Annotated in this window: 37 protein-coding genes and 1 tRNA gene (1 of these 38 cut by a window edge); 8 read left to right on the top strand and 30 right to left on the bottom strand. The window is 66.1% G+C overall.

Annotated elements, in window-relative coordinates; translation table 11 throughout:
- Both AC3A6M_RS20065 and AC3A6M_RS20070 read right to left on the bottom strand, forming a co-directional pair.
- Nucleotides 1–386 carry the 5' portion of a protein-L-isoaspartate O-methyltransferase family protein gene (locus AC3A6M_RS20065; RefSeq protein ID WP_487854494.1) on the bottom strand. It extends 268 nt beyond the left edge of the window, so the window shows 386 of its 654 coding nt (coding positions 1–386); the start codon lies at nt 384–386; its stop codon lies beyond the left edge, outside the window.
- A gap of 161 nt (nt 387–547) precedes the next feature.
- A complete protein-coding gene (locus AC3A6M_RS20070) occupies nt 548–1,189 on the bottom strand; it encodes a TetR/AcrR family transcriptional regulator (RefSeq protein ID WP_487854495.1) in 642 nt (213 codons plus the stop codon).
- Between the two features lie 145 nt (nt 1,190–1,334).
- On the opposite strand from AC3A6M_RS20070, the gene AC3A6M_RS20075 reads away from it, so the two are divergent.
- The 3 genes from AC3A6M_RS20075 to recQ all read left to right on the top strand — a co-directional run bounded on the left by AC3A6M_RS20075 (nt 1,335) and on the right by recQ (nt 4,433).
- Nucleotides 1,335–1,586 carry a YkgJ family cysteine cluster protein gene (locus AC3A6M_RS20075; RefSeq protein ID WP_487854528.1) on the top strand — a complete coding sequence of 84 codons (252 nt, stop codon included), beginning with the start codon at nt 1,335–1,337 and terminating at the stop codon, nt 1,584–1,586.
- Nucleotides 1,587–1,750: 164 nt separating this feature from the next.
- On the top strand, nt 1,751–2,584 hold the full coding sequence (locus AC3A6M_RS20080) for an undecaprenyl-diphosphate phosphatase (RefSeq protein ID WP_487854496.1): 834 nt from the start codon (nt 1,751–1,753) through the stop codon (nt 2,582–2,584).
- 28 nt (nt 2,585–2,612) lie between these two features.
- The gene (gene recQ, locus AC3A6M_RS20085; RefSeq protein ID WP_487854497.1) at nt 2,613–4,433 is read left to right on the top strand and encodes a DNA helicase RecQ; all 1,821 of its coding nucleotides are present in this window, start codon (nt 2,613–2,615) and stop codon (nt 4,431–4,433) included.
- Nucleotides 4,434–4,450: 17 nt separating this feature from the next.
- Here recQ and AC3A6M_RS20090 read toward each other — a convergent pair whose 3' ends face one another.
- The 4 genes from AC3A6M_RS20090 to AC3A6M_RS20105 all read right to left on the bottom strand — a co-directional run bounded on the left by AC3A6M_RS20090 (nt 4,451) and on the right by AC3A6M_RS20105 (nt 9,921).
- A complete protein-coding gene (locus AC3A6M_RS20090; protein WP_487854498.1) occupies nt 4,451–5,215 on the bottom strand; it encodes a LytR/AlgR family response regulator transcription factor in 765 nt (254 codons plus the stop codon).
- Nucleotides 5,212–6,429 (bottom strand): sensor histidine kinase, encoded by a 1,218-nt coding sequence (locus AC3A6M_RS20095; protein ID WP_487854499.1) that lies wholly within the window; start codon nt 6,427–6,429, stop codon nt 5,212–5,214. The genes AC3A6M_RS20090 and AC3A6M_RS20095 overlap by 4 nt, the downstream gene beginning before the upstream one ends.
- A 115-nt stretch (nt 6,430–6,544) precedes the next feature.
- A complete protein-coding gene (gene trmB, locus AC3A6M_RS20100) occupies nt 6,545–7,225 on the bottom strand; it encodes a tRNA (guanosine(46)-N7)-methyltransferase TrmB (protein WP_487854529.1) in 681 nt (226 codons plus the stop codon).
- 110 nt (nt 7,226–7,335) lie between these two features.
- Complete coding sequence (locus AC3A6M_RS20105) at nt 7,336–9,921, bottom strand: BACON domain-containing protein (RefSeq protein WP_487854500.1); 2,586 nt, start codon at nt 9,919–9,921, stop codon at nt 7,336–7,338.
- Between the two features lie 158 nt (nt 9,922–10,079).
- Here AC3A6M_RS20105 and AC3A6M_RS20110 point away from each other — a divergent pair, with 158 nt between their 5' ends.
- Entirely contained in the window at nt 10,080–11,213 is a 1,134-nt protein-coding gene (locus AC3A6M_RS20110) for a succinylglutamate desuccinylase/aspartoacylase family protein (RefSeq protein WP_487854501.1), read from the top strand.
- Nucleotides 11,214–11,224: 11 nt separating this feature from the next.
- Here the strand turns inward: AC3A6M_RS20110 and AC3A6M_RS20115 are convergent, their stop codons facing one another.
- From AC3A6M_RS20115 to AC3A6M_RS20125, 3 genes are all read right to left on the bottom strand, one after another.
- A complete protein-coding gene (locus AC3A6M_RS20115) occupies nt 11,225–13,213 on the bottom strand; it encodes a hybrid sensor histidine kinase/response regulator (RefSeq protein WP_487854502.1) in 1,989 nt (662 codons plus the stop codon).
- A 151-nt stretch (nt 13,214–13,364) separates the two neighbouring features.
- A tRNA-Gly gene (locus AC3A6M_RS20120) sits at nt 13,365–13,438 on the bottom strand.
- Between the two features lie 54 nt (nt 13,439–13,492).
- Entirely contained in the window at nt 13,493–14,233 is a 741-nt protein-coding gene (locus AC3A6M_RS20125; protein WP_487854503.1) for a PEP-CTERM sorting domain-containing protein, read from the bottom strand.
- Between the two features lie 422 nt (nt 14,234–14,655).
- Between AC3A6M_RS20125 and epsC the strand changes: the two genes are divergently transcribed.
- Nucleotides 14,656–15,588 carry a serine O-acetyltransferase EpsC gene (gene epsC / locus AC3A6M_RS20130; RefSeq protein WP_487854504.1) on the top strand — a complete coding sequence of 311 codons (933 nt, stop codon included), beginning with the start codon at nt 14,656–14,658 and terminating at the stop codon, nt 15,586–15,588.
- A 7-nt stretch (nt 15,589–15,595) separates the two neighbouring features.
- Here the strand turns inward: epsC and AC3A6M_RS20135 are convergent, their stop codons facing one another.
- The 17 genes from AC3A6M_RS20135 to AC3A6M_RS20215 all read right to left on the bottom strand — a co-directional run bounded on the left by AC3A6M_RS20135 (nt 15,596) and on the right by AC3A6M_RS20215 (nt 37,234).
- Nucleotides 15,596–16,633 carry a TraB/GumN family protein gene (locus AC3A6M_RS20135; RefSeq protein ID WP_487854505.1) on the bottom strand — a complete coding sequence of 346 codons (1,038 nt, stop codon included), beginning with the start codon at nt 16,631–16,633 and terminating at the stop codon, nt 15,596–15,598.
- A 98-nt stretch (nt 16,634–16,731) separates the two neighbouring features.
- A complete protein-coding gene (locus AC3A6M_RS20140) occupies nt 16,732–18,237 on the bottom strand; it encodes a UdgX family uracil-DNA binding protein (RefSeq protein ID WP_487854506.1) in 1,506 nt (501 codons plus the stop codon).
- A complete protein-coding gene (locus AC3A6M_RS20145) occupies nt 18,234–19,463 on the bottom strand; it encodes a putative DNA modification/repair radical SAM protein (RefSeq protein WP_487854507.1) in 1,230 nt (409 codons plus the stop codon). Before AC3A6M_RS20145 ends, AC3A6M_RS20140 begins: the two co-directional genes overlap by 4 nt.
- Nucleotides 19,464–19,711: 248 nt before the next feature.
- A complete protein-coding gene (locus tag AC3A6M_RS20150) occupies nt 19,712–21,277 on the bottom strand; it encodes an SEL1-like repeat protein (RefSeq protein ID WP_487854508.1) in 1,566 nt (521 codons plus the stop codon).
- Nucleotides 21,278–21,287: 10 nt separating this feature from the next.
- Entirely contained in the window at nt 21,288–23,492 is a 2,205-nt protein-coding gene (locus AC3A6M_RS20155; protein WP_487854530.1) for an EAL domain-containing protein, read from the bottom strand.
- 40 nt (nt 23,493–23,532) lie between these two features.
- Nucleotides 23,533–25,629 carry an HDOD domain-containing protein gene (locus tag AC3A6M_RS20160; RefSeq protein WP_487854531.1) on the bottom strand — a complete coding sequence of 699 codons (2,097 nt, stop codon included), beginning with the start codon at nt 25,627–25,629 and terminating at the stop codon, nt 23,533–23,535.
- A 324-nt stretch (nt 25,630–25,953) separates the two neighbouring features.
- Nucleotides 25,954–27,228, bottom strand: coding sequence for a multidrug effflux MFS transporter (locus AC3A6M_RS20165; protein ID WP_487854509.1), 1,275 nt, complete (start codon nt 27,226–27,228; stop codon nt 25,954–25,956).
- 3 nt (nt 27,229–27,231) lie between these two features.
- Nucleotides 27,232–28,455 (bottom strand): THUMP domain-containing class I SAM-dependent RNA methyltransferase, encoded by a 1,224-nt coding sequence (locus tag AC3A6M_RS20170; RefSeq protein ID WP_487854510.1) that lies wholly within the window; start codon nt 28,453–28,455, stop codon nt 27,232–27,234.
- A 96-nt stretch (nt 28,456–28,551) separates the two neighbouring features.
- Entirely contained in the window at nt 28,552–29,154 is a 603-nt protein-coding gene (locus AC3A6M_RS20175) for a DsbA family protein (protein ID WP_487854511.1), read from the bottom strand.
- A gap of 66 nt (nt 29,155–29,220) precedes the next feature.
- On the bottom strand, nt 29,221–29,634 hold the full coding sequence (locus tag AC3A6M_RS20180; protein ID WP_487854512.1) for a CopD family protein: 414 nt from the start codon (nt 29,632–29,634) through the stop codon (nt 29,221–29,223).
- Nucleotides 29,635–29,743: 109 nt separating this feature from the next.
- Nucleotides 29,744–31,009 (bottom strand): glutamate-5-semialdehyde dehydrogenase, encoded by a 1,266-nt coding sequence (locus AC3A6M_RS20185; protein ID WP_487854513.1) that lies wholly within the window; start codon nt 31,007–31,009, stop codon nt 29,744–29,746.
- Nucleotides 31,010–31,039: 30 nt separating this feature from the next.
- Nucleotides 31,040–32,053 carry a DNA polymerase III subunit delta gene (gene holA, locus AC3A6M_RS20190; RefSeq protein ID WP_487854514.1) on the bottom strand — a complete coding sequence of 338 codons (1,014 nt, stop codon included), beginning with the start codon at nt 32,051–32,053 and terminating at the stop codon, nt 31,040–31,042.
- A 15-nt stretch (nt 32,054–32,068) separates the two neighbouring features.
- Entirely contained in the window at nt 32,069–32,587 is a 519-nt protein-coding gene (locus AC3A6M_RS20195) for an LPS-assembly lipoprotein LptE (protein WP_487854515.1), read from the bottom strand.
- A 3-nt stretch (nt 32,588–32,590) separates the two neighbouring features.
- Nucleotides 32,591–35,236 carry a leucine--tRNA ligase gene (gene leuS / locus AC3A6M_RS20200; protein ID WP_487854516.1) on the bottom strand — a complete coding sequence of 882 codons (2,646 nt, stop codon included), beginning with the start codon at nt 35,234–35,236 and terminating at the stop codon, nt 32,591–32,593.
- Between the two features lie 92 nt (nt 35,237–35,328).
- Nucleotides 35,329–35,655, bottom strand: coding sequence for a barstar family protein (locus tag AC3A6M_RS20205; protein ID WP_230026254.1), 327 nt, complete (start codon nt 35,653–35,655; stop codon nt 35,329–35,331).
- 127 nt (nt 35,656–35,782) lie between these two features.
- Nucleotides 35,783–36,601 carry a 4-hydroxy-tetrahydrodipicolinate reductase gene (gene dapB / locus AC3A6M_RS20210; RefSeq protein ID WP_487854532.1) on the bottom strand — a complete coding sequence of 273 codons (819 nt, stop codon included), beginning with the start codon at nt 36,599–36,601 and terminating at the stop codon, nt 35,783–35,785.
- A gap of 15 nt (nt 36,602–36,616) precedes the next feature.
- Nucleotides 36,617–37,234, bottom strand: coding sequence for an outer membrane protein assembly factor BamE (locus tag AC3A6M_RS20215; protein ID WP_487854517.1), 618 nt, complete (start codon nt 37,232–37,234; stop codon nt 36,617–36,619).
- 90 nt (nt 37,235–37,324) lie between these two features.
- Between AC3A6M_RS20215 and fur the strand changes: the two genes are divergently transcribed.
- A complete protein-coding gene (gene fur, locus AC3A6M_RS20220) occupies nt 37,325–37,753 on the top strand; it encodes a ferric iron uptake transcriptional regulator (RefSeq protein ID WP_487854518.1) in 429 nt (142 codons plus the stop codon).
- 3 nt (nt 37,754–37,756) lie between these two features.
- Here the strand turns inward: fur and AC3A6M_RS20225 are convergent, their stop codons facing one another.
- The 3 genes from AC3A6M_RS20225 to AC3A6M_RS20235 form a co-directional block, all read right to left on the bottom strand.
- Entirely contained in the window at nt 37,757–38,617 is an 861-nt protein-coding gene (locus AC3A6M_RS20225; protein WP_487854519.1) for an alpha/beta fold hydrolase, read from the bottom strand.
- Nucleotides 38,618–38,708: 91 nt separating this feature from the next.
- Nucleotides 38,709–39,722 (bottom strand): heat-inducible transcriptional repressor HrcA, encoded by a 1,014-nt coding sequence (gene hrcA, locus AC3A6M_RS20230; RefSeq protein WP_487854520.1) that lies wholly within the window; start codon nt 39,720–39,722, stop codon nt 38,709–38,711.
- A gap of 60 nt (nt 39,723–39,782) precedes the next feature.
- A complete protein-coding gene (locus AC3A6M_RS20235; RefSeq protein WP_487854521.1) occupies nt 39,783–40,496 on the bottom strand; it encodes an HAD family hydrolase in 714 nt (237 codons plus the stop codon).
- Between the two features lie 191 nt (nt 40,497–40,687).
- Between AC3A6M_RS20235 and AC3A6M_RS20240 the strand changes: the two genes are divergently transcribed.
- Both AC3A6M_RS20240 and AC3A6M_RS20245 read left to right on the top strand, forming a co-directional pair.
- Nucleotides 40,688–41,293 carry a hypothetical protein gene (locus AC3A6M_RS20240; protein ID WP_487854522.1) on the top strand — a complete coding sequence of 202 codons (606 nt, stop codon included), beginning with the start codon at nt 40,688–40,690 and terminating at the stop codon, nt 41,291–41,293.
- A gap of 15 nt (nt 41,294–41,308) precedes the next feature.
- The gene (locus AC3A6M_RS20245) at nt 41,309–41,992 is read left to right on the top strand and encodes a hypothetical protein (RefSeq protein ID WP_487854523.1); all 684 of its coding nucleotides are present in this window, start codon (nt 41,309–41,311) and stop codon (nt 41,990–41,992) included.
- A 53-nt stretch (nt 41,993–42,045) separates the two neighbouring features.
- Here AC3A6M_RS20245 and AC3A6M_RS20250 read toward each other — a convergent pair.
- On the bottom strand, nt 42,046–42,296 hold a 251-nt coding region (locus AC3A6M_RS20250; RefSeq protein WP_487854524.1), incomplete at its 5' end, for a hypothetical protein.

Raw genomic sequence — 42,296 nt, forward strand, 5'->3', positions numbered from 1 at the left:
ACGGCCACGTTGCCGATGCCGGCCTTGGCCAGGTTCTGTTCAGCCAGTTTCTTGATTTCCGGATTCACTTCCACGCTGGTGACCTTGGCCGCGCGGTGCGCCATCAGGGCCGCCATGTACCCCGAGCCGGCGCCGATTTCGAGCACGGTCTCATGCTTCTTCAGGCCGATTTCCTGCAGGATGCGCGCTTCGGTTTTCGGGGTCAGCATCGCCTCGCCGCCCGGCAGCGGGATCTCGACATCCGCGAACGCCAGGTTCTGGTACGCGGCCGGCACGAACTGTTCGCGCTTGACCACGTGCAGCAGGTCGAGGACATCGGTGTCCAGCACGTTCCACGGGCGGATCTGCTGTTCGATCATGTTGAAGCGGGCTTGTTCGATATTCATCTTGATACTCGGTGGAAAAAGAAATAATCCGATATTTTATCGTTGAACGGCCTCGGGAACACATCTTAGCGATATGGCACCCGAGATCAGGGGAAATTGCGACAGTCTGCAGTTTAAAGGGGATGAACGCCGAAAAACGGCGTCCTGGCGCGACAATTCGCTCACGCCGCGCGCGGCAGCAGGCCGTGCAGGGCCATGTCGAGGAAGGTGTCGAGGAAGGCTTGCGGCTCCAGTTCGGCCCGCGGGCAGGGGCCGACCGAATGCTTCCAGGTGATCAGCATGAGCATGGGCGCGATCAGCACCTGGGTCATCAGGGTGACGTCCATCGGGCGGAACTCGCCGCGCGCGATGCCGCGCTCGAGCATGCCCGACATGGTCCTGGTGCCGCGGTTGATGACTTCTTCCTGGTAGAAGCAGGCCAGTTCCGGGAAGTTGTCGGCCTCGGCGGTGACGAGCTTGATGATGCCGGACGCCTTGGTGGCGCCCAGGCGCTGCCACCAGGAATGGATCAGGTGGCGCAGCAGGTCGGCGCTGTGGCCGTCGAATTCGGCGACCGAGACTTCGGCATCGCCGATGACGGGCACGATGCTGCTGCGGACCACGGCCTTGAACAGCTCTTCCTTGTTTTCGTAGTACAGGTAGAGCGTGCCTTTCGAGACCCCGGCGCGGCGCGCGACATCCTCCAGGCGTGTGGCGGCGTAGCCACGTTCGACGAACAGGTCGATGGCTGCCTCGAGCAACTCCTGGGGCCGCGCATCCTTACGGCGTTCCCAGCGTGGCTTGGCTTCGAATGGGCATGGCATGCTTCTGTCCGACAACTAACTGTTGAGTCAGGAAATATAGACCCGCGACTGGGGGCAGTCAAGCCTGGCCGGTAGTATACTGGCCTGCTGCCAACGCCTGTCGCTTTTGCCCCGTATTTACCGCATGAATCCCTCGTCCGACCCCATCGGCTGCCGCCCCGGCTGCGGCGCCTGCTGCATCGCGCCCTCGATCAGCTCGCCGATTCCCGGCATGCCGAACGGCAAACCGGCCGGCGTGCGCTGCGTGCAGCTGGACGAGCGCAACGGCTGCAGGATCTTCGGGCAGCCGGAGCGGCCGAAGGTCTGCGGCGGCCTGCAGCCATCCCCCGAGATGTGCGGCGAGTCGGCCGGACAGGCGATGTTTTTCCTGAGCGAGCTGGAGCGGCTGACGGCGTGAGGCCGGCGATCGCAGCGGACTCTTGCCTGCGGCAAAAAAGCCACCACCTGTTGCGGGTAACTCGACGGTAGGCGCCCCGGCCGTGGTAAGCTTGCGCCCTGCCTGCGGCGGCACTGCAGCGCCCCTTCCCGTTCCGACCACCATAACACCCTTACCAAAACTTCATGGACATCATTCTCGCCCTGAAAGCGATCATCATGGGCCTCGTCGAGGGCTTCACCGAGTTCCTGCCGATTTCCTCCACCGGCCACCTGATCCTGGCCGGCAGCCTGATCAATTTCACGGGCGAGGTCGCCAAGGTGTTCGAGATCGCGATCCAGGCCGGCGCCATCCTGGCCGTGATGTGGGAATACCGCGCGCGCATCGGCACCGTGCTGGGTGGCCTGGCGTCGGACCCGCGCCAGCAGAAGTTCGTGCTCAACCTGGTCGTCGCCTTCCTGCCGGCGGCCGGGCTGGGCTTCCTGTTCAGCAAGGCGATCAAGGCCCACCTGTTCAACCCGGTACCGGTGGCGCTGGCCTTCATCGTCGGCGCCTTCGTGATCCTGTGGGCGGAACGCCGCCACAAGGTGCTGGCCGGCTCGCACCGCGTCGAGACCGTGGACGACATGAACATGCTCGACGCCTTCAAGGTCGGCTGCGCGCAGTGCTTCGCGCTGGTCCCGGGCACCAGCCGCTCGGGCGCGACCATCATCGGCGGCATGCTGTTCGGCCTGTCGCGCAAGGCGGCCACCGAATTCTCGTTCTTCCTCGCGATCCCGACCCTGCTGGCGGCCACCGTGTACTCGGTCGTCAAGGCGCGCCACGACCTGCACGCCACCGACCTGCCGCTGTTCCTCGTCGGCGGCGTGGCGGCTTTCGTGTCCGCCTTCCTGTGCGTCCGCTGGCTCTTGCGCTTCATCAGCACGCACGACTTCACGGGCTTCGCCTGGTATCGTATCGTGTTCGGCATCGTCATCCTGGTCACCGCACACTTCGGCTGGGTGATCTGGGCCGACTAAGCTGAACAAAGCGGAGTAAAGCAACACCATGACGAGCGACATCCAGCAACGCGCGCTGCACATCCTGCAGACGGTCTTCGGCTATCCCGCCTTCCGCGGGCAGCAGGCCGACATCGTCGAGCACGTGGCCAGCGGCGGCGACGCGCTCGTCCTGATGCCTACCGGCGGCGGCAAGTCGCTGTGCTACCAGATTCCGGCGCTGGTGCGCGACGGCGTCGGCGTCGTCGTTTCGCCGCTGATCGCGCTGATGCAAGACCAGGTCGACGCCCTCGCCGAAGTCGGCGTGCGCGCGGCCTTCCTGAACTCGACCCAGACCTTCGAAGAGACGTTGCGCATCGAGCGGCTGGTGCGCCTAGGGGAGATCGACCTCGTCTACGTGGCCCCCGAACGCCTGATGACGCCGCGCTGCCTGGAGCTGTTCGAGGCGTCGCACATCTCGCTGTTCGCGATCGACGAGGCGCACTGCGTCTCGCAATGGGGCCACGACTTCCGCCCCGAATACATCCGCCTGTCGATCCTGCACGAGCGCTTCCCGCACGTGCCGCGCATCGCGCTGACCGCCACCGCCGACCAGCTCACCCGCGCCGAGATCGCCCAGCGCCTGCAACTGGAAGAAGCGCGCCAGTTCGTCTCGTCGTTCGACCGCCCGAACATCCGCTACTCCATCGTCGAGAAGACCAACGGCCGCAAGCAGCTGCTGGACTTCATCAGCACGGAGCACACGGGCGACTCCGGCATCGTGTACTGCCTGTCGAGGAAAAAGGTCGAGGAGACCGCCGAGTTCCTGAACGAGAACGGCATCCGCGCCCTGCCCTACCACGCCGGCATGGACTACGCGCTGCGCGCCAACAACCAGGCCCGCTTCCTGCGCGAAGACAATATCGTGATGGTGGCGACCATCGCCTTCGGCATGGGCATCGACAAGCCGGACGTGCGCTTCGTCTGCCACCTCGACCTGCCGAAGTCGCTCGAGGGCTATTACCAGGAAACGGGGCGCGCCGGCCGCGACGGCCTGCCGTCGAGCGCCTGGATGGCCTATGGCCTGCAGGACGTGGTGCTGCAGCGCCGGATGATCGACGAGTCGGACGCCGACGAGAATTTCAAGCGCGTGCTGGGGTCGAAGCTCGACGCCATGCTGGGCCTGTGCGAAACGCTGAGCTGCCGGCGGATGCGCCTGCTGGAATACTTCGGCGAGCGCTCCGGCCCCTGCGGCAACTGCGACACCTGCCTGATCCCGCCGGTGTCCTTCGATGCGACGGTGCCGGTGCAGAAGCTGCTGTCGGCCATCTACCGGGTCGACCAGCGCTTCGCCGCCGGCCACGTGATCGACGTGCTGCGCGGCGTGCAGACGGAACGCATCAGCCAGTGGCACCACGACAAGCTGACCGTGTACGGCGTCGGCGCCGACCGCAGCGAACACGAATGGCGCGCCATCGTGCGCCAGGTGATCGCGCTGGGCCTGGTGACGGTCGACCATGACGCCTTCAGTTCGCTCAAGCTGACCGAGGCCGCGCGCCCGGTGCTGAAGGGCGAGAAAAAAGTGGAGCTGCGCCAGTACCAGAAGCCGGTCAAGCAGAAGCGCCAGGCCGGTCCCACCAAGGGCTACGTCGAGATGGACCTGTCGCCGGCCGAGCAGAAGATCTTCGAGAAGCTGCGCTGGTGGCGCCTGGAAACGGCCAAGGCGCACAGCGTGGCCGCCTTCATCATCTTCGGCGACGCCACCCTGCGCGAGATCGCCAAGGTCAAGCCGACCTCGCTGGACGAACTGCGCGTCGTCTCGGGCGTGGGCGCGAAGAAGCTGACCTCGTATGGCGACGAGATCGTGGCCATGATCACCGAAATGGTTTGAATGAGCCCCGGGCTCATTTACTCCCTGAACAGGTGAACGAAGGTCCGGCTCACCGCCAGCTTCTCGTCGCTCCCCTTCACCAGCACCTGCATGCGTTCGGCGTCGATGCGTTCGGCGGCCAGGATCGCGTTCGCATTCACCACGGTCGCGCGGTGGATCTGCCAGAAGCGGCCCGGGTCGAGGGTGCCCAGTAAATCCTTCAACGGCGTGCGCACCAGGGCTTCGTAGTCGCGCAGCACGATACGGGTGTAGCGGGTGTCGGACTGGAAGAACAGCACCTCGCCGACGTCGATCACGCGTACCTGGCGGCCGACGCTGGCCTTGATCCATTTCGTGCTTTCCCTGCGCTCGCCAGGCAGTGCGGATTTCAGCTGGCGCAGCAGCTCGCCCATCGCGGCGCCATCCGCCGGCGGCCGCGCGAGCTTGGCGCGCAGCCGCGCCACCGCCCGGTCCAGCCGGTCCGCCTGCACCGGCTTGAGCAGGTAGTCGACCGCGCCCGCATCGAAGGCGTCCACGGCATACTGGTCGTAGGCGGTGACGAACACCACGTGGGCCATCGTGCCGATGCGCTCGGCCACTTCCAGCCCGGACAGGCCGGGCATGCGGATGTCGAGGAAGGCCACGTCCGGCTCGTGCTCCAGGAAGCCGTCCCAGGCATCGTTGCCGTTTTCCGCCACCGCCAGCACCCGCGCTTCCGGCCACGATTGCGCCAGCAGTTCCAGCAGGCGCTCGCGCATCAGCGGTTCGTCTTCGGCCACCAGCAGGGTCGGATGCATCGTCATGCCCGGGCAAAGGGAATGGTGACGTCGGCAACCAGGCCCGGGGCGCCGTCGTCCAGGCGCAGGCCGGCCGCGTCGCCGTAGGCCAGGCGCAGGCGGTGGCGCACGTTGTCCAGCCCTGTCCCGCCGCCCATGTCCGGTCCGGGCAGTGTGCTCATGCCCACGCCGCCATCCCGCACGCGGATCCGCAGCGTCCCGTCGATCGCCTCGGCCGACACCGCCACCTCGCCGCCGCGCAGGGCCGGCTCGATGCCATGCTTGATCGCGTTCTCGACCAGGGTCAGCAGGATCATGCTGGGCAGCTGCACCTGTTCGAGCGCGCGCGGCAGCGCCAGGGTGAAGCGCAGGCGCTCGCCCAGGCGCACCTGCATCACCTTCAGGTAGGCCTCGACCAGGCCGAATTCGGCGGCCAGGTTCACCTGTTCGCTGCGCATGTCGCGCATGCTGGAGCGCAGGAAGTCGATCAGGTTGGCGGTCAGCTCGGCGGCGCGCGGCGCGCCGTGCTGGGCCAGCTGCTGCACCGCCCCCAGGGTGTTGAACAGGAAGTGCGGTTCGATCTGGGCGCGCAGCAGGCGCAGCTGGGATTCGGCCAGTTCACGCGCCAGGCGGTCGCGCTCGGCATCGCGCTGGAGCTGGTCGACCAGCGCATCGTGCTGGCGGTAGCGCCAGAAGCCGATCGCCAGCATCGGCACCGCCAGCGCCAGGCCGGCGCCGAGGATCATGGCCAGCATGCGCGGCAGCCTGTCGAACACCACGGCCGGCGCCTGGTCGCTGATCCACAGGACGCCGCCGGACGTGGCCACGGCCGCCAGCAAGGCATACAGGAGCGTTGCCAGGACCAGGCGGAACTTGCGCCGCACCAGCTCGCGGTAATTGAACCAGGCGCCGAGCAGGGCGAACATCAGCGCGATGCCGCAGACGTTTGCAGTGGCGATCGCCGCTCCCCAACCGATGCCGGGCGCCAGCAGGTGCAGCCCCGCCCCGCACAGGGTGAATGCGGCCAGCAGCAGCCCCGTGACGAACCAGCCGCGCCAGCCTTTCAGGGCGATGCAGAAGTCGCGCATCTGCTGCCGTTCCACTTCCGAGCGCTTGGCGAAGCTGCGGTAAACCAGGCGGCGATGGCCGGACGTCACCCGGGATGCCAGTTCCGGCCGCTCGAGCACGGCGATCTGCTCGTCTTCCCATTTACCATACCAGTCCGCTATCTTGCGCCACATGCTGCCCTCCCCGTAATCATTAATATATAGCAACGATTACAGTCTAGGCAGCTTGGTCGCGGGTGAACAGCGAAACGGGATGAAGCACGAATCCGGGTGGATGAACGACGAAGGATTATTTTTTGGTGAACACCAGGTCCCACACGCCGTGGCCCAGCTTCAGGCCGCGGTTCTCGAACTTGGTCAGCGGGCGGTAGGACGGTTTTTCCGCATAGGCTTCGGCGGTGTTCTGCAGGGCCGGTTCGGCGCCCAGCACTTCCAGCATCTGCACGGCGTAATCTTCCCAGTCGGTGGCGCAGTGGATGTAGCCGCCCGTGGCCAGCTTCTGGCACAGCAGCTTGACGAACGGCGGCTGGATCAGGCGGCGCTTGTTGTGGCGCGCCTTGTGCCAGGGGTCCGGGAAGAAGATGTGCACGCCGGCCAGCGAGCCGTCCGCGATCATGTTGTTCAGCACCTCGACCGCGTCGTGCTGGATCAGGCGCAGGTTCTGGATGCCCTGCTCGCCGATCTGCTTGAGCAGGCTGCCCACGCCCGGGGTGTGCACTTCGACGCCGATGAAATCCGTGTCCGGCATCGCCTTCGCGATGTGGGCCGTGGTATCGCCCATGCCGAAGCCGATTTCCAGCACCAGCGGCGCGGTGCGGCCGAACGGCGCGTGGAAATCGAACATCTCCTTGCGGTACTCGATCATGAATTGCGGGCCGAATTCCTCGAGCGCGCGCGCCTGCCCGGTCGACAGCCGTCCCGCACGGGTGACGAAGCTGCGGATACGGTGCTCGGTCGGGTCGTAGAGCATCGGACGGCCTTGGCTGTTGGTGGGCGTATCGGAAGACATGATCGATCGGAGACAAGAGAAAAGGGTCGACATTATATCAGCGGCCGGGCGCCCTCCCGGCCGCCTTGTTGTTACGGACCGACCGGCACGATCGCCATCAGCGGATCGTCGGTCAGGCCGACCAGCACCATGCCGTCGCCCGACACCACCATCTGGCGCGCCAGCAGCGCGCGCGCATAGCCGGCGAACTTGAAGCTCTTCAGCAGGGTGCCGTCGGCCGCGTGGACCCAGACGTCGGCCGTGCTGTACCAACCGCTGATGCCGCAGTACACACGGCCATCGCTGCCCACTTCGACGTTGTTGGGGTAGGCGTCGCCGCCCGGCAGGCTGCCGATCAGGCCCAGGTCCGAGCCCTGGAAGACCGAGCAGCGGTAGGGCCAGCCGCTGGCGCCGTAGACGCGCTTGCCGTCCGGGCTGGCGGCAACGTCGGTGCCGTTCTCGCCGGCCGTGTGCCAGGCGGCTCCCCCGGCACTCGAGACGAACAGGGTGCCGCCGCCCATCTCCGAGTAATCGGTCTTGTAGCTGCCCAGCGATGCCGGGCTGTAGCCCTGGTCCTGCACGTACACCGTCTTGCCGTCGGCCGGCGCCGCCAGCACGCCGCCGCCCGGCCCGTTCCTGCCGAGCGAGCGGCCGTCGGCCGCCGCCAGCGCGCTGCCATCCGACAGCAGGACCACCTCGACGCCGTTCGGCCGGATCGCCAGGATGCGGGTAGAGCCGTCGACGGCGCTGGCCAGCGGCCAGGCCGCGGCTTTCGCCAGGTTGCCCAGGCCGAGCTTGACCACGTTGCGGTTCGCGGTGTCGGTGACGTACAGGTTGTCGCCGTTGGGACCGACCGCCATGTCGCCGAGGGACGCGCCCAGGGATGGCGTGGTCGCGACCTTGGCGCCCGTGTAGACGTTGTACACGTCGATCGTCGCGCCGCCCGCGTGGGCGTAGACCAGGGGACGGATCGGGTCGGCGATGAGGCGCTGGTACTGGACCGGCAGCGTGCGCGTGGCGATTGGTGCCGCGGAACCCTTCCACAAGGCGACGCGGACCGGCTCCGGCGCGGTCACGCCCGCGGCCGTGGTGCTCAGCGTGACGGTCGCATAGCTGATGGCGTCCTGCGGCAGGGCGGCCGGGTTGGCCGTCAACACCAGCTGGCTGCCGCTGGTGCTGACCGTCAGCCAGGGCTGGTTCGAGCTGGCGCTCCAGGCCGTATTGCTGCCGAAGTTGTCACTGACCGTCAGGGTGCGGCTCAGGCGCGACCATTGCGGCGTCGAGACCAGCGCGACGCCGGTTTCCGACGCCAGCAGCTTGTGCTGGTCCTTGTTGATCGTCAGCGCGACCGGTTTAGTCAGGACGTCGCCGTTCACCGTGACGCTCGCGTTCAGCACCGCGGTCGAGGTGCCGACCGGCGCGCTATCGACCTTCGGCGTGAACGTGAGCTGGGCGCCGGCCTGGCTGAGGGAGCCGCTGGCGGCGCTGGTCGTGGCCCAGGCCGGCCGCGCGTCCAGCTTCCAGGGCCAGGCATTGCCGACCGTGTTCAGTCCCAGCGACAGGGTTTGCGGCACGAACTCGCGTCCCAGCGAGCCGCCCAGGGTCACGCTCGACGACGACAGGGTGAACGTGGCCGGGACAAGGGTCAGCTGGACCGGAATGGTGCGCGACGCGTTGAGCGGCGAACTCAGGGTGAGCTTGCCGGTATGGATGCCGCTCGCCAGTCCGCTGCGCGCCGCCACGCTCAGGGTCGTCGTGCCCGGCGCGCTGCCGCTGAGCGGGTTCACGCCCAGCCAGGCGACGTCGCTGGCCGCGTTCCAGGCACCGGTGGCGCCGCCCTCGTAGGTGATGCTGATCGTGCGCGGATCGATCGGCGCGCCATTCACGGCGTTGAAGCTGATCGCCGATTCGTCGATGTGGAAGGCGACCGCCAGCACCTGCAGCGTGAGCGGCAGGGTCGCGGTCTGGCCGTCGCTGCCCTTGAAGCTCAGCGTGCCCGTGTAGTTGCCCGCAGTCAGCCCGGTACTGTCGAAGCTGACCACCACGCTGCCGTTGTCGCTGCCGCTGGTCCGGTCCAGCTTGGCCCAGGCGACGTCGCTGGCGACGGTCCAGGTGCGCCCTTCGGCCTTGACGGTCACGCTCATCGGCGCAATCGCGGCGCCGACGTAGGCGCTCGCCGAGAGCGGCGCGGTACTGGTGGCGCTGAACAGCTGCTTGGCCGGCGCGACCTGGAAATCGTAGGGCAACTGCATCGGCGAACCGCGGTAGTGCTGGGTGCAGGCAGTGTCGCGGCACAGGTTGACAGTGAAATTGCCCTTGTACTGGCCGGCCGGCAGGCTTGGCGAGGTCTGCAGGACCACCGTGTACTGCACCTGCGAATTCGCGGTGATCCCGACCTGCGGCAGGATGACCCCGGTCTTGTCGACCACCATGGCGTACACGTTGCCGTCGAAATCCGAGGGCCGGTTGACGTCGGCGGTGACGTTGACCGTGGCCGAGGTGCCGGCTTCCCAGCTTGCGCTGACGGTGGCGGGCGTGAAACGCAGCGCGGACTCGCCAACCGGCGTGACCGGCGGGCTGGTGCCCGTCGAGGTTCCCGGCGACGAGCTTCCGCCGCCGCCGCCCCCGCCGCAAGCGGTCAACGACAGGGCCAGCAGCATGGTGATCAGGTGGCGCATGGTTTTCTACATTAATTGTTTGTAATAAATAAAATTTTAGCAATAACGTCTTTACATATCGAGAAGAAAGTGGAACTTGTTACTAAAAGGACACGCAGCAACGGGCGCTGCGCCGCGCGGTTCTCGGACATAATGCGAATCTGTCATCAGGAGTCCCCATGCATCAGCAACAGCACCCGATCGCTACCGAAGAAAACGTCGCCTGTTTCCAACTGACCTCCTACCGCTTCGGCAATACCGATGCCACCCCGGGCACCGGCAAGAAGGTCTATATCCAGGCGTCGCTGCACGCCGACGAGGTGCCGGCCATGCTGGTCGCGCATGTGCTGCGGCGCGAACTGGAGCGCCTGGAAGCCGAGGGCCGGATCAAGGGCGAGATCATCCTGGTGCCGGCCGCGAATCCGATCGGCCTGTCGCAGGTCGTCCATGGCGCTCCCTTCGGCCGCTTCGACCTCGCCAGCGGCGTCAATTTCAACCGCTTCTACAAGCACGTGGCCGCCGACCTGAAGGAATCGCTGAAGGACGAGCTGGGTCCGGATGCGCAAGCCAACGTGGCCCTGGTGCGCGAGCATGCGCGCCGCTCGATCGCCGACTGGAAAGTGGAGAACCCGACCCAGGAGCTGAAGAAGATCCTGCTGGGGATGGCGATCGACGCCGACATCATGCTCGACCTGCACTGCGATAACGAGGCCGTGCTGCACCTGTACACCGGCACCCCGCTGGCCGGGCAGGTCAAGCCGCTGGCGGCGCTGCTGGGCGCGCACGCGACCCTGCTGGCGCGCGAGTCGGGCGGCGAACCCTTCGACGAAGCCTGCAGCCGCCTGTGGTGGGACCTGGCCGAGCACTTCGGGCCGCAGACGCCGATCCCGATGGCCTGCATCGGCGTCACCGTCGAGCTGCGCGGCGAGATGGACGTGCGCTACGACCTGGCGGAGAAGGATGCGCACGGGCTGCTGCAATACCTGGCTTACCAGGGCGTGCTCGACATCAAACGCGATCCGCTGCCGCCCCTGGTGGCCGAGCCGACCCCGCTGGAAGGCGTGGAACCGCTGTCGGCGCCGCACTCGGGCGTGCTGGTGTTCCACAAGCGCCTGGGCGACCGCGTGCAGGAGAACGAGGCGGTGGCCGACATCGTCAACCCGGTCAGCGGCAAGGTGACGACCTTGCGCGCGGCCCGCACCGGCATCCTGTTCGCCAGCACGGCGCACCGGCACCTGCTGCGCGGGATGCACGTATGTAAGATCGCGGGGGATGCGGCGTTCAGGACGGGGAGCCTGCTGGGCAGTAAATAAGGGCGCGCGGCTCAGCGCCCCCGCGCCCGCGCCGCCTCGGCCAGCACTTCGTTGACCTGGGCCATGTCGGCCGGCTTGACGAGGTAGTGGTCGAAGCCGGCCTGCTCGGCTTCCTTGCGGTCCTGGCTCTGGCCGTAGCCGGTCAGCGCCACCAGGGTCGCGCCGGCGCTCTCGGGCTGGCCGCGCAGGCGCCTGGCCAGCTCGTAGCCGTCCATGTCGGGCAGGCCGATGTCGAGCAGGAGCACGTCGGGGCGTTCGAGGCGCGCGCGTTCGAGCGCGCCCCGGGCGTCGTACTCGACGCAGACGGCATGGCCCTGCACTTCCAGCAGCGCGGCCAGCATCTGGGCGGCATCGACGTTGTCGTCGACCACCATCACGCGCAGTCCGTCCGCCGCCTGCACGCCCACGCCCGGCGCTTCGTCGCCGGACGCATCGCCAAGGGCCGCCAGGCGCGGCAGGCAGATGCAGAATTCGCTGCCCCGCCCCATGCCGTCGCTGGTGGCGCTCACGGTGCCGCCATGCAGGGTCACCAGGCTCTTCACCAGTGCCAGGCCGATCCCCAGCCCGCCTTGGGAACGGTCCGGGGTGCGCTCGGCCTGGGTGAACAGGTCGAAGATGTAGGGCAGGATGTCGGGCGCGATGCCGACCCCGTTGTCGCGCACGGCAACGTGGACGCGCTGTTCGTCGACCGTCACCGACAGCGTGACGCGGCCGCCCGGCGCGGTGTACTTGGCGGCGTTGTTGAGGATATTCGAGATCACCTGCACCAGGCGGGTGCGGTCGCCGATCACGTGGGCGCTGCGGCCCGACAGCTGCAGCGTGAGCGAGTGGCGGCGCGCATCGATCAGCGGGCGCACCTGCTCCACCGCGGCGGACACGATCACGTTCAGGTCGAGTTCTTCCTTCTCCAGCGTGACCAGGCCGCGGGTGACGCGCGAGACGTCCAGCAGGTCGTTCACCAGGTCGGTCATGTGCGAGGCCTGGCGCACGATGATCTCGCTGGCGTTGGCGATGTTCCTGGCGTCGAGGCTGCCGATCTTCAGCAGCTGGGCCGCGGTCATGATCGGCGCCAGCGGATTGCGCAGCTCGTGGGCCAGCATGGCCAGGAACTGGTCTTTCTGGCGGTTCGCCGCGCGCAGCTCGTCCTCGACCTGCTTGCGCGCGGTGACGTCGCTGCCCTCGACGAAGATGCCGGACACGGCGCCGTTGGCATCGCGGATAGGCTGGTAGATGAAATCGAGGTAGCGCTCCTCGAGCGTGCCGTCCGGCTCGCGCTGCAGGCGCACCGGCAGCGCATGGCCGACGAAGGGTTCGCCGGTGCTGTAGACACGGTCGAGCAGTTCGAAGAAGCCCTGGCCTGCCACCTCGGGAAGCGCCTCTTTCGCGGTCTTGCCGAGCAACTGGCGATGGCCGACCAGCTGCAGGTAGGACTGGTTGGTCAGCTCGAACACGTGCTCGGGGCCGCGCAGCACGGCCATCAGGCCGGGCGCCTGCTCGAACAGGGTGCGGAAGCGCTCGTTCTCCTCGTCGCGGTATTTGTCGGCCAGCACCTGGTCGGTGACCTCGACGCAGGCGCAGTGCATGCCGAGGATGACGCCATGCTCGTCGCGCACCGGCGAGTAAGAGAAGGTGAACCAGGTCGGCTCGTCGTAGCCGTGGCGGTTCATGACCAGCAGCAGGCGGTCGGCATAGGTGGCCTCGCCCTGCAGCGCGCGCTCGACCAGGGGACTGATGTCGCTCCAGATCTCGGACCAGATGTCGCGGAAGCGCCGGCCCATCGCGCGCGGGTGCTTGTCGCCGAGGATCTCGCGGTAGGGATCGTTGTACAGGAAGCCGAGCTCCTCGCCCCAGGCGACGAACATCGGGAACTTCGAATTCAGCATCAGCCCGACCACGATGCGCAGCGCCTGCGGCCAGGTGCGCGGGTGCCCGAGCGGCGAATCGCTCCAGTCATGGGTGCGCATCAACGCACCGGTCTCGCCGCCTCCGCTCAGGAACATGAGCGAGCCGGCAAGACTGTCAGCGTCGTGGGATGAAGGGTCGGGCCGTGGAGCGTGTTGTTGCATGGTCAAGACTGATGGGGCGAATGCCCAAGTTTGCCATAACTTCAAGACGCGGGCCGCACGGCGGCGCCGTCGGAGGAGGGAAAACTGGAGCGGGTGAAGGGAATCGAACCCTCGTCGTAAGCTTGGGAAGCTTCTGCTCTACCATTGAGCTACACCCGCGTTGCCCGCATTCTACGCGGGTTTCAGCCTTGCCGACAACCTCCGGCGTTGATGTCAGTCCTTGCGCGCGCCTCGTGCGCGACGCGAGCGCGCCAAGCCCAGCATACCCAGGCCCAGCAGCGCTATCGATGCGGGTTCAGGCACTTCGTTTCCGCCGCCGCCGTTGTCACCGCCGCCGACGACAGTGCTGCCGAAAGTGAAGTCGTCGAATACCGAGGCGTTGACCGCTCCCGAGAATTGTACCGACCGGGCAGTGCCGGCAAAAGCGATCGATAAATCCGAGAACGGGCAATACTGGGCGCCACCGCCAGTTGTCTGGCAGGCCGCCGTACCCGTGCCAGTGATCGGCAGAGCCAGCGAAGCCAGCAGGGTACCGGTTGCATTCAGGCCGCTATAGATATTCACGGTCTGGCCGCTGCTGAACGGGCTCGAATAGGAAAAAGAAAAACCGGTATCGAAACCGGCATCCACGTTCATGACTGGATTCTGGTTCGGGAAGAACATCGCATAGAATTCCGAACCCGGAACACCCGAACCACCTTTCGAAGTATTCGAGCAATGCGTACCCGATGTATTCAGGCACAAGAGTGCCGCGCCGTCCGAAAATGAAACGCCATAATTGGCGCCACTTGCCCCATTGCTGGCGGTGCCGCCATTGTAGTACTGGTTGATCAGGGTGCCGGTGCCATTCGGATAATTCTCGATCCCTTCGAAATTAAGGGTGATCGGGGCAGCCTGCGAGGATACGGTAACGGCAGTGAAAGCAAGGGCAATGGCCAGACGGGGCAATTTCATTTATTACTCCATTCATTTAGGTTAGATTTTGGATTTATTTACACAATATGCCGATCGGATAATATTGAATATCTCCGACCACCGAACAATAGCAAATCATATGCCAGTTAATCTAATCCATAAAAATCAATCATTTAAATTGCCTGGTCGATAATATTGTAATAATTTCCGACAAATACGATGCGGTCTTTTATTCTTTAATTTCAATTTAAAAAGGTTTATTTACCTATGGAATTTCCTGCTGAATTAGCAGCAACTTGATCCATTCCGGCGCCGCTTTCGCGACGCCACTTAAGATGCCCAACATAGGCGAGCGCAGAAAATCGCTGGAAGCTTTCCGCATGGGCTTTCGTTTTTGGATATATTGAGGGCGCGGCGCGCATGCCCTGGCGCCGGCAACCGTTCATTTCAGGAAGACACTGATGGCACACTTCGACATCGGCACCATCGTGCGCGAGCTGCACGACGCCCGCCAGCAATGGCGCCAGGCCCACCGCCCTGCCGGCGAGGCGCGTGGCATCGAATTCCCGTCGCGCGATGCGCTGGCGGCGATCGTCGCCCAGCTCAAGGGGGTGCTGTTCCCGATGCGCCTGGGGCCGCCGGACCTGCGCCGGGACAGCGAGGATTACCACGTCGCCCACGCCCTCGACTCCGCCCTGCATGCCCTGCTGCGCCAGATCGAGGTCGAGCTCCGCTACAGCGCCGCATTACGGCAGCGCACCGATGGCGACATCGCCAGCCAGGCCCTGGAAGCCACCCGCGCCTTCGGCGCCGCGCTGCCGCAGATCCGCGTCCAGGTCGACAGCGACGTGCTGGCCGCCTACCAGGGCGACCCGGCCGCGCGCAGCGTCGACGAAGTGCTGCTGTGCTACCCCGGCGTACTGGCGATGATCCACTACCGCCTGGCGCACCGCCTGTACGAACTCGGGCTGCCGCTGCTGGCGCGCATCATCTCCGAACTGGCGCATGCCGCCACCGGGATCGACATCCATCCGGGCGCGAAGATCGGAGAAGGCTTCTTCATCGACCACGGCACCGGCGTGGTGATCGGCGAAACCGCCATCATCGGCCAGCGCGTGCGCCTGTACCAGGCCGTCACCCTGGGCGCCAAGCGCTTCCCGACGAATGCCGACGGCAGCCTGCAGAAAGGCTTGCCGCGCCATCCGATCGTGGAAGACGACGTGGTGATCTACGCCGGCGCGACGGTCCTCGGCCGCATCACGGTCGGCAAAGGGGCCGTCATCGGCGGCAACGTCTGGCTGACCCAGGACGTGGCGCCGGGCGCGCGCGTGGCCCAGGCGGCGTCGCGCGAGGATGTCTTCGAGACCTCGGCGGGGCCGGACGCGCCCGCCTGACGTTGAATCACTTCGGGCTCTCGACCGTATAGCCCTTGGCCTGAAGCACGGCCAGGTAGCTCTTCGGCCCGAGGATGTCGCTCATCGACAGCATCGCGACCGTGGACGCATTGTTGGCCAGCGATTGTTCGGCCGCCTTCAGCCACGATGCGAGGCGTCGTTCGCGCAGGTTCTGGAAAGCCGGATGGTTTTTCGCGGCCGGGCTGTTCAGCACGGCGTCGTTGCAGGCGTCATCGCGCTCCGCGTAATCGAGCTTGCCGATCTCGGCGATGTTGCCGTTGGCCCAGGCGTCCGCCCGCACACGCATCGCATCGATGTCGCCTTCGAAGCGCTCCAGGGTCCTGGTGAAGCAGGCCGTGTCTTCCATCTGCGACTTCTTGAAATCCTTCAGCACGCGGCCCGGATCGTCGAGATCGACCATGAAGCCGGTCTGGGTCAGCTTCACGCCGCGCTTTTTGGCGATGCCCTCGATCTGCTTGCGTACCTCGATGCCGCCGGACAGCCCGCTCTTCTTCAGCCCGGCCTCGGTCAGTTCCTGCGCCGCGAAGAAGGGCCGGTAGCGTTCGACGCCATCGTCCTCGCCGATGTATTTCTGCTTCAGCACACTCCAGCGCGCATACACGTCGGCCGGCAGCACGTCGTGCAAGCGGGCGCCGTCGGGATTTTTCTGCAAGCCGATCAGCGAGGGCAGCGCAACCAGCGCCTTGAATCCGCTGCGCCAGCCGATGCCGACGCCGGCCGAGGGCGGCGCCAGCACTTCCTGCGACTGCCCGATCAGGCGCTCGACCCGGCCGTCATCCCATTCCATCTTCGACGGCAGTGGCGCAAGCATGCCGAATACCCACATCACGTGGCCATCCTTCGACACCTTCCACAGGCCGGGGCCGGGGCGTTTTCCGGAGACGAGGACCTGGGCCGCGGGCAGCTCGTCGGCCGGCTGCGCGGCCGCCGGCTCGTCGCGGCTGGACGGCGGATCGGTCTGCGCCAGCGCCGCGGCGCTCAGCAGACCCAGGGACAAGACACAGGCAAGGCGTGCGGCAACCATCGAGGACTCCCTTATTGTTGTGTTGCCAAAGATTACCTAAATGGCATCGGGAAGGCTACGCGCGCAACAGCTTGTTACAAGGCATGCATATCCTGGAGTTACGGATAGTTCGATGCCGGCGGCTCTTCCGGTTGCCGGTCCAGGAGCTCATGGGCCAGCTTCAGGCTGTCCACCATGATCTGGAAGGCTTCGCGCTTGGCATCCTCGCCCGGCACCCGCAGCACGTAGGACGGGTGATAGGTGGTGACGACCCAGTACCCGTCGTGGAAGACCGGCTTGCCAAGGGTCGCCTTCAGGGTGACGTTGGCCGTCTCCATCACGGACTTCAGCGCGGTCGCGCCCAGCGCCACGATCACGGTCGGCTTCACGTGGGCCAGTTCCTTTTCGAGCCAGTAGTGGCAGGCTTCGATTTCCTTCTGCGCCGGGGTCTTATGCAGGCGGCGCTTGCCGCGCGGCTCCCATTTGAAATGCTTGACGGCGTTGGTCACGTAGATCGTCTCGCGGTCGACGCCGGCCGCCTCGCACACGCGGTCGAGCAGCTTGCCGGCCGGGCCGACGAAGGGCTGGCCGGCCAGGTCTTCCTGGTCGCCCGGCTGCTCGCCCACGAACATGATCTTCGCCTTCTTCGGCCCTTCGCCGCCGACGGCCTGGGTCGCGAACTGCCACAGCTCGCAGCGCCGGCATTCGTCGAGCTTCGAGGGCTGCTGGCGCTCCGGCTGGGCATCCTCGGGGGCGATCGGGATGGTCGTCCCCTTGCGCTGGCCGACGGCCTGGAACTGGCCGGTCTTGCGCGCGCCCAGCGACGCTTCGGAAATCATCTGCGGCACGATTTTTCCTTCTGGCAAATTTTTCCAGCGATGCGAGGGAATATGCTGCTGCATCACCGACTGGTTCAGGCGCGCCGGGTTGAACACGCTGCGGTAATAGGTCAGCCACAGGGCTTCGCCAGTGTCTTCGAGATCGTCGGAATTCTTCACCAGCGGACCGGTGTTGTGCAGGGTCTGGCCATCCCACAGCACGCTGGCCTCGGGCGTGGCAATCATCCAGCTGACCCGGCCCATGCGGGAAATGAAATGCTCGGCCACCTGGGGCAGCACGTCGTGCTGCGGTTCGTACCAGGCGACGAAGCGCGGCGGCCCGGCCTCGGGCGGTCGCTCGCGGAATCGGATGTAGGCATGCATGTCGTGCTCCTCGCGGTGCACCGCCTTCACCATCGCATGCAGGCGCGCGCCATCCTCGTCGGCCGGCGACTGCACCTCGTGCTCGCCCTGCTGCCAGCGCCAGATCACGCGGTACAGGAAGGCCCAGCGGTCCGGCACGCGGCAGCAGGCGGCGCTTTGCAGCATGTCCATCAGCGAGCGCGGGATGTGCGGCGGTGGGTGGCGCGGGGCATCCGGCGCTGGCGGCGGGTTGGAAGGATTATGCGTTGGCTCGGCCGTGGACGGCGCACCCGAGAACAGGTCGCCGCCCGCGTGCGGGGTGCTCCAGGTGACCGCTTCCGGCGGCACGTCGTGCACCAGCAGCTCGCGCGCCGCCTCGCGCCATGCGGCGAAGGTCTCGACCAGCAGCGGCTGGCCCGCGCGCTGGTGGTCGATGGCGCTCATGCCGCCTGCAACTCCGGCCACAGGTTCATCTGCTGCGGGGCGTCGGCCATGGTCCGGCGCAGCAGTTCGGAAGAGGCGGCCCCTTGCGCCGGCTTGTAGTCCGCGGTGACCACGAAAGGCGCCAGCTTCTTCAGGCTGCAGCGCAGGCGCGACAGGTCTTCCCAGCGGATGCGGCGCAGCCGGCGCAGGTCGATCAGGCGCTTGGCCGAGCGCAGCCCGATGCCGGGCACGCGCGCGATCATGCCCTCGTCGGCGCGGTTCAGGTCGAGCGGGAAGTGCTCGCGGTTGGACAGCGCCCAGGCCAGCTTGGGGTCGATGTCGAGCGCCAGGTTGCCGGCCGCCGGCATCAATTCGCCGGCCGTGAAGCCGTAGCCGCGCAACAGGAAGTCGGCCTGGTACAGGCGATGCTCGCGCAGCAGCGGCGGCGGCGCGGAAGGCACGCTGGACGGGCTCTGCGGAATCGGGGAAAACGCCGAGTAGTACACGCGCTTGAGCTTGTAGCTGCCGTACAGGGTCTGGGCCGTATTCAGGATGGTCTGGTCGTCGCTGGCGTCGGCGCCGACGATCATCTGGGTGCTCTGCCCGGCCGGCGCGAAGCTGGGCGCCTTCGGATGGTTGTCCTTTTCGTCGAGCCTGGTGCGGATCGAGCCCATCGCCAGCTTGATCGTGTGGACGTTCTTTTCGGGCGCCAGGCGGCTCACGCTGTCCTGGGTCGGCAGCTCGATGTTCACCGACAGCCGGTCGGCGTACTTGCCGGCCAGTTCGATCAGGCGCGGGTCGGCGTCCGGAATGGTCTTCAGGTGGATGTAGCCGCGGAAGTTATGTTCTTCGCGCAGGCGCCGCGCAACCTCGACCAGCTGCTCCATCGTGTAGTCGCTGGACTGGATGATGCCCGAGCTGAGGAACAGCCCGTCGATGTAATTGCGAAGATAGAAATCCTGGGTCAGCTTGACCACTTCGTCGACCGAAAAGCGGGCCCGCGGCACGTTCGAGGTGCGGCGGTTCACGCAGTACTGGCAATCGTAGATGCAGAAGTTGGTCAGCAGGATCTTCAGCAGCGACACGCAGCGCCCGTCCGGCGTGTAGCTGTGGCAGATGCCCATGCCGTTGGTGGCGCCGAGGCCGTCCTTGTCGACGGAATCTCGCCTGGGCGCCCCGCTGCTGGCGCAGGAAGCGTCGTATTTGGCGGCGTCGGCCAGGATCTCGAGTTTGTCTTTGAGTTCCATTGCGCAGTAAATACTGTATGGATGTACAGTATACCGCACTTTGTGTCGGGACAGCGGTGCGCGAACGCACGCAGCGCCATCGGGCCGCGTGGACGTTCAGCGCGCCGGCCAGCGCGCCCGCGGCGTCACGGGGCCTCGAAGGAGCGTAGCGAGCGGCGGCAGTTCCGTTCGAGAAGCGCAGCCGTACTTCGGTACAGCGAGCATCGCAGAACGGAACTGCAACGCGCAGCAGCTTCTTCGATGCCCCCTCACGCGGCGCCGACGTAGCCGTGGGCCTGGGCCAGCAACTCGGGCTCCATGCGTGCGGCGATGCGCTTGATATAGCTGGTGGCGGGAACGACGCCGGCGGCGCCGGCGCGGTGCAGCCAGGCATAGGCTTCGATCAGGTCCTTGTGGACGCCCTGGCCGCTGGCATACATGACCCCGAGGTTGAACTGGGCGCGCGCATGGCCCTGGCGGGCGGCGCACAGGTACCAGAAATGGGCGGCTTCGTAGTCGCGTTCGACGCCATGGCCGCTGTCGTAGCGCAGGCCGAGCGCGAACTGGGCCAGGGCATGTCCCTGGTCGGCGGCCTTGCGGTACCACTCGTAGGCCCGGCGCGGGTCGACGGCGCCGGAATCGTCGCGGTCCAGCAGCTGGCCCAGCATGTACTGGGCCGGCGCGTATTCCTGGTCGGCGGCCTTGCCGTACCAGAGCATGGCCTGGCCGGCGTCCTGGTCGACGCCGATCCCGTTCTCGAAGCGCAGCGCGAGGTCGAACTGGGCGCGCAGGTGGCCCTGTTCGGCGGCCTTGCGGTACCAGTCCAGCGCCTGCGGCGGGTCTTGCGGGACGCCGTGCCCCGCATCGATCAGCTGGGCGAGGTGGTACTGGGCGCCGGCGAAGCCCTGCTCGGCCGCCTTGCGGTACCAGTCGGCCGCCTGGCCGGCATCCTGGTCCACGCCCTGGCCGTGCTCGTAGCGCAGGCCGAGGTTGTCCTGGGCGCCGGCGTGCCCCTGCTCGGCGGCCTTGCGGAACCAGTGCAGCGCCAGGTCCGGATCGCGTGCGACCCCGTGGCCGCTGTCGTAGATGAGGGCCAGGTTGAACTGCGAGCTGGCGTGGCCCTGCTCGCCGGCGCGGCCGTACCACAGGACCGCCTTCTCGCTGTCCTGCGGCAGGTCCTGCCCTTTGTCGTAGCGCAGGCCGAGGTTGAACTGGGCCGGCGCGTAGCCCTGCTCGGCCGCCTTGCGGAACCAGTGGATGGCCTGCTGCACATCGCGTTCCACACCCTGGCCGCTGTCATAACGAAGGGCCAGGTTGAACTGGGAGCGCGCGTAATTCTGCTCGGCGGCGCGGCGGTACCATTCGATGGCGCGCCCGATGTCCTGGGCCACGCCCTTGCCGCCCTCGTACATCATGCCGAGGTTGTGTTGGGCGCCCGGGTCGCCCTGCTCGGCCGCCTTGCCGAACCAGTGCAGGGCCTGGTGCACGTCGGTGGGCATGCCCTGGCCCTTGGCGTACAGCCAGCCCAGGTTGTACTGGGCCGCCGCATAGCCCTGCTCGGCCGCCTGGGTGTACCAGTGCACGGCCTGCCCGAGGTCCTGCGCCACGCCCTGGCCCTTCTGGTACATCACGCCGAGGTTGTACTGGGCCTGTTCGAGGCCGGCGCTGGCCGCCATCCGGTACCAGGCCACCGCCAGCTCGTAGTTCTTCGGCACACCCTGGCCGTTCACGTACATGAAGCCGAGGCTGTGCTGGGCGCTGGCGACGCCGCGCTCGGCCAGCGCTTTTACACGCAGGAATTCAGCGGTGTGACCGGTGGCGGCGGTATCGGGCATGGCGCAACTCTTAGGCCTGGAAGGCCAGCACGTTGCCGCTGCCGGCCGGCAAACCCTGCCCGCGCAGCACGTCCGTGAAGCGGCCCAGCGGCATCGGACGGTGGTAGAGGTAGCCCTGCATCGTCATGCAGCCGTTCGCGCGCAGGTAGCGCGCCTGCGACTCCGTCTCGACGCCTTCGGCGATCAGGTTCAGGCCCAGCCCGCGCGCGATCGAGATGATCGCCAGCACCACCGGATAGTGGCCGTACTCGTCGTGGATCTCCTTGACGAAGGACTGGTCGATCTTGATCGTGTGGACCGGGAAGCGGTGCAGGTAGGCCAGCGAGGAATAGCCGGTGCCGAAATCGTCGATCGCGACCGACACGCCGAGCTGGCCCAGCTTGTTGAGCTGCTCGATCGCGTGCTGCGGATTGCGGATGCAGATGTTCTCGGTGATCTCGACTTCGATCTGGCTCGGCGCGATCCCGTAGCGCACCAGGGCGCCGCGCATCTTCTCGAAGAAGTCGCCGCGGTCCAGGTATTGCGGGGACAGGTTCAGCGACAGCCGCACCTGGTTGGCGCAGATGTTCTTCCACTGCAGCATGTCGCGGCACAGGGCGCCGATCATCCAGTCCGAGATCGGGATCATCAGTCCGTTCTCTTCGGCGAACGGCAGGAACTCGCCCGGCGTGACGATGCCGCGGGTCGGGTGGTTCCAGCGCATCAGCGCCTCGGCGCCGACGATGCGGCCGCTGGCGGCGTCGATCTGCGGCTGGTAGTACATCTCCAGCTCGTCGTTCTCCAGCGCGCGGCGCAGCATCTGGCCGAGCGCGATCTTCTGGTGCGAGATGTCCTGCATCGAGGCGTCGTAGAACGCGTGGCCGTTCTTGCCCTGCCCCTTGACCTGGTACATGGCGATGTCGGCGTGGCGCAGCAGTTCGTCGATCGACTCGCCGTGGCCCGGGTAGATCGCGATGCCGATCGAGGCCGAGATGTGGACCTGGTGGCCGTCCAGGTCGAACGGCAGCTGCAGGCACTCCAGGAACTTGTCGGCGACCATGCGCGCGTCGTCGCGGTCGCGCAGCTCGGGCAGCACGATGGTGAATTCGTCGCCACCCTGGCGCGCCAGGGTGTCGCCCTTGCGCAGGCATTCCTTCAGGCGCACCGCGACCTGCTGCAGCAGCTCGTCGCCCTTCACGTGGCCCAGGGTGTCGTTGACCAGCTTGAAGCGGTCCAGGTCGATGAACATCACCGCGAGCTCGGTCTGCTTGCGCTTGGCCTGGATCACGGCCAGGCCGAGCCGGTCCTTGAACAGGATGCGGTTCGGCAGGTCGGTCAGGATGTCGTGGTAGGCCTGGTAGGAGATGACTTCCTCGGCGCGCTTGCGGTCGGTGATGTCGCGCGCCACGCCGTAGGTGCCGAAGAATTCCAGCTTCTTCACTTCCTGGTCGGGCACGTGCATGCCGATCGCGTTCAGCGAGATCGTCATCAGGGTGTTGTTGAAGGTGCGTTCCTGGTTCGAGCCGGCGTGGCACTTCAGGCGCAGCTCGACGTTGCGCGAAGCGCGTTCGTCGACCCGGCGCTCGTTGAAGGAATAGCGCGCGCGCTCCAGGTCTTCTTCGTGCACCAGCACCGAATAATGCTGGCCGATCAGCTCTTCGCGCTTGTAGCCGAGCAGCTGGTAGGCGCGGTCGTTGACGAAGGTGAATTTGCCCTCGTGGTTCAGCGTATAGATGATGTCCGGCGAAGAGTCCACCAGGTAGCGGTACATCTTCTCCGAGTTTTCCAGCTGGTTCGCGATGCGGCTGTTGGCTTCCTCGAGGCGGCGCGCCTTGAGCGCGTTGCCGACCGTCTTGAGCAGCTCTTCGCGGCTGTAGGGCTTGCGCAGGTAGTCGTAGGCGCCGCGCTTGAGGGCGCCGATCGCGGCGTCGATCCCGACTTCGCCGCTCATCACGATGACGTCGGCGCCGACGCCCTTCTCGTTGATGAAGTCCATGATCTCGTGGCCGCCGATGTCGGGCAGGCGCAGGTCGAGCAGGACCAGGTCGAAGCGCAGTTTCGACAGGTGCGCCACGGCTTCGCTGCCGGTGGAAGCGGTGACGAGCTGGTAGCCGCGGCCCTGCAGCAGGTCGTACAGCGAGGACAGCAGGCGCGGCTCGTCGTCGACCAGCAGCAGACGGGGCTGCTCCAGGCCGGCCGGGAAGGCGGCTGGCGGCACGAGCGCATCATGGGACATGGGCGACGGGGCGCTGGCGGAGATGGGATTCATTGTTACCTTATACGGATCCGAGCGCGCGCACCGGCAATCCTGCCGGGGCGCCGGCGCCGGCATGCGCCGGCAGCAGAATTTCGAAACTGGTGCCGGTCTTGCCGCTGCGGCAGGCGATATGCCCGTTCAGCTTCTTGACCAGGCTGTGCACGATCGACAGGCCGAGCCCGTGGTGCGGCCCTTCCTTCGTGCTCTTCACGGCGGAGAACAGGTTGGCCAGTACTTCGCGCGACAGGCCCGGGCCGGTGTCGGAGACGACCAGCTCCAGGTACAGCCTGCGTTCGCGGTTGACGTGGCCGCGGTTGGCGATCTCGATGCGTCCGCCAGTGGCGGCCAGCGCCTCGATCGCGTTCTTGACCAGGTTGACCAGGATTTGCTTGAGGATGTCCGGGTCGCCCTCGATGCGGCCAGCCTCGGTCGACATGCTGACCACGATCTCGACGTTCGACGGCACGAAATCGGTGGCGCGGAACAGCCGCAGCACGTCTTCCACCACCTTGGCCACGTCGGCGCTGGCGCCGCTTTCCACCCGCGGCTGGACTTCGGTCAGGCTGTTGACCAGCTGGCCGACGCGGTCGATCTCTTCGTGCAGGATCGACAGCTCGCCGGCCACCGGCTCCTGGCGTTCGAGCTTGCTGTCGAGGACCGACAGGTAGTTCTTGATGATCGACAGCGGGTTGTTCACCTCGTGCACCACGCGCCGTGACGCCTCGCGATATTCCTCGGCCACGTGGGCCAGCTGGCGGCGCGCATGGCCGCGTTCGGACATTGCGTTTTCCAGCGCGCTCGCGGCCTGGGCCCCGAACGACTGCATGAAGCGCTCCCGCTTCTGGCAGGACGGCACCTGCCAGCTGGCGATGCCGCCGATCAGCACGCCCAGGCAGCGCGCGCCGCTCACCAGCGGCACGCAGACCAGCGATTCGGTGCCCAGCATGCGCAGCAGCTGTTCCTCGGACAGGCCGAGCGGCGCGCCGTCGCGGCGCACGAAGGCCAGGCGGCGCTCCAGCGCGGCCTTCGCCACGGCGCCGCCCCTGGACAGCGGGATCGAGAATTCGGCGATGCGCTGCTGGTTGGCGGTGGGCGCGCCCACCAGGGCGTGGCCGGTCGGATTCTCCAGCAGCACGGCGGCGTTCTCGAAGTCGAACAGCACGCGCGCCGAGCGGGTCATCGATTCCAGCAGCCCGCTCTCGCCCTGCTGGCGCGAGAAGGACTGGCCGATCTCGGATACCAGCACCAGGTTGCGCATCTCTTCGGTCAGGCGCTGCTGCACCGGATCGACCGGCGGCGCCGGCGCGAAGGCCGGCAGCGCCGGGATGTCGTCGGCGCCGGCCAGGTCGATGCCGAGGTGGGCCGCGGCGCGCTCGACCTGGCGCGCGGCCTGGGCCAGCAGCTGGTCGGCCGCTTCGGGTTCGAGGTCGCACAGCCCGGCCGCCTCGACCACCAGGTCCGGGTCGTCGGCATGGCCGGACAGCAGGTGGGCGGCGCGCACGATGCGGATCAGGGGATGGGCGCCCTCCAGGCGCTCGCCCGGCTCGTGGTGGTAGAGCACGGAATCGGCCAGGAAGGAGTCGAGCTGCCAGCGTTCGATCAGCCAGGCGCCGGCTTCGGCGTGGGTGATCTGCAGGGTGCGCTGCTCGACCGCGCACAGGTCTTCGTCGTCGCGCGCGGTGAAGTTGAAGCCGTATTCCTTGGGCGCGGTGGCCAGCAGGGCCAGGCGGCCGACGTTGTGCAGCAGGCCGGCCAGGTAGGCTTCCTCGGGCTGCGAATAATTCAGGTGGCGGGCCAGCTCGCGCGCCAGCACGGCAGCGGTGAGCGAGTTCTTCCAGAATGCGCGCAGGTCGGTCGCGCCGGAATTCGGGAAGCTGTTAAAGGTCTGGAACACCGAATCGCTGATCACCAGGGTCTTGATCATGTCGGTGCCGAGCGCCACCATGGCCTGCTCGAGGTTGGGCTGGCGCCCGCCGCGGTGATAGGCCGAGCTGTTGGCGACGGAGAGGATCTTGCCCGTCATGCCCGCATCCTTGGCCACCAGCGCGGCCAGCTCGGCCATGCCGAGGTCGTCCGCCTGCAGGTGGGCCAGCAGCTTGATGAGGATCTGCGGCATGGCGGGCAGCCGCGCGATCAGCAAGCGATTGCGGATATCCTGGTCTGGTTGGTAGTTGGTCTCAAGCACGGCCGCCACTGCTGTTCTGGATGATTGGTGGCGGCTTTCCCCGGCTAAGCTGCCACGATAATTCTTCTTGTGGTCCCCGGAACATGGCGAAATTTCAACCTTTGTTCCGAACGTGAAAAACTTATCTTAGCATATATACATTTCTGACCGGGAACAACATTTTCGGAAGAAAGTGACGTGTTTTAGAGTCAGAACTCGGCCGCACGCCTTGAGACCCCTCACGGCGCCTGCCCGTACGGCCGAGATTTTATTGATTTACGCCAACATCAGCTTGCGCCGATAGTGGCGCGACACCATCCAGCAAGCCAGCGAGGCCAGCGCGAAACCGGCCTGGCCCAGGGCCATCGCCAGCACCGAATGGGTCAGCGCCGGCGCGATGATGCCGGCCACGATCGCGCCCATCAGCGTGGTGACGAAGGACTGGCAGGACGCCACCGTGCCGCGGATGTGCGGGAACAGGTCGAGCGTCAGCAGGGTCGCGCTGGGGTTGATGATCGAGCTGCCGAAGTTATAGAAGAACATCGGCAGCACGGTCCACGGCAGCGCCGGCGGCAGCAGCGAGTGATATGCGACGCTGCCCGTCACCGCGGCCAGCATGAGCGCGTAGCCGATCCCGATCTGGCGCCCGTAATGCATCCTGCCGGCCAGGCGGTTGGCGGCCAGAGCCCCCAGGAAGATGCCGGCCACCGCCGGCACGAACAGCCAGGCGAAGTCCGAGGGCCCGAGGTGCAGGTGCACCGGCAGCAGCACCGGCGCGCCGGCGATGAACAGGAACATGCCGCCGAAGTTGAAGGCGACCACGGCCGACTTCATCTGGAACAGCACCGAACTGAAGATGTCCCAGTAGCTGCGCGCCAGGAAGCGCGGGTTGAACGGCTGCCTGCGCTCCTTCGGCATGGTCTCCGGCAGGTGCTGCCAGCAGACCCACCACAGCCCGAGGCTGAACACCAGCAGCCCGAGGAAGATCGCGCGCCAGTCGAGCAGGGTAACGACCCAGCCGCCCAGCACCGGCGCCACCGCCGGCGCGATCGAGAAGATCATCGTCACCATCGACAGCAGGCGCGCGGCCGGCGCGTCCGAGTACAGGTCGCGGATGATCGCCCGCCCCACCACCACCCCGGCCCCCGCCGAGACGCCCTGCATGATGCGGAACACCCACAGGTAGTGCACCGAATGCGCGGACGCGCAGCCGAGGGTGCCGACCGCAAACACGATCAGCCCGACCAGCACCACGTTGCGGCGCCCGAAGGCATCCGACAGCGCGCCATGCCACAGCGACATGACGGCGAAGGCCAGCATGTAGGCCGTCAGGGTCTGCTGGACTTCGAGCGGGGTCGCATGCAGGGTCTCCTGGATGCGCGGGAAGGCCGGCAGGTAGGCGTCGACCGAGAACGGTCCCAGCATCGCCAGCGCGGCCAGCAGCGAGGCCAGGCCGCCGGCCGACAGCATCGTGATCTTGTGCGGCGCCGGCAGCGGGACCGGGACGACGGGGTCTTTGGGTAGATTGTCTGGTTCGGGTTCGGGAAGCATTCGTTACTCTGGTTGGGGTTTGGCCGCATCCGGCTTCGCCGCGTCTCTGCGGTTGAAGCCGGCGACCATGTCGAAACGGAACAGGCGGCATTCGAGCGCGCCGTTGAAGAACGGGGTCTTGCGCGATTCCTTCAGGCGCAGCATCTTCGGCAGCGAGAGGTCGGCCGTGAACAGGTACACGGTCCAGCCGGCGAAGCGCTGCTTCAGCGTGCTGGAGAGGTCCTGGTAGAAGCCGACCGCCATCTCGTCCTGCGGGATGGTGGAGTCGCCGCGCACGCCGATGCGCTCGCCGTACGGAGGATTGGTCAGCAGGATGCCCGGCTGGCTGGTGGGCGGCTGCACCTGCTGCGCCTCGATCTGCTTGAGCGGCACCTCGAACAGGACGCCGGCGACCTTCAGGTTATGGCGCGTCATCGCCACCATGTCGCCCGAGATGTCGGAGCCGAAGATGGTGGGCTCAAGCGGCAGCGGGTTCGGCTTGATGGACGCCTTCATGTCCTGCCAGGCGGCGCGGTCGAAGTTGCGGAATTTTTCGAAGGCGAAGCGGCGGCGGCTGCCTGCCGGAATGCCCTGCACCATCTGCGCCGCCTCGATCAGGATCGTGCCCGAGCCGCACATCGGGTCGAACAGCGGCACGCCGGGCTTCCAGCCGGCCACGCGCAGCAGGCCGGCGGCCAGGTTCTCGCGCAGCGGGGCATCGCCGGTCTCTTCGCGCCAGCCGCGCTTGAACAGCGCCTCGCCGGAGGTGTCGAGGTAGACCGTGAAGTTGCGCTGGTCGAGGAAGCCGAGGATGCGCATGTCCGGCTCGCGCGTGTTGACCGAGGGGCGCTTGCCGAACTGGTCGCGGAAGCGGTCGCAGACGGCATCCTTGATCTTCAGCGTGGTGAACTCCAGGCTCTTCAGCGGCGATTTCACGGCCGTGATGTCGACCCGGATCGTGTGGTTGACGTCGAACCAGTCTTCCCAGGGCTGCTCGAGCACCAGGTCGTAGATGTCGTTCTCGTTGTTGTAGGTGCGGTTCGCCATGCGCATCAGCACGCGCGATGCGATGCGCGAATGCAGGTTGATGCGGTAGGCGTCCTGCATGCTGCCCGAGGCGTGCACGCCGCCCGGCACCTGGTTGTGCACCTTCAGCGTGGCGCTGTCGGTGGCCTGGGCGATTTCAGCGAGTTCTTCGGCGAGTGCCGCTTCCATGCCGCGCGGGCATGGGCAAAAATAGGAGGCCATCTGGGAGTACCCTTTATCCGTTGGTGTTGATTACTAAATTAGAAAAACAAACGGCCGGAATGAGCCCGGCCGCCCTTGCTTCCCGATCTCTCGGGTTTACACCTGGAGCAGCCGCTCGACAAAATCGAGCCGGTCCTGGCCCCAGAAACCCTGGCCGTCGACGACGTACCAGGGCGCGCCGAATACGCCGGCGTCCAGCGCTTCCTTCGTGAATCCTTCGTACTTCTGCTGCGTTTCCGGCGTACGCGATGCCGCCAGCAGGGCCGCGCCGTCGAAGCCGGCGTCGCCTGCGAGCTGCTCGAGCGTGGCCGGGTCCGCGATATTCTTCTCCTCGGCCCACACCGCGCGCGTGATGGCGGTGGCCAGTTCGAGGGCCTGGTCCGCCCCGCCCTGTTCCCGGGCGGCGACCAGCAGCAGCGATGCCGGCGCCTGGTCGACCGGGAAGAACTTCGGCTGCAGGTTCATGCGCAGGCCGAGATGTCTGGACCAGCGTTCCAGTTCCTGCAGGCGGTAAGCCTGGCGCTGCGGCGCGCGCTTGGCCAGCGGCAGGCCGCCGCTTTCGGCGAACACCGCGCCGAGGTCGAAGGGCCTGGGCTCGATCATCGCGCCGTACTGTGCGCCCAGCTTGAGCAGGCGTTCATGCCCCAGGTAGACATAGGGCGAGTGCGGCGCGAAGAAATAGTGGATGGTTTTGCTCATCTTTAGTCAGTCTAGTCAGCCGGGGTCAGAGCCCACCCGAGTGAACCGGGGTCTGGCCCCGAATATTTAAAAAGGTTTAACGACGACCAGGATCACGATCGCGATGAGCAGCAGCACGGGCACTTCGTTGAACACGCGGAACCACTTGTGGCTGCGGGTGTTCGCGCCGCGCTCGAACTTCTTCAGCAGCGATCCGCACGCATGATGGTAGCCGATCACGAGGAGGACCAGCGCCAGCTTCGCATGCAGCCAGCCGCCGCGGATGCCGAAGCCCAGCCAAAGCCACAGGCCCAGCAGCAGGGCCGGCACCATCAACATCGTAGTGAAACGGTACAGGCGGCGGCCCATGCCCAGCAGGCGCTCGGTGGCGGCCGGATTGGTTTCCTGCGCCAGGTTCACGAAGATGCGCGGCAGGTAAAACAGGCCGGCGAACCAGGAGGCGATGAAGACGATGTGGAAGGCTTTGATCCAGAGGTACATATTATCCTTGTTGTCAGACCCGTCGTTCCCGCGCAGGCGGGAACCCAGGTTGGTCCGCGTATCGATAGCTCAAGCAGAACTTGGGTCCCCGCCTGCGCGGGGACGACGATTAAACGCGGATCTCGCCATGCCCGAACACGACGTACTTCAGCGAAGTCAGCCCCTCCAGCCCCACCGGCCCGCGCGCATGCAGCTTGTCGTTCGAGATGCCGATCTCGGCGCCCAGGCCGTATTCGAAGCCGTCGGCGAAGCGCGTCGAGGCGTTCACCATCACCGAGGCCGAATCGACTTCGCGCAGGAAGCGCATCGCATCCGTATAGTCTTCGGTGACGATCGCTTCGGTGTGCTTGGACGAATACGTGTTGATGTGCTCGATGGCTTCGTCGATGCCGGCCACGATCTTCACCGCCAGGATCGGCGCCAGGTACTCGGTGCTCCAGTCCTCTTGCGTCGCCGCGGCCAGGTGCGGATAGCCCTGCAGGATGGCGAACGCTTCCGGGTCGGCGCGCAGCTCGACTTCCTTCGTCGCGTACAGTTCGGCGAGCTGCGGCAGCACGGCCGGGGCGATGGCGCGCGCCACCAGCAGGGTTTCCATCGTGTTGCAGGTGCCGTAGCGGTGGGTCTTGGCGTTCATGGCGATCGGCAGCGCCTTCGCGATATCCGCCTTCGCATCGATGTAGACGTGGCAGATGCCGTCCAGGTGCTTGATCATCGGAACCGTCGCTTCCTGCATCAGGCGCGCGATCAGGCCCTTGCCGCCGCGCGGCACGATCACGTCGACGAATTCCGGCATCGTGATGAGAAGCCCGACGGCGGCGCGGTCGGTGGTCTCGACCACCTGCACGCCGTGCTCGGGCAGGCCGGCGCCGCGCAGGCCCTCCGCCACCAGCGCGGCCAGCGCGCGGTTGCAGTGGATGGCTTCCGAGCCGCCGCGCAGGATGGCGGCGTTGCCGCTCTTGATGCACAGGCCGGCCGCATCGACCGTCACGTTCGGGCGCGCCTCGTAGATGATGCCGATCACGCCCAGCGGCACGCGCATCTGCCCGACCTGGATGCCGCTCGGACGGAATTTCATGTTGGAGATTTCGCCGATCGGATCGGGCAGCGCGACGATCTGGCGCAGGCCGTCGACCATGGTGGCGATCGCCTTGTCCGACAAGGCCAGGCGGTCCAGCAGGGCCGGCGCGAGGCCGGCGGCGCGGGCGGCGTCGAGGTCGCGCGCGTTCGCTTCACGCAGTGCGGGGGCGTCGCGCTCGATGGCGTCGGCGATCAGGAGCAGCGCCCGGTTACGGGTGGCGCTGTCGGCGCGCGCCATCGCGCGCGAAGCCGCGCGCGCCTGGCGACCGATGGTTTGCATGTATTCCGTGATGTTCATGATGCGTCGTCGTCCATTCGTTCAACCTGGTCAAGAGGCGACGCGCAAGGCCAGCTGCAGCATCGCATCCCATGCATCGCCCGCAAAGCGCTTCGCGCGCAGGCCCTTGACCATGCGGTCGACCTGGGCCGCCTCCTGCATGGCCGCTTCCAGGGTCGGCAGCGAGACACGGCGCAGCGCCGGTTCCATCATGCGCTCGCGCGGACCCCAGATCCGGTATTCCTTCAGGAGCGCGCCCAGCGGCCGCCCCTGCGCCATCCCGGATTTCAATTTTAGCAGCGTGCGGATTTCTTCACTGACGGCCCACAAGACCAGCGGCAGCGCTTCGCCCTCGCCCTTCAGGCCTTCCAGCATACGCACCAGGCGCGCCGGGTCGCCGGCCAGCATCGCTTCGGACAGCTTGAACACGTCGTAGCGCGCCACGTTCAGCACGGCGTCCTGTACCTGTTCGAAACTCAGCTTGCCCGGCTCGTACAGCAGCCCCAGCTTCTGGATTTCCTGGTGCGCGGCCAGCAAATTCCCTTCCACGCGATCGGCGATGAAGTCCAGGCTCTGGCGGTCGGCGCTCTGCTGCTGGCTTGACAGGCGCATGCCGATCCAGCCCGGCAATGCGGCACGTTCCACGTTCGGGATCTCGACGTAGACCGCCGCCTGCTGCAGGCTGGCGACCCAGGCCGCCTTCGCCGTCTGCCAGTCCAGCTTCGGCAGGGTGATCAGGGTCAGGTTGTCCGGGTTCAGGTCTTTCGCGTAGTTCTGCAGGGCCGCGCTGCCGTCCTTGCCGGGCTTGCCGGCGGGGATGCGCAGCTCGATCAGCTTGCGGTCGCCGAACAGCGACATGGCCTGGTTGGCGGCCAGCAGCTCGCCCCACTTGAAGTTGCGCTCGACGGTGAGCACGTCGCGCTCGGAATAGCCCTGCGCGCGGGCGGCGCGGCGGATCTTGTCGGCCGCCTCCAGCGCCAGCAGGTGTTCGTCGCTGGTGATCACGTACAGGGGCGCCAGCCCCTTGGCGAGGTGCCCGTCGAGCGCCTCTGGCCGCAACTGCATGGTGTTCTCTCTTCCTTACTTGGCCGGTTTCAGGGCAGCCAGGCGGCGCATGATCTGCTGCACCAGGTCGGCCTGCATGTCGCGGTACAGCAGCGCTTCCTCGGATTCCTTGGCCAGCACCTGGGTCTCGTCGAAGGCCATGTTCCGGCGCAGCGTGATCTCGGTGGCCGGCAGCAGCTCCACGCCCTTGCTGTCGCGGACGGTGAAGGTCAGCGTGTAGGTCAGCAGGTATTCGCGCACGCGGCCCAGGCTGTTCAGCGACAGGATCGACTTGGCGCGGTTCTCGCTCAGCACCACGAACTGCGCCTCCGCCTCTTCCGGCTTGTCGGCGATGACCACGTCGCCCGCGCGCAGGTTGCGCTTGAGCTCAGTGCCGAGCGGAGACGTGTCCGTGAAGGTCAGGAACAGGCTGTGGAACGGCATCGTGTAGCTGCCGTTCGAGCCGCGCAGCTGGAAGCCGCAGGCCGCCAGCGACGCTGCAATTGCCAGCGCCGCGACGGTGCGCACCACTACTTTCTGGTAGGAGGAGCGCATGCCTTACACCACGATGTTGATCAGCTTGCCGGGCACGACGATGACCTTCTTCGGCGTGCCTTCGACGAACTTCTGGGCCGCTTCCGAGGCCAGGGCGGCGGCCTCGATGGCGGCCTTGTCCGCTTCCTTCGGCACCTTGACCGAGCCGCGCAGCTTGCCGTTCACCTGGATCATCAGCTCGATCTCGGACTGTTCCAGCGCGGCCGGGTCGACTTCCGGCCACTGCACGTTCAGGATGTCGCCATACACCCTGGCGTAGCCGAGCTCCTGCCACAGCGCGTGGGTGATGTGCGGCGCCACCGGGTTCAGCATGCGCAGGAAGATCGACAGGCCTTCGGCGATCACGGCGTCGCTGGCCACGCCATCGGCCAGCTTGGCCGACTCCAGGGTATTCAGCATCTTCATGCAGGCCGAGACCACGGTGTTGTACTGGATGCGCTTGAAGTCGTAGTCGGCCTGCTGCAGGATCTTGTGGACTTCGCGGCGCAGCGCCTTCTGGTCGTCGTCCAGCGTGCCCTGCTGCTGGCCGCTGAGTGCCGCAGCAATGCGCTCGCGCTGGGCGTAGGCGAAGGCCCAGACGCGGCGCAGGAAGCGGCTCGCGCCTTCCACGCCCGACTCCGACCACTCCAGGGTCTGCTCCGGCGGCGCCGCGAACATGGTGAACAGGCGGGCGGTGTCCGCGCCGTACTGTTCGATCTGGGCTTGCGGATCGATGCCGTTGTTCTTCGACTTCGACATCTTCTCGGTGCCGCCGATGATGACCGGGGCGCCATCCAGCTTCGATGCCGCCGCCTGCGGACGGCCGCGGTCGTCGAACACGAGGTCGACGTCGGCCGGGTTGAACCAGGTCTTCTTGCCGGATTCGTCCTCGCGATAATAGGTCTCGTTCAGCACCATGCCCTGGGTCAGCAGGTTGACGAAGGGTTCGTCGAACTTCACCAGGCCGAAGTCGCGCATCACCTTGGTCCAGAAGCGCGCGTACAGCAGGTGCAGCACGGCGTGCTCGATGCCGCCGATGTACTGGTCCATCGGCATCCAGTAATCGTTGCGGGCCGGGTCGACCATCGCGTCGTTCGAACCCGGCGAGGTATAGCGCATGTAGTACCAGGACGAGTCGATGAAGGTGTCCATGGTGTCGGTCTCGCGGCGTGCGGGCGCGCCGCAGCACGGGCAGTCGACCTTCAGGAAGGCTTCGTGTTTTTTCAACGGGTTGCCGGTGCCGTCCGGGACGCAGTCTTCCGGCAGCACGACCGGCAAGTCCTTCTCGGGAACCGGCACCGTGCCGCACTTCTCGCAGTGGATCATCGGGATCGGCGTGCCCCAGTAGCGCTGGCGCGAGATGCCCCAGTCGCGCAGGCGGAAGGTCACCTTCTTGTCGCCCAGGCCCTTCTCGGCCAGGTCGCCCGCCACGGCATTCACGGCGGAGGTGTAGTCGAGGCCGTCGTATTTGCCCGAGTCGACCAGCACGCCCTTCTCTTTATCGCCGTACCATTCCTGCCAGCCGTCCAGCGAGAAGGTCTCGCCTTCGACCGCCACCACCTGCTTGATCGGCAGGTCGTATTTTTTCGCGAACGCGAAGTCGCGCTCGTCGTGCGCCGGCACGCCCATCACGGCGCCGTCGCCATAGGTCATCAGCACGTAGTTGCCGACCCAGACCGGCACCTGCTCGCCGGTGATCGGGTGCATGACGGTGAGACCCGTCGGCATGCCCTTCTTTTCCATCGTCGCCATGTCGGCTTCGATCACGGAACCCTGCTTGCACTCGGCGATGAAGGCCTGCAGTTCCGGGTTGTTCTTCGCCGCCTGGGTCGCCAGCGGGTGCTCGGCGGCGACCGCGCAGAAGGTCACGCCCATGATGGTGTCGGCGCGGGTGGTGAAGACGTACAGCTTGCCCTCGTTGATCAGCTCACCCTGCTCGTCCATGATCACGTGCGGGAAGGCGAAGCGCACGCCGGTCGACTTGCCGATCCAGTTGGCCTGCATGATGCGCACGCGCTCCGGCCAGCCCGGCAGCTTGTTCTCGACGTGGTCCAGCAGCTCGTCGGCGTAGTCCGTGATGCGCACGTAGTACATCGGGATCTCGCGCTTTTCCACCAGCGCGCCCGAGCGCCAGCCGCGGCCGTCGACCACCTGCTCGTTGGCCAGCACGGTCTGGTCGACCGGGTCCCAGTTCACGGTGCCGGTCTTCTGGTAGATGATGCCCTTCTCGAGCATCTTCAGGAACATCCACTGGTTCCACTTGTAGTAATCCGGCTTGCAGGCGGTCATCTCGCGCGACCAGTCGATGGCCAGGCCCATCGACTCCATCTGGCCGCGCATGTGGGCGATGTTCGAATAGGTCCACTCCGCGGGCGGCACGTTGTTGGCCATCGCCGCATTCTCGGCGGGCATGCCGAAGGCGTCCCAGCCCATCGGCATCAGCACGTTGTAGCCGTTCATCCGCAGGTAGCGGTACATCACGTCGTTGATCGTATAGTTGCGCACGTGGCCCATGTGCAGCTTGCCGGACGGGTAAGGCAGCATCGAGCAGGCGTAATACTTGCCTTTTGGGAAACGCGGGTCATTTTCGACCGCTTTATAGGCGTCGATCGACTTCCAGTAGGCCTGGGCGGCCTGTTCGACTTCGGCGGGACTATATTTATCTTGCATGATGTTCTGCGGACTAAAGGGAGGTGAGCAGAACATTATACTGGCTCATGCGTCCAGTGGGCGCCGTGGGCTCGGTGAGTCCACGTCCGCTTTTACCGCAATTCGAGTTCCAGGGCCGGCTTTTCGCCGTAGTCCTCGTAGCGCTCGTTGATGCCGATGATGCAGAAGGCCATTTCTTCCAGCACGTCCTCGGCGCGCTCGCGCATGGCGTCGGAGTGCAGCACGACGATGTGCAGGGTCTCGTCCGGGCCGAGACGGATGCTGCTCATGCCGTCCTCGTCGCGCAGGTAGCTCAGGCAGTCGACCCAGGAATCCATGGTGTGCGGATAGGAATCCGGAAAGCCGAAGGCGCGCTGGCTCTCGGCGTGGAAGCTTTCGGTGTCGACGATTGCGGCGCCGTTCAGTTCGACGGTGGCCATAGGATTCTCCTGGTGCGAACAGAAATAGCACCGTCGTCCCCGCCTGCGCGGGGACGACGGTTATTCGTGGGTTGAGTGATGTGGCCAGTATGCCAGCAGAACGCCGGCCAGGCCGTACAGTTCGGCTTCAGGCCTTCAACGCGTTCAGGCCCAGCACATCCTGCATGTCGTACAGGCCGGTCTGCTTGTCGGCCAGGAAGCGTGCGGCGCGCAGTGCGCCCTGGGCATAGCTGACGCGGCTGCTCGATTTGTGGCTGATCTCGATGCGCTCGCCGATGCCGGCGAACAGCACGGTGTGGTCGCCGACGATGTCGCCGCCGCGCACGGTGGCAAAGCCGATGGTCGACGGGTCGCGCTCGCCGGTCACGCCTTCGCGGCCGTAGACGGCGCACTGCTGCAGGTCGCGGCCGAGGGCGTCGGCGATGACCTCGCCCATCTTCAGCGCGGTGCCGGACGGGGCGTCGACCTTGTGGCGGTGGTGGGCTTCGATGATCTCGATGTCATAGCCCTGCGAGAAATTCTTCGCCGCCATTTCCAGCAGCTTCATGGTCACATTCACGCCGATGCTCATGTTCGGCGCAAACACGATCGCGGTCTTTTCGGCGGCGGCGCGGATCGCGGCCTTGCCGGCCTCGTCGAAACCGGTGGTGCCGACGATCATCTTGATGCCGTGCTCCGCGCAGTACGCGAGGTGCTGCAGCGTGCCTTCCGGGCGGGTGAAGTCGATCAGGTACCGGGCGCCGGCCAGGCCCTGGTCCAGGTTTGAGCGGATCGTCACGCCCGTCAGCTGGCCCGAGAAGGCGCCGGCGTCCGAGCCGATGAAGGGATTGCCTTCGCGATCGAGCGCGCCGGCAAGCGTCGCGCCGGGATCGGCGGCGATGGTTTCGATCAGCATGCGGCCCATGCGGCCGCTGGCGCCGGCGACGGCGATGAGCAAGGGAGTAATGAGCTGGTCCATGTCTTACTCCCCGCCGCGCTTGGCCGCGTCTTCGCGCTTGCGCTTCAGTTCGTCCAGCGATTCCTGCTCGGTCTTGACTTCGTACTTCGAGATGCCGATCAGGCGCGAGATGTATTCACGCTCGGTCGGCAGGTTGCCGCCGTCGATCCTGGCCAGCAGGTTGTCCTTGAAGTAGACGGTGACGCGGCTGGTGGTCAGCTCGCCGTTGCCGCGCGCGAGGTAGAAGGGATAGTCCCAGCGGTCGGCGTGGAAGGCGTCGGTCAGCAGCGGGGTGCCGAGGATGAACTTGACCTGGTCGCGGGTCTGGCCGAGTTTCAGCTGGCTCAGCATTTCCTGGGATACGAAGTTGCCCTGCTGGATGTCCGGACGGTAGGGCGAGAACACCCACAGGAATTTCTGCAGCTTGGTGACGGTGGTGGTCTGCGCGCCCGAATTCGCGATTGCCGCGGACTTGTCGGCATCGGCGGCGACCGCGCTAGGTGCGGTGCTGACCGGGGCTGCCGGCTTGGTCTGGTTACGCCAGGACGCGCAGCCGGAGACCGCCATGGCCGTGACGGCCAGGCCGGCCACGAGCACTGCCCGGGCGTGGGAACGATGGAAAACGGCATTCATGACGCGCATATCTAACCTTAAAAACGATTGAGCGAGACTCTGGAAACGCTATATCATAAAGCACTCCGCACATCTCAGCCCATCTAAGAGTAACAAAACATGAGCAACAACCCAACCGACCTGAAGGCCAGCGGCCTCAAAGCGACGCTGCCGCGGCTGAAAATCCTGGAGATCTTCCAGAACAGTACGGTGCGGCACCTGACGGCGGAAGACGTCTATAAAACCCTGTTGAACGAGAACATGGACGTGGGCCTGGCGACGGTGTACCGCGTATTGACCCAGTTCGAGCAGGCTGGCCTGCTGAACCGCAATCACTTTGAAACCGGCAAGGCCATCTATGAGCTGAACGCCGGCTCGCACCACGACCACCTGGTCTGCCTGGACTGCGGCCACGTCGAAGAGTTCTACGACGAGGAAATCGAAATCCGCCAGCAGAAGATCGCGCTGGAGCGCGGCTTCAAGATCGCCGAGCACGCCCTCGCCATCTACGGCAACTGCCAGAAGACGGACTGCCCGCACCGGCACTGACCCTCACTGCTGCGCCGCGCGCCTCCCGGCCGCGGCCATCACCTTGCGGACCGCGTCGATCACCAGCTCCGGTTCATCCAGCTCGATATGATGGCCACTCCCCAGGGTCAGCACCTGGGAGCCGTCGCTGAACTGGCGCAGGAAATCGGCGTGCAGGTCGCGCTTGATCGCCACCGCCTCCGTCGTCTCCAGGAAGAATTCCGGCTTCTCCACCTGCCGCACCGAGGTCAGGACCACCACCGGCACGTCCGGCAGCCTGCCGTCCAGCGGCGCCGGCAGCTTGCCCGCGTCGAGCACCGGCTGCAGCTGCTGCAGCTCGGGCTGGAACCTGGCCGGCACGATGGCGGCGAACTGCCGGTCGTCATCGCCCGCCCGCCTGGCGTCGAGCCTGCGCAGCGCCGGGGTGAAGCGTTCGTCGGTGGGGTCGACCAGCACCATGCCGGCCACCCAGTCCGGATGGCGCACCGCGAAGGCGCGCGCCAGCAAGCCGCCGTAGGAATGGCCGACCAGGATAAAGGGCGGCTTCAGCTTCGCGGCAAGCACCAGCTGGTCGAGCTCCTGGCTGCTTTGCAGGATGGTGCGCGGCTCCGGGCGCGGGTCCGAGGTGCCGTGGCCGGCGCGCGAATAGGTGAGGACGTGCGCCGACTTCGCCACCTCCGGCGCGACCTTGCGCCAGGCGCCCAGGCCGGTGCCGAAACCGGATTCGAAGATCACGGTGTAGCGCCCGCTGCCCTGCTCCGACATCTGCACCTGCCAGGCGCCGACGGCGATGCGGCCGTCCTGGGCCGGCGCTTCGGTCCGGACAGCCGCGCAGCAGACCAGGACGATGGCGGCGAGCAAGTGGGAACGTCTGAATCGGATCACGGCAATTCCTTGGCGGATGGCGCGCACGGCGCAATGCACCGACTATATCCGGCAGGCGCTTCGGCCGACACTGTAAGAAACCGCAGGAATCTCAGGGGTTGCTGAGCGCGTTCGACAGCAGCTTGGCGGTGATGTCGACGATCGGGATCACGCGCTCGTAGGCCATGCGGGTCGGGCCGATCACGCCCAGGGTGCCGACGATCTTGCCGTTCACCTCGTAGGGCGCGGTGACCACGCTCATCTCGTCCATCGGCACCAGCTTGGATTCGCCGCCGATGAAGATCTGCACGCCGCCGGCCTTGCTGGAAACGTCCAGCAGCTGCATCAGGCCGGTCTTCTGCTCGAACATCTCGAACATCTGGCGCAGCGAGCTCATATTCGAGGACAGGTCGGCCACCGACAGCAGGTTGCGCTCGCCGGCGATGACCATGTCGTCGGCGTCCTGCAGCGCTTCGCTGCCGGCTTCGACCGCGGCCTGCATCAGGCGCCCCATGTCCTCGCGCAGCTGGCGCAGCTCGCCGGTCAGGCGCGCGCGCACCTGGTCGAAGGACAGGCCGGCGAAATTCTGGTTCAGGTAGTTGGCCGACTGGGTCAGCTCGGAGGGGCTGTAGTCGACGTCGGTCAGCAGCAGGCGGTTCTGGACGTCGCCGCGCGGGTCGACGATGACCAGCAGGATGCGCTTTTCCGACAGGCGCAGGAATTCGATCTGCTGGAACGCCGACTCGCGGCGCGGGCTCTGCACCACGCCGGCGAACTGCGACAGCGAGGACAGCATCTGGGCCGCATTGGCGAGCACCTTCTGCGGCTGGTGGGCGGGCAGGCGCATGCCGGCTTCGACGGCGTTCTCGTCGATTTGCCGCACGGTGAGCAGGGTGTCGACGAAGATGCGGTAGCCGCGCGGCGTCGGGATCCGGCCGGCCGAGGTGTGCGGGCTGGCAACATAGCCCATTTCCTCGAGGTCGGCCATGATGTTGCGGATCGTGGCGGGCGACAGGTCGAGGCCGGAAATCTTCGACAGCGCACGTGAGCCGACCGGCTGGCCGTCGGCGATGTAGCGCTCGACCAGGGCTTTCAGCAGGGTTTGTGCACGGTTATCGAGTTGCATGCTCACATTATGCCTGTTCGCCAGCCGCGTGTGCAGTCATGTGTGCCGTCAGCCATGCCGTCAGCCGTGATCGCGCTTGAGCCAGTCCAGCAGCTCGTCGAAGTCGCGTACGATCGCGTCCGGCACGACCCCGTGCTCGACATGCTTGTTGCTGCCGTTCCGGTTCATCCACACCCCGCGCATGCCGATCTCCTGGGCGCCCTGCACGTCGAGCAGCACGTCGTCGCCCACGTACACGGCGTCCCAGGGCGCCACGTCGAGCGCCTTGCAGCCGGCCCGGAAGATCGCCGGGTCCGGCTTGGCCACGCCCAGCTGGGGCGCAGATACCCAGGCCTGGAAATGGTGGTCCAGGCCGATCGCGCGCAGGTCGGCGTTGCCGTTCGTGATCGCGCCGAGCGCCACCCTCCCCTTCAGGCGCAGCAGGCCCGGCACCACGTCGTCGAAAGGCACCACGGCGTTGCGCGCGGCAAAGAATTCCGCCATCGCCAGCTCGACCTTGGCGGGATCCTCGCCAGCCTGCTGGAAGGCCTCGAGCAGGCCGGCGCGGCGCAGTTTGCCCAGGTCGAGCTGGAATTCCGGCTGCCGCGCCAGCAGCTCCAGGCGCGCCTGGCGCAGGCCGTCGATCGTGAACTTCTGGGCGACGCGCGGCGCGTTCTCGCGCAGCCAGGCGAACAGGGTCTCTTCGGCCTGCAGGATCACCGGGGCGATCGGCCACAGCGTATCGTCGAGGTCGAACAGGATGGCCTTGGGCCACTCGCGTCGGGTCGTTGTCATGCTTGGGAATGAAAGGGGGGCCATTCAAGCATAGCGAGGCCGGCCGTGAAAATCAACGCAAACGCGTCGTTACACCGTGATACAAAGGCAAATGAGGCTGCGGCTTGGCAAATGCTCTAAAATGTCGGGCAATATTCTACTCAGCGGTGCCGCCGGGTCTTCCGTGCGCCATCCCGTCCAACGGAGATTCTATGAAGAGTTCTACCCTGTATGCCGGCGCTGTGCTGGCATGCGCGCTTGGCCTGTCCGCCTGCGGTGGCGGCAGCGGCGACCTGGCCCTGACCGTCTCGATCGCCGGCGGCGTGACCAAGGATGGCCTGACCTTGCGTAACGAAGGCAACGGCGAGGAAATCGCGGTGCCGGCCGGCGCCGGCAGCATCGTGTTCAAAAAATACCTGTCGACCGACGACGAATTCAACATCGTCACCAAGACCGTGCCGTCGAACGTCGAGTCCTGCACGGTCACCAACGGCAAGGCGCGCGCCAACTACTACACCGTCTATACCACGGTGCCGTCGGTGTTCTGCAAGATCAAGACCCACCCGCTGTCGGTCACGGTAAATGGCCTGAACGGCACCGGCCTGGTGCTGGTGAACGGCTCGGATCGCCAGACGGTGACGCCGCCGGCGACCGCCGGTGCGCAGGTGTCGGTGCCGATGGCGCAGATCCCTGAAGACGGCCCCTATGGCATTGCCGTGCTCAGCAGCCCGACCAACCAGACCTGCACCATCAACGGCGGCAGCGGCACCATGACCGCGACCGGCCCGAGCACCACGCCAGTGGTCACCTGCCAATAATCTGGAGAATAGAGTATGAAGTTCCACTTCGCGCGCCCGGCCCTGGCCCTGGCTGCATCCCTGGCTCTGGCGTCTTGCGGCGGCGGCGGCAACGAGACCTATCCGGTCAAGGTGACGATCACGAACGTCCTGTATGAGGGCCTGGTCCTGACCACCAACGGCCAGGAAGTCGCCGTGCACGTGGCTCCCAAGGCCGGGGATCCGGTGGTCGTGACCTTCCCGAACGGCCTCGACTACGGCACCTACTACAACGTGGTTCCGAAGGGTGGCACCGCCGCCGGCGGCGGTTCCCAGCCGGCGCACCAGAACTGCTCGACCAACAGCTTCCCCCGCGAATACGGCACCGCCGGCCAGACCGCCTCGCTGGAGTCGGCGCGCAAGCCGGCGATCGAAGTGTTCTACAACTGCGTCATCAAGGCCTATCCGCTGGGCGGTACGGTCACGGGCCTGACCTCCGGCAACCTGACCCTCATCAACGGCAGCAACAGCCAGGTCACCATCACGGGCAGCACCACCACCAGCCCGCTGCCCTTCGTGCTGACCTCCGTTCCTTACGGCTCCAGCTTCGGCGTGACCGTGCTGACCCAGCCGGATGGCTTCAACTGCACCGTCGCCAACGGCACCGGTGACATGCTGGAAGCCCAGGAAAAGAACGGCGGCGTGACCAACATTGCCGTGACTTGCACGCCGAAGAGCTGAGCCAGGCAGAGGTAGTTTCGGAGGAGATATTTTTGTTTCTTATATCGAATATTCTAAACAAAAATTGGACGAATATGCTGTGATGCAGCATACTGCTTCCTGTCTCCTCCAACTCTCCTCAGAAAAGAATTGGATTTAAGCCCGCCCTCAACAGCGGGCTTTTTTTTGGTTCTACGCGGTTGCTGGGGGAAGTTGGGATTGACGATCTGAGCAGATAGTGGTGGCGGTGGTTTGGAGTTGGTAGATTGATAGTCGCCAAACAAGTCAATCAACCAAACCACCGCCATGCTCAATGCTATGTCGT

The organism is Telluria sp. Soil_C_11, assembly GCF_057657395.1.

Excerpts from the sequence above, each read along its gene's own strand:
- AC3A6M_RS20140 (WP_487854506.1), bottom strand. The coding sequence starts at position 18,237 with ATGAGCGCCATCGACCACCAGCGCGCGGGCCAGCCGCTGCTGGTCGAG.
- AC3A6M_RS20215 (WP_487854517.1), bottom strand. The coding sequence starts at position 37,234 with ATGCGCGTCATGAATGCCGTTTTCCATCGTTCCCACGCCCGGGCAGTG.
- AC3A6M_RS20155 (WP_487854530.1), bottom strand. The coding sequence starts at position 23,492 with ATGTCCCATGATGCGCTCGTGCCGCCAGCCGCCTTCCCGGCCGGCCTG.
- AC3A6M_RS20125 (WP_487854503.1), bottom strand. The coding sequence starts at position 14,233 with ATGAAATTGCCCCGTCTGGCCATTGCCCTTGCTTTCACTGCCGTTACC.
- AC3A6M_RS20180 (WP_487854512.1), bottom strand. The coding sequence starts at position 29,634 with ATGTACCTCTGGATCAAAGCCTTCCACATCGTCTTCATCGCCTCCTGG.
- AC3A6M_RS20135 (WP_487854505.1), bottom strand. The coding sequence starts at position 16,633 with ATGGTTGCCGCACGCCTTGCCTGTGTCTTGTCCCTGGGTCTGCTGAGC.
- AC3A6M_RS20175 (WP_487854511.1), bottom strand. The coding sequence starts at position 29,154 with ATGAGCAAAACCATCCACTATTTCTTCGCGCCGCACTCGCCCTATGTC.
- AC3A6M_RS20170 (WP_487854510.1), bottom strand. The coding sequence starts at position 28,455 with ATGGCCTCCTATTTTTGCCCATGCCCGCGCGGCATGGAAGCGGCACTC.
- AC3A6M_RS20150 (WP_487854508.1), bottom strand. The coding sequence starts at position 21,277 with ATGCCCGATACCGCCGCCACCGGTCACACCGCTGAATTCCTGCGTGTA.
- AC3A6M_RS20105 (WP_487854500.1), bottom strand. The coding sequence starts at position 9,921 with ATGCGCCACCTGATCACCATGCTGCTGGCCCTGTCGTTGACCGCTTGC.
- fur (WP_487854518.1), top strand. The coding sequence starts at position 37,325 with ATGAGCAACAACCCAACCGACCTGAAGGCCAGCGGCCTCAAAGCGACG.
- AC3A6M_RS20080 (WP_487854496.1), top strand. The coding sequence starts at position 1,751 with ATGGACATCATTCTCGCCCTGAAAGCGATCATCATGGGCCTCGTCGAG.
- AC3A6M_RS20195 (WP_487854515.1), bottom strand. The coding sequence starts at position 32,587 with ATGCGCTCCTCCTACCAGAAAGTAGTGGTGCGCACCGTCGCGGCGCTG.
- AC3A6M_RS20245 (WP_487854523.1), top strand. The coding sequence starts at position 41,309 with ATGAAGTTCCACTTCGCGCGCCCGGCCCTGGCCCTGGCTGCATCCCTG.
- AC3A6M_RS20240 (WP_487854522.1), top strand. The coding sequence starts at position 40,688 with ATGAAGAGTTCTACCCTGTATGCCGGCGCTGTGCTGGCATGCGCGCTT.
- recQ (WP_487854497.1), top strand. The coding sequence starts at position 2,613 with ATGACGAGCGACATCCAGCAACGCGCGCTGCACATCCTGCAGACGGTC.
- AC3A6M_RS20160 (WP_487854531.1), bottom strand. The coding sequence starts at position 25,629 with ATGCCGCAGATCCTCATCAAGCTGCTGGCCCACCTGCAGGCGGACGAC.
- AC3A6M_RS20235 (WP_487854521.1), bottom strand. The coding sequence starts at position 40,496 with ATGACAACGACCCGACGCGAGTGGCCCAAGGCCATCCTGTTCGACCTC.
- AC3A6M_RS20090 (WP_487854498.1), bottom strand. The coding sequence starts at position 5,215 with ATGACGATGCATCCGACCCTGCTGGTGGCCGAAGACGAACCGCTGATG.
- AC3A6M_RS20095 (WP_487854499.1), bottom strand. The coding sequence starts at position 6,429 with ATGTGGCGCAAGATAGCGGACTGGTATGGTAAATGGGAAGACGAGCAG.
- AC3A6M_RS20145 (WP_487854507.1), bottom strand. The coding sequence starts at position 19,463 with ATGGAACTCAAAGACAAACTCGAGATCCTGGCCGACGCCGCCAAATAC.
- AC3A6M_RS20110 (WP_487854501.1), top strand. The coding sequence starts at position 10,080 with ATGCATCAGCAACAGCACCCGATCGCTACCGAAGAAAACGTCGCCTGT.
- hrcA (WP_487854520.1), bottom strand. The coding sequence starts at position 39,722 with ATGCAACTCGATAACCGTGCACAAACCCTGCTGAAAGCCCTGGTCGAG.
- holA (WP_487854514.1), bottom strand. The coding sequence starts at position 32,053 with ATGCAGTTGCGGCCAGAGGCGCTCGACGGGCACCTCGCCAAGGGGCTG.
- trmB (WP_487854529.1), bottom strand. The coding sequence starts at position 7,225 with ATGCTCTACGACCCGACCGAGCACCGTATCCGCAGCTTCGTCACCCGT.
- AC3A6M_RS20115 (WP_487854502.1), bottom strand. The coding sequence starts at position 13,213 with ATGTTCCTGAGCGGAGGCGGCGAGACCGGTGCGTTGATGCGCACCCAT.
- epsC (WP_487854504.1), top strand. The coding sequence starts at position 14,656 with ATGGCACACTTCGACATCGGCACCATCGTGCGCGAGCTGCACGACGCC.
- AC3A6M_RS20070 (WP_487854495.1), bottom strand. The coding sequence starts at position 1,189 with ATGCCATGCCCATTCGAAGCCAAGCCACGCTGGGAACGCCGTAAGGAT.
- AC3A6M_RS20205 (WP_230026254.1), bottom strand. The coding sequence starts at position 35,655 with ATGGCCACCGTCGAACTGAACGGCGCCGCAATCGTCGACACCGAAAGC.
- leuS (WP_487854516.1), bottom strand. The coding sequence starts at position 35,236 with ATGCAAGATAAATATAGTCCCGCCGAAGTCGAACAGGCCGCCCAGGCC.
- AC3A6M_RS20185 (WP_487854513.1), bottom strand. The coding sequence starts at position 31,009 with ATGAACATCACGGAATACATGCAAACCATCGGTCGCCAGGCGCGCGCG.
- AC3A6M_RS20165 (WP_487854509.1), bottom strand. The coding sequence starts at position 27,228 with ATGCTTCCCGAACCCGAACCAGACAATCTACCCAAAGACCCCGTCGTC.